Genomic DNA, 46,679 nt, shown 5'->3' with positions numbered 1-46,679 from the left:
GAGAGGGGGGGGCCCCCCGCGAGGGACGCCCCGGGGCCCCCGCCCCTCCGCCGTCCCCCGAGTCGGTCCACCCCCCACCCGGACCCCCGGCCGCATACCGCCCCCGCACGTGCCACCAGCACCTGCGCGGCCCCGAGCCGCATCCGCACCACATCCGTCACGCCGTCGCCCCACCACCGGACCGGGCCGCGGGCGCCTCTACCACCCGGAGGCGTCCGCTGTCTCGCCGAAGCGCTTTTCCGATGATCTGTTCTACTGCGCTCCTGCGATTTCCCGGCGCCGACCTGATCCGGGGTGACATGCTGCACAACGTCAGGGGGTTGATCCAGATTTCCACCGTGTTCCGAGGACTTCCGTTCCAACGATCACCAGAGGTCCGACCGGAGGTCGACGTGTCCGCGAACATCAATCCCACGGTGCGTCGTCGACGCCTCGGCTCGGAGCTGCGCAAGCTCCGGGACGCGGCGGGGATGACCGCGGAGGAGGTCGCCGGCCGGCTGATGGTCTCCCAGTCGAAGATCAGCCGCCTGGAGAACGGCCGCCGCAGCATCAGTCAGCGCGACGTCCGCGACCTGTGCGACGTCTACAGCGTCGCCGACGAGGCGATGCGGGCCAGCCTGATGGAGATGGCCCGGGAGTCCCGGCAGCGCGGCTGGTGGCACGACTTCAACGACATGCCCACCCCGTACAGCGTCTACATCGGACTGGAGGCCGAGGCCTCGTCGATCCGCGCGTACGAGTCCTCCTTCGTGCCCGGGCTGCTGCAGACCGAGCAGTACGCCCAGGCCGTCGTCGAGGGCACCCAGCCGGACACCGACGCCCTCTCCGTCCAGCGCCGGGTGCAGGTCCGGATGAAGCGCCAGGACCGGGTCAACGGCGAGAACCCGCTGGGCAGTCTGTGGACGGTGATAGACGAGGCGGTGCTGCGCCGGGAGGTCGGCAGCAAGGAGGTGATGGCCCACCAGCTGAAGCACATGCTGGAGCTGAGCCAGCGCCCCAACATCACCATCCAGGTCATACCGTTCTCGCACGGTGCCCACCCCGGAATGACCGGGACATTCTCCCTGCTGGAGTTCCCGGAGTCAGCCGATTCGACGGTTGTCTACTTCGAAGGGGTGACGAGCGATCTCTACCTGGAGAAGGAGGCCGACGTGCGCCGCTATACCAGTCTCTACGACCACCTGCGGGCGGCCGCGCTCGGGGTGGCGGAGACCCGCTCACTGATAGCCGACATTGAAGAGGGATACCACCGATGAGCACCACCTTCGAGAACAGGACGAGCTGGCGCAAGAGCAGTCACAGCGGCGGCAACGGCGCGTGTGTGGAGATCAGGGTGCCGGCCGCCGACCGGGTGGCCGTCCGTGACTCCAAGGACCCGGAGGGACCGCAGCTGAGTTTCTCCCCCGAAGCCTGGAACGCGTTCGCGGCCGCCGCGGGTGCCGGAGCGTTCGACAGCCTCTGATCGACCTCGTGCCGGTTCCCGGCCCAGGTGCCCGTAGCGGTGGCCGTCGCCCTCCCCCGGGGCGGCGGCCACCGCTACGGGCATCTCGGCGTCCGGAGGCATGCCCCCGACAAACGCTGCCCGGCCCGACGGCGGAGGATCAGCCGAGCACCGGGTAGCGGGCCGCCCAGGCCGCGCCCTCCGCGGTGTCCCGGCTGTGCAGCTCGGGCCCGTGCATCAGCTCCAGCACGAAGTCGTCGGCCAGCTCCAGCAGCGCCCCGCGCCCCTCGAGACCCGCCACCAGGCCGGGCGGCAGCGCGGTGTCGCCGTGCAGCACCCCGAGCAGGTTGCCGCAGACCGCGCCGGTGGAGTCGCTGTCCCCCGAGTGGTTCACCGCCAGCAGCAGCCCGGACCGGACGTCGTGCGCGACCAGCGCGCAGTACACCCCGATCGCCAGCGCCTCCTCGGCGACCCAGCCCTCCCCCAGCGCCTCGACCCGCTCGGCGGACGGCTCCCCCGCCCGCACCGCGTCCAGCGCCGCGCGCAGCGCCGCCGTGGTCTCCTCGTGCGCCGGCCGCTCGGACAGCAGCGCGAGCGCCAGGTGCACGCCCTCCTCCAGGGTGCCGCCCCGGGCCACGGTCTGGACGATCACCGCCAGCGCTCCGGCCGAGAGGTATCCGGTGGGGTGGCCGTGGGTCAGTACCGAGCACTCCACCGCCAGCTGGAACACCAGCCCCGGCTCCCAGGTGGTCAGCAGCCCGAACGGCGCCGCCCGCATCACCGTGCCGCAGCCCTTGGAGTGCGGGTTCTTCGGCGCCTCCAGGGTGCCCAGCCGCTCGGCGTCCGGCCCGGAGAGGCCGGAGAGGCAGGCCTGGCCCGGCGCCCGCTGCGCGTACAGCCACTCCTCCCGGCCGAGCCAGCCGAGGTCGTCCCGGCGCTCGTCCGGCCCCCAGTCCCGCTGGGTGACGGCCCAGCGCAGATAGGCGCGGTGGACGTCGGTGGGCGGGTGCCAGCTGCCGGTGTCCCGGCGGATGTGGGCGCGTATCAGCCCGTCGAGGGTGAACAGCACCATCTGGGTGTCGTCGGTGACCGCGCCCAGCCGCCCGTACGCGGGGACGTACCCCGTGACGCCGAGCGGGCCGTGCGCGGCGCGGATCTTCTCCAAGGACTCGAACTCCACGCCCGCGCCGAGTGCGTCCCCGATCGCTCCGCCGAGCAGGCAACCCCGCACCCGGCTGCGGAAGTCCTGCTGCTGGGCGCGGGACCACAGTGGCATCACGGCAAGCGCCTTTCGTCCGGGAGCGGGAGGGACGCGCGACGCACGGCCGGTCGCGCGCCCTCGCACTTTATTCGAATGCCCGAACAGCCCGGCAGGGTTCCCGCTCCACCGGATCCCCACCGGATGTTCCACCACCCGCCGGACCGCCCGGGTTCCGCCGGGTCCGGGGCCGGGGCCGGTCGCCGCCCGCCGGGGCCCGGCGGGCGGCGACCGGACGGGCTCAGTCGGCCAGCGGCAGCAGGGCCGGCAGGTGTCCGTCCGAGGCCAGCGCGGCGGCCAGCCGCTCGGCCGGCACCTCGCCGTAGGTCGTGGTGCGCTGCCGGTGCGGCCGTCCGACCGCCTCGGCGATCGCCTGGAGGTCCCGGACCGACTTGTAACTGCCGTACGCCGAACCGGCCATCCGCGAGATGGTCTCCTCCATCAGGGTGCCACCGAGGTCGTTGGCACCCGAGCGGAGCATCTCCGCCGCGCCCTCGGCACCCAGCTTCACCCAGCTGGTCTGGATGTTGGGGATGTGCGGGTGCAGCAGCAGCCGGGCCATCGCGATCACCGCCCGGTTGTCCCGCGCGGTCGGTCCCGGCCGGGCGATGCCGGCCAGGTAGACCGGGGCGTTGGTGTGGATGAACGGCAGCGTCACGAACTCGGTGAAGCCCCCGGTGCGCTGCTGGATCTCCGCGAGCAGCCGCAGGTGGCCCACCCAGTGCGCGGGGGTGTCCACGTGCCCGTACATCATCGTGGAGGAGGAGCGGATGCCCAGCTCGTGCGCGGTGCTGACGACCTCCACCCAGGTCGCGGCCGGAAGCTTGCCCTTGGTGAGCACCCAGCGGACCTCGTCGTCCAGGATCTCGGCGGCCGTGCCCGGGATGGTGTCCAGGCCGGACTCCTTGGCCCGCTGCAGCCAGTCGCGGATCGACAGACCGGTCCTGGTCGCGCCGTTGACCACCTCCATCGGCGAGAAGGCGTGCACATGGATCCCCGGGACCCGCTCCTTCACCGCGCGAGCGATGTCGAAGTAGGCGGTGCCGGGCAGGTCCGGGTGGATGCCGCCCTGCATGCAGACCTCGGTGGCGCCGACCTCCCAGGCCTGCGCGGCCCGGTCGGCGACCTGCTCCAGCGAGAGGCTGTAGGCGTCGGCGTCGGTGCGGCGCTGGGCGAAGGCGCAGAACCGGCAGCCGGTGTAGCAGACGTTGGTGAAGTTGATGTTCCGGGTGACGCAGTAGGTGACCTCGTCGCCGACCGCGTCCCGGCGGACCGCGTCGGCGATCCGGCACAGCGCGTCCAGGGCCGGGCCGTCCGCCTGGAACAGCGCCAGCGCCTGCCCGTCGGTGAGCCGGGTCGGGTCGTCGGCCGCCACCGCCAGGGCGGCCCTGACCTCGTCGTCCAGCCGCTCCGGGGCCCCGGTCCGGCCGGGGGCGGCCGAGGCGGCCTGCTCCCGCAGCACCTCCCAGTCGCCGTAGACGTCCTCGAAGTCGGCCCGCCGGTCGCCGGTCCGGCCCTCGGAGTCGATGGTGCTGTGCAGATCGGTGCGGCCGTAGGACTCCGGCAGGTCCTCCGGCTCCTGCCAGGGGTGTCCGGTGACCACCGCGTCCGGGCGGGCCAGTCCGGTCTCCGGGTCGGCCAGCGCCCGGACGTGCGGCAGCACCCGCGGGTCCAGCCAGGGCTCGCCGTGCCGGACGTACTCGGGGTAGACGGCGAGCCGCTCGCGCAGCTCGAAGCCGGCCGCCGCCGAACGCTCGGCCAGCCTGTCGATCTGCGGCCAGGGGCGCTCCGGGTTGACGTGGTCGGGCGTCAGCGGGGAGACGCCGCCCCAGTCGTCGATACCGGCCTCGATCAGCCGCTCGTACTCGCCGTCCACCAGGTTCGGCGGGGCCTGCAGACAGGCGGAGGGGCCCATGATGTGCCGGGCCACCGCGACGGTGGCGACCAGCTCGTCCAGCTCCGCGTCCGGCATGCCGCGCATCGCGGTGTCCGGCTTGGCGCGGAAGTTCTGCAGGATCAGTTCCTGGATGCCGTGGTAGGCCCGGGAGACCCGGCGCAGCGCGAACAGCGACTCGGCGCGCTCCTCGTACGTCTCGCCGATGCCGATCAGCAGGCCGCTGGTGAACGGCACCGAGCTGCGGCCGGCGTCCTCCAGCACCCGGAGCCGGACGGCCGGCTCCTTGTCGGGCGAGCCGTGGTGCGGGCCGCCGGGCTCGCTCCACAGCCGGGTGGCGGTGGTCTCCAGCATCATCCCCATCGAGGCGGAGACCGGCTTGAGCCGCTGGAAGTCGGTCCAGCTCAGCACCCCGGGGTTGAGGTGCGGGAGCAGCCCGGTCTCCTCCAGGATGCGGATCGACATGGCGCGGACGTAGGCGACGGTGTCGTCGTAGCCGTGCGCGTCCAGCCACTCGCGGGCCTCGGGCCAGCGGTCCTCGGGCTTGTCGCCGAGGGTGATGAGCGCTTCCTTGCAACCGAGCGCGGCGCCTCTGCGGGCGACCTCCAGCACCTCGTCCGGGGACATGTACATCCCGTGGCCGGCCCGGCGGAGCTTGCCGGGGACGGTCACGAAGGTGCAGTAGTGGCACTTGTCCCGGCAGAGCCGGGTGAGCGGGATGAACACGCTCCTGGAGTAGGTGATGACGCCGGGGCGGCCGGCCGCTTCGAGGCCGGCGTCGCGGACCCGGGCGGCGGAGGCGCAGAGGTCGCGCAGGTCCTCGCCCCTGGCCCGGAGCAGTACCGCCGCCTCGGTCGCGTCCAGCGCGACACCGTCCCGGGCGCGGCGCAGGGCGCGGCGCATCGCGTTGGCGGTCGGAGTGTTGGATGCGTCCATGCCGCGACCCTACGCCAGTTCACGTACGTTCCTCGTACGTTCGGAGGAGACGACCCTGAGGGGGAATCAGGGTCGGCTGCGACGCGAGGTCGAGCCGGATCCAACCCTGCAGGGCGATGACGCGGGCGACGCGGGACCGTCTAATGGATACCCAGGGACAGTCGGTCACTGACGGAGGGGTTGGACGGATGACGGACGACAGGGCGACCGCGGGCAGCGGCCCGGCGGACGAGTGGCAGGACGGGGCTCCCTACCGGTCCCGCCGACGCACGCTGGTGCGCGTCGCGGTGCCGCTGGCGGTCACGGCCGCGATCGCCGCCGGGGTGGGGCTGGTACCGGCGCTGGCGGACTCCTCGCCGCCGGAGCTGCCCGCGCTGACGGCGGAGCAGGTGGTGGCGAAGGTGCTCGGCTCCCAGGCGGAGACGCTGACCGGCACGGTGTCGGTCGCGGCCGACCTCGGTGTGCCGAGCCAGCTGCTGGGTGCCGCGGCCGGCGGCCTCGCCGGCGGTGCCCCGGGCGGCGGTTCCGGGGGCAGGTCCTCGGGCGCCGCCCCGGAGGCGAAGCTGACCGGCCTGCTCGGTGGCGAGCACCGGCTGCGGGTCGCGGTGGACGGGCCCGACCGGCAGCGGATCGGCCTGCTGGAGCAGCTGGCCGGCTACGAGATGATCCGCAACGGCGACCAGGTGTGGACCTGGGACAGCAGCAGCAACGAGGCCGTGCACCTGACCGGGGCCCGGCCGGACGCCAAGGCGGACGGCCACCCGGGCAAGGGCCCGCTGACCGGGGTGCCGACCACCCCGCAGGAGGCGGCCCAGCAGTTCCTGGGCGCGAGCGCGGGCACCACCTCCGTCACCGTGGACGGCACCGTGAACGTGGCCGGGCAGAAGGCCTACCGGCTGAGCGTGAAGCCCACCGGCTCCGGTTCGACGATCGGCGAGGTCCGGATCGCGGTGGCCGCCGACAACGGCGTGCCGCTGTCGGTCGTGGTCAAGGGGACGGACGGCAGCACCGTGCTGGACGTCCACTTCACCGATGTCTCGTTCGCCGCGCCGTCCGCGAAGACCTTCGAGTTCACCGTGCCCAAGGGCGCCAAGGTGACGGAGCGCAAGGCCGATGCGACGCCGCGCGCCGAGGTGACCCCGGAGGAGGCCAAGGCCGCCGCCGAGGGTCTGAACGTGATCGGCGAGGGCTGGACGGCGGTGCTCTCCGCCAAGCTGCCCGGCGACGACGTGTTCGTCCCGGCCGAGGGCAAGGGCCCGCGTGGCAAGGGCGGCCACGGCCCGGGCGGCGGCGGCAAGCTGCAGAACCCGCTCGCCCTGGTCAAGTCGCTCGGCAAGCCGGTCGCCGGCGGTTCGCTGATCAGCACCAAGGTGCTGAACGTGCTCGTCACCGACGACGGCCGGGTGTTCGCGGGCGCGGTGACCCTGCCGGTGCTGCAGAGTGCGGCCGGGGTGAAGTAGTGGCCCAGGCTTCCGTAACGGGGGACGTTACGGAGCCGGCCGGGGGGCCGGGCGCGGCGACGCGCCCGGCCCCCCGTGCCGCTTCGACCTCCCACCGGTCCGACGACGTGATCAGCACCCGGGGCCTGACCAAGCGGTTCCGCGGCGGCCAGCTCGCCGTGGACGGACTGGACCTGAGCGTCCCCCGGGGCTCCGTCTTCGGCTTCCTCGGGCCGAACGGCTCCGGCAAGACCACCACGATCCGGATGCTGATGGGGCTCATCGCCCCGACCTCCGGGGTCGCCTCGGTGCTCGGCGAGCCGATGCCGCAGTCGGTGTCCTCGGTGCTGCCCCGGGTCGGCGCGCTGATCGAGGGGCCCGCGCTGTACGGCTTCCTCTCCGGCCGGGACAACCTGGCCCGGTTCGACGCCGCCGACCCGACCGCCGACCCGCGGACCCGGCAGCGGCGGGTCGCCGAGGCCCTGGACCGGGTGGGGCTGACCGCCGCGGCCGGCAAGAAGGCCCGCGCCTACTCGCTGGGCATGAAGCAGCGGCTCGGCCTGGCCTCGGCGCTGCTCCAGCCGCGCGAGCTGCTCGTCCTGGACGAGCCCACCAACGGCCTGGATCCGCAGGGCATGCGGGAGATCCGGGCCCTGGTCCGGGAGGTCGCGGCCGAGGGCACCACGGTCTTCCTCTCCTCGCACCTGCTGGACGAGATCGAGCAGGTCTGCACCCATGCCGCCGTGATGTCGCGCGGCCGGCTGCTGGTGCAGGGCACCGTCGCCGAGCTGGCCGCCCGGGCCCGGGGCCGGCTGGTGGTGCGGACGCCGGACACCCACCGGGCGGGCGAGGTGCTGCTCGCGCACAAGGTCACCGAGCTCCGGATCGCCGAGAACCGGGTGGACGGCGAGCTGGGCGCGCTCGCCGAGGACGCGCTGCCCGGGCTCTGCGTGGCGCTGGTCGCGGCGGAGGTCCGGGTCCACGGCTTCGGCGTGGAGCGGGGCACATTGGAGGACGCCTTCGTGGCGCTGACCGGGGAGGGCTTCGATGTCGCGGGCTGAGGCGGTGCCGGCCGAGGCGGTACCGGCGGTCGCGGCGGCGGCGCACGGACGGCGCCCGCAGACGGCGGCCGGGTTCCTGGCGCTGTTCCGCAGCGAGCTGGTGCTGACCTTCCGCCGACTGCGGACCATCGTGCTGCTGGGGATCCTGGCCCTGCTGCCGGTCCTGATCGGTGTGGTGGTCCGGATCGAGACGGACGGGCCGCGCGGGGGCGAGGGCCCGGCGTTCATCGCCCAGGTCACCCAGAACGGCCTGTTCCTGGTGTTCACGGCCCTCGCGGTGGCACTGCCGGTGTTCCTGCCGATGACGGTCGGTGTGGTCGCCGGGGACTCGGTGGCCGGCGAGGCGGCCACCGGCACCCTGCGCTACCTGCTGGTGGCGCCGGCCGGGCGGACCAGGCTGCTGGCCGCCAAGTTCACCGCCGGGCTGGTGTTCTGCCTGGCGGCGACGGTCACCGTCGCCACGGCGGCGGTGATCACCGGGGCGGCGCTGTTCCCGGTCGGCGACGTCACGCTGATCTCGGGCGAGACCATCGGCCTGGGGTCGGCGCTGCTGCGGGCGGTCCTGGTGGCCGCCGTGGTGGCCGCGTCACTGGCCGGGCTGGTCGCGATCGGGCTGTTCATCTCGACCCTCACCGGCAGCGGCATCGCGGCGATGGCGGCGACGGTCGGCCTGGTGATCACCGTGCAGATCCTGGACAGCTTCCCGCAGCTGCACGCGATCCAGCCGTTCCTCTTCACCCACCACTGGCTCACCTTCGGCGATCTGCTGCGGGCGCCGATGGAGTGGGACGGGGTGCTGAAGAACCTCGGGCTGCAGGCCGCCTATGTGGCGGTGTTCGGCTCGGCGTCCTGGTCGCGGTTCACCGCGCGGGACATCACGGCCTGACCGGCACGGCGTCGGCCGTCCCGGCCACCGCGGCGGCCCCGGTCGCTGCGGTGGCCCCGGTGGCAGCAGTGGCGGCGGTGGCGGCGGCGGCAGTGGCAGCGGCAGTCCGGGCCCGGTCGGCCCGGACCCGCCGCAGCGCGTCCCAGGTGAGCACCACGAGCGCGGCCCACACCAGGGCGAAGCCGGCCCAGCGCGCGGGCGGCATCGACTCGTGGAAGACCGCGATGCCGATCAGGAACTGGAACACCGGCGCCAGGTACTGGAGCAGCCCGAGCACGCTCAGCGGCACCCGGACGGCCGCCGTGCCGAAGAGCAGCAGCGGGACGGCGGTGATCACCCCGCTGAGCATCAGCAGTCCGGTGTGGCCCAAGCCGTACTCGCCGGCCACGGTGTGGCCGAAGGTGCCGCGGCCGGCGACCTCCAGGTACACCAGGTAGCCGAGGGCGAAGGGGAACATGAAGGCGCTCTCGGCGGCCAGGCTCTCCAGCCCGCTCAGCCCGACCTTCTTCTTCAGCAACCCGTAGGTGGCGAAGGAGAACGCCAGGGTCAGCGCGATCCACGGCGGCCGCCCGTAGCCGATGGCCAGCACCGCCACCGCGAGCGCGCCGATGCCGACCGCCACCCACTGGGCCCGGCGCAGCCGCTCCTTGAGCACCAGCACCCCGAAGGCGATGGTGACCAGCGGGTTGATGAAGTAGCCGAGGCTGGTCTCCACCACGTGCCCGGTGTTGACGCCCCAGATGTAGACGCCCCAGTTGATCGAGATCACCGTGGCGGCGGCGCCCAGCATGGCGAGCCGGCGGGGCTGCCGGAGCAGCGGGCGGATCCAGCCCCAGTGCCGCTGGGCGACCAGCAGCAGGACCACCGCGACCAGGGACCAGACCATCCGGTTGGCCAGGATGTCGTCGGCGGCCCCGGGCTCCAGCAGCGGCCAGAACAGGGGGAAGAGCCCCCATATGCCATAGGCGGCGAAGCCGCACCAGAGGCCGCGTCCGGCCTCCTGCTGGGTCGTGTCTGGCATGGACCGTCTGCCCTCCGCGCGCGCGAGTGTCGAGCCGACGGTAGCGGGCGCGGCCGCACCTGTCATCTCCGTATTCGGTTTTTGGTCATGACATGCCTCCGGCCCCACCGGCGACGGACCGTCGCCGGTGGGGCCGGGAGTGGCGGTGAGCCGGGGTCAGGCGCCCAGGACGGCCCGGACGGTCTCGGCCAGCGGCACGGTCGGGCGGCCGATCAGCCGGCCCAGGTCACCGGGAGCGGTGGCCAGCTCGCCGCGCGCGATACCGGCGTCCACGTCCACGAACACGTCGGCGTAGCCCTCCGGCATGCCCGCGCCGATCAGCACCTCCCGGTGCTCGGCCGGGGTGACGTCGCGGTGCTCGACCGGACGGCCCGAGGCCTGGGCCAGCTCGGCGGCCAGCTCGGACAGGCCCCAGGCGGCGTCGCCGCTCAGCTCGTGGACCTTGTTCTCGTGGCCCTCGCCGACCAGGACGGCGACCGCGGCGTCGGCGTAGTCGCGGCGGGGGGCGGTGGCCACCCGGCCGGCGCCGGCGCTGCCGACCACCACGCCGCGCTCGACCGTGCCGGCGGCGTCACCGAGGTAGTTCTCGGTGTACCAGCCGTTGCGCAGCAGGGCGTACGGCAGGCCGGAGCCGAGCAGCACCTCCTCGGTCGCCCGGTGCTCGTCGGCCAGCCCGAAGGTGGCCGTGCCCAGGATGCTGGTGTACGCGAGCAGCGCGACCCCGGCGGCCTTCGCCGCGTCGATCACCGCACCGTGCTGGGCCGCCCGGCGGCCGAACTCGTTCCCGGAGATGAGCAGCACCCGGTCGCCGGCCGCGAAGACCCCGGCGAGCGTCTCGGGGCGGTTGTAGTCCGCCTCGTGGACGCGCACGCCCTGCTTCGCCCACTCCTCGGCCTTGGCGGCGGAACGCACCACCACCGCGATCTCGTTCGCCGGAACGGCTGCCAGCAGCCCCTCCACGACCAGGCGGCCGAGCTGTCCGGTGGCTCCGGTGACGACGTACATGTCCCTGCTCCTCTTGGGTGTGGCGGTGACTTCGAAGCCGCGCTTCGAAACCGCGCTTCGAAACCGCGTTGGCTTCGGAACTCACCCTAGGGACGGCACTAACTTCTGGATAGTACGCACTTTGAAGTAGGGTACTGACATGGAGGTAATGACAGAGGGCTCGTCGCTGCTCGACCGCGCGCCCGACATCTACGACCGCATGTGTCCGTCCCGGGGCGTGCTGGAGCACGTCACCAGCCGCTGGGGGGTGCTGGTGCTGGTCGCCCTGCGGGAGCGCGGGTACCGCTTCAGCGAGCTGCGCCGCCGGGTGTCGGGCGTCAGCGAGAAGATGCTCGCGCAGACCCTGCAGACCCTGGAGCGGGACGGCTTCGTACTCCGCGAGGCGTACCCGGTGATCCCGCCCCGGGTCGACTACAGCCTCACCCCACTGGGCCTGGAGGCCGCCGAGTACGTGTCGGCGCTCGCCCACTGGGTGGAGGCCCGGATGTGCGCCGTCAGTGACGCGCGCGAGGAGTACGACGGACGGGCTACCCGCCCCTGACCAGCTCCGCCAGTCCGTCCAGCACCCGGGGCAGGCCGAAGGTGTAGGCGTGGTCGGGGTCGTACGCGGCGCCGTGCGCCTCACCGGCGGCGGCGCCCACCCGGGCCGCGACCGGATAGCGCTCCGGGTCGAGGACCCGGGTGAGCAACTCGGCGTTGGCCTCCCACCACTGGGCGTCGGTCATCGCGCTGTCCTGCTGCGCGGCGCGCCGGTCGGCGGCCATCCGGGCGCAGGTCTGGACGAAGCCGAGCACATGGGTGAGCGCCGCGTCCAGGTCGAGGTCGGACAGGCCTGCACCGTCGAAGGCACGGAGCTCGTACTCGTACTTGGCCATCAGACCAGGGCCCAGCGGCGGGCGGGCGGTGGCGACGACAGCGGTCCACGGGTGGGCGCGGTGGAGCGCGCGGTTGTCCTCGGCCACGGCCGCGACCCGGGCCCGCCAGCCGTCCCCGTCCGGCGCTGTGCGGGTCATGCCGGCGTAGGCGGTGTCCAGCATCAGGTCGACGAGTTCGGCCTTGCCGGGCACATAGGTGTACAGCGCCATCGGTGAGACGCCGAGCGCCTGGGCGACCCGCCGCATGGTTACGGCGTCCATCCCTTCGGCGTCCGCGATCGCGATCGCGGCGGCGGCGATCTCCGCCGGGGACTTCGCCTGCCGGGGTCCGCGCCGACCGGGCTTCTCCTCCGCCGACACGCCCCAGAGCAGCGCGAGCGTGCGCGCCGGGTCCCCGGCACTGCTGCGGTCACTGGCCATGGGCCGATCCTTTCACGCCGGACCCCCGGGGCCCGCCGGTACGGTCGGAGCCATGACCATCGCCGACCCCGACCCGCTGCCGGGCACCGACACCCGCGAGGTCGTCCGCCCCCGGGTCACCTGCCGCCGCTGCCACCGCCCGCTGCACGACCCGGAGTCGCGCATCCTGCGCCTCGGCCCCGAGTGCCGGGACCCGGCCGAGCGGGTCGTCCGGCACGAGGTCGAGCAGGACGCCCTGCCCGGGCTGGACTAGACCCCGACGCTTCGAACGCTGCCACGACCGTGACCGGGATCACTCTGGCCTCATTCTCCGTACTATGTATAGTGTACTGCGTACGGGATAACAGCGAACGAGAGGGCCACCGGGCATGCAGATCACTTCCTCCGCCGTTTCACTCACCGTCGAGGACGTCGAGGCGTCCGCTTCGTTCCTGCGGGAGCACTTCGGGTTCGCCGAGCAGATGGCGGCGGACGGGTTCGCGTCGCTCGGGCACGGGAGTGCCGGGGTGAACGTGGTCTTCCTGCGGCGCGGGACCGAGGTCCTGCCCGAGGAGTACCGCGACCAGGTCGCCTCCGGGCTGATCCTCGCCTTCGTGGTCGGCGACGTGGCCGCCGAGGAGGCCCGACTGCGGGCCGCCGGGGTGGGGATCACCATGCCGCTGCGCGAGGAGCCGTGGGGCGAGCGGCTGTTCCAGGTCACCGACCCGAACGGGGTCGTGGTCCAGCTGGTGGAGTGGGCGGAGCAGCAGCACTGACAGCACTGACAGCACCGTGAACGGCGGCGCCCCCGGCCGGGAATGGCCGGGGGCGCCGCCGTTCGTTCGTTCGGTCGGGGTCAGTCGACCGACCAGGTGTCACCGCCCGCGAGCAGCGCGGCCAGGTCGCCCTCGCCCCGGTCGGCGACGGCGGTGTCCAGCTGGTCGGCCATCAGTTCGTCGTACACCGGCCGTCGGACCTGGCGCAGCACCCCGATCGGGGTGTGGTGCAGGGTGTCCGCGTCGGCGATCCGGGAGAGCGCGAACGCCGCCGAGGGGCCGGCCGCGTGGGCGTCGTGGACCAGGACCGACGACTCGTTGTCGGCCGTGACCTCACCGACGGTCAGTTCGCCGTCGGCACCGCGGAAGACGCCCCGGGCCAGGTCCGCCCCGAACCGGATCGGCCGACCGTGCTCCAGCCGGATCAGCGCCTCGTCCCGGGTACCGGGCTCCTTGAGCACCTCGAAGGCGCCGTCGTTGAAGATGTTGCAGTTCTGGTAGATCTCGACCAGCGCCGTGCCCTCGTGCTCGGCCGCCGCCCGCAGCACCGACTGGAGGTGCTGGCGGTCGGAGTCGATGGTCCGGGCGACGAAGGTGGCCTCCGCACCGATGGCCAGCGAGAGCGGATTGAACGGCGCGTCCAGCGAACCCATCGGGGTGGACTTGGTGATCTTGCCGATCTCGCTCGTCGGCGAGTACTGCCCCTTGGTCAGGCCGTAGATACGGTTGTTGAACAGCAGGATCTTCAGATTCACATTCCGGCGCAGCGCATGGATCAGATGGTTGCCGCCGATCGACAGCGCGTCGCCGTCGCCGGTCACCACCCAGACGCTGAGGTCCCGCCGGGAGGAGGCCAGCCCGGTGGCGATCGCCGGGGCCCGGCCGTGGATCGAGTGCACTCCATAGGTGTTCATGTAGTACGGGAAACGGGATGAGCAGCCGATACCGGAGACGAAGACGGTGTTCTCCCGTCTGATCCCCAGCTCCGGCATGAAGGCCTGTACCGCGGCCAGGATCGCGTAGTCACCGCAGCCGGGGCACCAGCGGACCTCCTGGTCGGTCTTGAACTCCTTGGCGCTCTGCGGCGCCTCGGCCTTCGGTACCAGCTTCAAGGAGGGGAAGTTCTCGCTCATCGGTTGTCCTCCTCGTCCAGGTTGCCGATCGCCGCCCACAGCACATCCGCCAGCTGCGCCGCCTTGAAGGGCAGTCCGCGCACCTGGTTGTAGGACTGCGCGTCCACCAGGTACTTGGCGCGCAGCAGCAGCGCCAGCTGGCCGAGGTTCATCTCGGGGACGATGACCTTGTCGTAACTCCGCAGCACGGTGCCGAGGTTGGCCGGGAAGGGGTTGAGGTTGCGCAGGTGCGTCTGGGCGACCTCGCCGCCGTCCGCCCGGACCCGGCGGACCGCCGCGGTGATCGGGCCGTAGGTCGAACCCCATCCGAGCACCAGGACCCTGGCCTCGCCGGAGGGGTCGTCGACCTCCAGGTCCGGTACCTCGATGCCGTCCACCTTGGCCTGCCGGGTGCGGACCATGAAGTCGTGGTTGGCCGGGTCGTAGGAGATGTTGCCGGTGCCGTCCTGCTTCTCGATGCCGCCGATCCGGTGCTCCAGACCGGGCGTGCCGGGCACCGCCCACGGACGGGCGAGCGTCTGCGGATCGCGCAGGTACGGCCAGAAGGCGCCGTCCTCGCGGTTCGGCCCGGTGGCGAAGTCCGGCTCGATGGCGGGCAGTTCGTCCACCTCCGGGATCCGCCAGGGCTCCGACCCGTTGGCCAGGTAGCCGTCCGAGAGCAGGAAGACCGGGATGCGGTAGGTGACCGCGATCCGGGCCGCCTCCAGCGCCGCGTCGAAGCACTCGGCCGGGGTGGCCGGGGCCACGATCGGCACCGGGGCCTCGCCGTTGCGCCCGAACATCGCCTGCAGCAGGTCGGCCTGCTCGGTCTTGGTCGGCAGACCGGTGGACGGGCCGCCGCGCTGGATGTCCACCACCAGCAGCGGGAGTTCGAGCGAGACGGCGAGCCCGATCGTCTCGCTCTTCAGGGCCACGCCCGGGCCGGAGGTGGTGGTCACGCCGAGCGCGCCGCCGAAGGCCGCGCCCAGGGCCGCGCCGATGCCGGCGATCTCGTCCTCGGCCTGGAAGGTGCGCACGCCGAAGTTCTTGTGCCGGCTCAGCTCGTGCAGGATGTCCGAGGCCGGGGTGATCGGGTAGGAGCCCAGGTAGAGCGGCAGCCCCGAACGGCGGGAGGCGGCGATCAGGCCGTAGGACAGCGCCAGATTGCCGGAGATGTTGCGATAGCGGCCCGGCGGCAGCTTGGCCGGCGGCACCTCGTAGGAGACCGCGAAGGTCTCGGTGGTCTCGCCGAAGTTCCAGCCCGCCCGGAAGGCGCTGATGTTGGCCTCGGCGATCAGCGGCTTCTTGGCGAACTTGGTGCGCAGGAACGCCTCGGTGCCGTGGGTCGGGCGGTGGTACATCCAGGAGAGCAGGCCCAGCGCGAACATGTTCTTCGCGCGCTCGGCGTCCTTGCGGGCGAGGCCGCTCTCCTTGAGGGCCTCCAGGGTCAGCGTGGTGAGCGGCACCTTGTGCAGGTGGTAGCCCTCCAGCGAACCGTCCCCCAGCGGGTCCGCGCCGTAGCCGACCTTGGCGAGCGCGCGCTTGGTGAACTCGTCGGTGTTGACGATGATCGACGCGCCGCGCGGCAGGTCGGGCAGGTTGGCCTTGAGGGCCGCGGGGTTCATCGCCACCAGGACGTTGGGCGCGTCCCCCGGGGTCAGGATGTCGTGGTCGGCGAAGTGGAGTTGGAAGGACGAGACACCCGGCAGCGTTCCGGCGGGAGCGCGGATCTCGGCCGGGAAGTTGGGCAGGGTGGAGAGGTCGTTGCCGAAGGACGCCGTCTCCGAGGTGAAGCGGTCACCGGTGAGCTGCATGCCGTCGCCGGAGTCGCCGGCGAATCTGATGATCACCCGGTCCAGCCTGCGGATCGGCTTGGCGCCACGGTGTTGCGGACCGACCGGCACGGCAGGGCCGGAGCGGCCCCCGCCGGGCCCGGACCCGCCCTCGTCGCCGTCCGAGCCGTCCACTGCTTCTGACTGATCGACCTGACTGGTCACTGCCGCGGACCTCCTCGTGGGCACCAGCCGCGGGCGTGAGCCGTGTGCCCCGTCCGCCTGGTGCACCTCTCGCATCCTATGCGGGTAAGGATTGCCTTGGACGGAACTCCCCGATGCGGCGGAAAATCACCGCCGCACCCATAAACAACGCCGTGGACGACCGGAACCGTACCCGGACGGGGAAGGTTGGTTCGAATACGAATGCAGACTGCGGGCAGCCCGTCGGCGAGCCGGTCAGGAATTCAGATAAGTGAGCACGGCGAGGACCCTGCGGTGGTCACCGCGGCTCTGCTCCAGGCCAAGCTTGAGGAAGATGTTGCTGACGTGCTTCTCCACCGCGCCCTCCGAGACCACCAGCTGCTTGGCCACCGCGGTGTTGGTCCGGCCCTCCGCCATCAGCCCCAGCACCTCACGCTCGCGCGGGGTCAGCCCGGCCAGCACATCGCCCTTGCGGCTGCGGCTGAGCAGCTGCTGGACGACCTCCGGGTCCAGCGCGGTGCCGCCCTCGGCGACCCGGACCACCGCGTCCACGAACTCGCGCACCTCGGCGACCCGGTCCTTCAGCAGGTAACCGACGCCCCGGGTGGATCCGGCCAGCAGTTCGGAGGCGTAGCGCTCCTCGACGAACTGCGAAAGCACCAGCACACCGAGCTGCGGATAGCGGCCACGGAGCGTGACACAGGCCCGCAGGCCCTCGTCGGTGTGGGTGGGGGGCATCCGCACGTCCGAGACCACCACGTCGGGCAGCGCGTCCTCGGCGGCCAGCTCGTGGATGGTCCTGATCAGCGCGTCACCGTCCGGGACTCCGGCCACGACCTCCAGGCCCCGGTCGGTGAGCAGCCGGGTCAGACCCTCCCGCAGCAGTACGGAGTCCTCGGCGATGACGACGCGAAGCATGGCGGCCTTCCGGATGGGCGGAGCTGCGGACACGGTGCTGACGGGTGTCAGTCTCCCCCATCCGGGTGGCCGCCGGGACGTCGGACCGTGATTCGCACCGCCCGCCCGCGGGCATCACATGGTGCGGATGGCCACCGAGTCGCAGAGCGCCTGGAGCGCCTCCTTGGCCGGCCCGTCCGGGAGCGGGTCCAGCATCGCGCGGGCCTCCTCGGCGTGGCGCAGGGTCTCCCGGCGGGCGTGCTCCAGCGCCGGGTGGCGGCGCAGCAGCCGCAGGGCCTCGGAGTGCAGCTCGTCGTCGGCGAGGTCCTGGCGGAGCAGCTCGCGCAGCCGGGTGTCGGAGGGGTCGGACGGGTCGGCCGGCATCTGCCGCAGCAGCAGGGTCGGCAGGGTCTCGATGCCCTCGCGCAGGTCGGTGCCGGGGGTCTTGCCGGACTCGTGCCCGTCGCTGGCGATGTCGAGCACGTCGTCGGCCAGCTGGAACGCGATGCCGATCCGCTCGCCGAAGGAGCTGAGGATGTCGATCACCCACGGCTCGGCGCCGGCGGCCAGTGCTCCTATCCGGCAGGAGACGGCGATCAGCGAACCGGTCTTGCCGGCCAGCACGCCCAGGTAGTGGTCGAGCGGGTCGTCGTCCGGGCCGGGGCCGGCGGTCTCCAGGATCTGGCCGGTGACCAGCCGCTCGAACGCGTCGGCCTGCAGCCGGACGGCCTCCGGGCCGAGGTCGGCCAGCACCTGGGAGGCACGGGAGAAGAGGAAGTCGCCGGTCAGGATGGCGACCGAGTTGTCCCAGCGCGAGTTGGCGCTGGGGGCGCCGCGTCTCACCGGGGCCTCGTCCATGACGTCGTCGTGGTAGAGCGTGGCGAGGTGGGTGAGCTCGACCACGACGGCGGCCGGGATCACTCCGGTCGCACCGGCGTCGCCGAACTGGGCGGACAGCAGTACCAGCAGCGGACGGAAGCGCTTCCCGCCCGCGGCCATCAGATGGCTGGCGGTGACGGTGATGAAGGGGACGTCGCTCTTGACGGCCTCGGCGAGCGCGATCTCCACCGCGTCCATCCCGGCCTGGACGTCACGGGTCAGATCGCGGTCCTGCACGCTGAGCCCAAAGGGTCCCACGACGGTCACGAAGACCACTCCTCTGTCCCTGGTCGATCTAGCGGCCCGGTCCCTGAGTGCCGCCGCTGGCCATACAGGCAGGGTATCCGGTCACGAGTGGATCACTGCACGGGCGTGCGGCTCTGTCATGCGCGGGGCGTCCCCGCTGGCCAGCGGGGATACCCGAACGAAGCGTCCGGGCCGCGCGCGGGGCGCGACCCGGACGGTCGTCGGAGCGGTCGGACCGGGCCGCCGCCGGGGCGTTCGGCCGGGCCGTCGGCGGACGGTCAGCCGACGAAGAACACTGCCTTCGAGGCGAGATCGAGGAAGTACTGCGGCAGCAGTCCGAGCCCGATCGTGACCAGCACGCCGATACCGATCGCGGTCGCCGTGAAGGCGCTCGGGACGGCGACGGTCGGGCCGCCCGGCTGCGGGTCGGAGAAGAACATCAGCACGATGACCCTGACGTAGAAGAACGCCGCCACCGCCGAGCTGAGCACACCCACGATCACCAGCGGAGTGGCGCCGCCCGCCGCCGCGGCCTGGAAGACCGCGAACTTGCCGGTGAACCCCGAGGTCAGCGGGATGCCCGCGAAGGCCAGCAGGAAGAGCGCGAACACCGCCGCGACCAGCGGGGAGCGCCGGCCGAGGCCGGCCCAGCTGGACAGGTGGGTGGCCTCGCCCTTGGAGTCGCGCACCAGGGTGACCACGGCGAAGGCGCCGAGGGTCACGAAGGAGTACGCCAGCAGGTAGAACAGCACCGAGCCGACGCCCTGCCGGTTGCTGGCGATCACACCGGTCAGGATGAACCCGGCGTGCGCGATCGAGGAGTAGGCGAGCAGCCGCTTGACGTCCTGCTGGGTGACGGCCAGGACCGCGCCGACCACCATGGTGAGGATCGCGACGCCCCAGAGCACCGGCCGCCAGTCCAGCCGCAGCGCCGGGAAGGCCACGTAGAACAGCCGCAGCACCGCGCCGAACGCGGCCACCTTGGTCGCCGCCGCCATGAAGCCGGTGACCGGGGTCGGCGCGCCCTGGTAGACGTCCGGGGTCCAGGAGTGGAACGGCACCGCGCCGACCTTGAAGAGCAGACCGACCGTCAGCATCGCCAGGCCCACCAGCAGCAGGGCGTCGTTCTGGGTCGAGGAGACCAGCGCCGGGGTGAGCAGCGCGTTCCCGGAGATGACCTCGGCGATCTCGCCGAGCCGCACCGTGCCCGCGTAGCCGTACAGCAGCGCGGTGCCGAACAGGAAGAAGGCCGAGGCGAAGGCCCCGAGCAGGAAGTACTTGACCGCCGCCTCCTGGGAGAGCAGCCGGCGGCGCCGGGCCAGCGCGCAGAGCAGGTAGAGCGGGAGGGAGAAGACCTCCAGCGCCACGAACATGGTCAGCAGGTCGTTGGCGGCGGGGAACAGCAGCATGCCGCCGACCGCGAACATGGTGAGCGGGAAGACCTCACTGGTGGTGAAGCCGGCCCGGATCGCGCTGCGCTCGTGCTCGCCACCGGGGGTGGCGGCCGCCTGGGCGGCGAAGGCGTCGGCCGGTTCTCCGCCGGCCTTCGGCTCCAGCCGGCGCTCGGCGTAGGTCAGCACCGCGACCGCCGCGACCAGCAGGATCACACCCTGGAGGAACAGCGTCGGGCCGTCCAGGGCGACCGCGCCCATCGCGACCGCCTCGACCTTGGTGGTGCCGTAGCCCTGCGCGGCGAGCACCAGCACGGCGACGAAGGCGCCGGCCAGGCCGACCAGGGCGGTCACCACCTGGGCCCAGTGCCGCAGCCGCCGGGGCAGGAAGGCCTCCAGCAGGATGCCGACCACAGCGGCGCCGAACACCACCAGCATCGGGGACAGCTGGCCGTACTCGATGTGCGGCGCGGGGATGCTCTGGGTGCTGCCGCCGGCGGCGGCGAGCCATCCGGTGCTGCTCACTTGTGCTCACCTCCTGAGCGGGCGGTCCCGTCCTGGGCGGTCCCGTGGTCGGCGGACACCGGGTGCGCCGGTGCCGGGTCGGTCTGGTGCACCTGGGAGAGGGTGGCGTTCACCGACGGGTTGACGAGGTCGGTGAGCGGCTTCGGGTAGACACCGAGCAGCACGGTCAGTGCCACCAGCGGGGCGACCACGGCGAGTTCGCGGACCTTGAGGTCCGGCATGCCGCGCACCTCCTCCTTGACCGGGCCGGTCATGGTGCGCTGGTAGAGCAGCAGGGCGTACAGCGCGGCGAGCACGATGCCGAAGGTGGCGACGATGCCGACCGCGGGGTACCGGCTGAAGGTGCCGACCAGGACCAGGAACTCGCTGACGAACGGCGCCAGACCGGGCAGCGAGAGCGTCGCCAGCCCGCCGATCAGGAAGGTCCCGGCGAGCACCGGGGCGACCTTCTGCACGCCGCCGTAGTCGGCGATCAGCCGGGAGCCGCGACGGGAGATCAGGAAGCCGGCCACCAGCATCCACGCGGCGGTGGAGATGCCGTGGTTGACCATGTAAAGGGTGGCACCGCTCTGGCCCTGGCTGGTCATCGCGAAGATGCCCATGATGATGAAGCCGAAGTGCGAGATCGAGGCGTAGGCGACCAGCCGCTTGATGTCCTTCTGGCCGATGGCCAGCAGCGCGCCGTAGACGATCCCGACCAGGGAGAGGACCAGGATCGCCGGGGCGAAGGTCTTCGAGGCGTCCGGGAACAGCCCGAGGCAGAAGCGGAGCATCGCGAAGGTGCCGACCTTGTCCACCACGGCGGTGATCAGCACGGCGGTGCCCGCGGTGGCCTCGCCCATCGCGTTCGGCAGCCAGGTGTGCAGCGGCCAGAGCGGGGCCTTGACCGCGAAGGCGAAGAAGAAGCCGAGGAACAGCGCCTTCTCCGCGGTGCCGCCGAGCTGCAGCCGGCCGTCGGCGACGGCCGCGGTGAGCGTCTGCAGGTCGAAGGTGCCGAGGCCCTGCTCCTGCGCGATCACGTACAGGCCGATCACGGCGGCCAGCATGACCAGACCGCCGAGCAGGTTGTAGAGCAGGAACTTGACCGCCGCGTAGGAGCGCTGGCGGGCCGACTCCGGGCCGCCTGCCCTGTCGCCGAAGCCGCCGATGAGGAAGTACATCGGGATCAGCATGGCTTCGAAGAAGACGTAGAAGAGGAAGACGTCGGTGGCGTAGAAGGAGACGATCACCATCGCCTCCACCGCCAGCACCAGGGCGAAGAACGCCTGGGTGCGCCGCCGGTTCTCGAACGACCCCTCCGGGGGCGCGGCGGCCGGGTCCGCGTCGTGCCAGGAGGCGAGCAGCACGACCGGGACCAGGACGGCGGTGAGCAGGGCGAGGACGGCGCCGATGCCGTCCACCCCGAGCGAGAAGGTGATGCCGAAGGAACGGATCCAGCTGTAGGACTCGGTGAGCTGGTAGCGGGCGCCGTCCGGGTCGAACCGCGCGGCCACCGCGCCGGCCAGGGCCAGGGTGGCGGCGGAGAAGACCATCGCCACGATCTTGGTGGTCCGCCGCCGCGCCTCGGTGGACCCGGCGGGCAGGGCGGCGGTGACCACCGCACCGACCGCCGGGACGGCGCAGGTGGCGGTGAGGAGGACGCTCATGCCTCGGCCTCCCCACGATGTGTGTAATCCGGGTGCATCAGACGGACCTCATCAGGAGAGTCGTGGCGACCAGCACCAGCGTGCCGCCGAACATGGAGAGCGCGTACGTGCGGACGTAGCCGTTCTGGATCCGCCGCAGCCGGCTGGAGACGCCGCCGATGGTGGCCGCCAGGCCGTTGACGAAACCGTCCAGGCCGCGGCTGTCGAAGTAGACCAGCGCCGCGGCCAGCGCCGAACCGGGGCGGACCAGGACGGCGTGGTTGAAGTCGTCCTGGAGGAGGTCCCGGCGGGCGGCCCGGGTGAGCGGGGAGCCGTACGGCGGCACCACCGGGACGGCGGAGCGGCCGTACATGAGGTACGAGAGCGCGACGCCGACCAGCATGCAGGCGGTGGTGAGCAGGGTGACCACCAGCGGGGTGAGCGGGGAGTTGCCCTCCTCGTACCCGGTGACCGGCTCCAGCCAGGTGAGGAACGACTCGTGGAAGGCGAACAGCCCGCCGGCGAAGACCGATCCGAAGGCCAGCACGATCATCGGGACGGTCATGGTCTTCGGCGACTCGTGCGGGTGCGGGTCGTGGCCCTCGGCGTCCGGCTGCCAGCGCTTCTCGCCGAAGAAGGTCAGGATCATCACCCGGGTCATGTAGAACGCGGTGACGGCGGCGCCGATCAGGGTGCACAGGCCGAGGATCCAGCCCTCGGTGCCGCCCTTGGCGAAGGCCGCCTCGATGATCTTGTCCTTGGAGAAGAAGCCGGACAGGCCGGGGAAGCCGATGATGGCCAGGTAGCCGAGGCCGAAGGTGACGAAGGTGACCGGCATGTACTTCCGCAGGCCGCCGTAGTGACGCATGTTCACCTCGTCGTTCATGCCGTGCATGACCGACCCGGCACCGAGGAAGAGCCCGGCCTTGAAGAAGCCGTGGGTCACCAGGTGCATGATGGCGAAGGCGTAGCCGATCGGGCCGAGCCCGGCCGCGAGGATCATGTAGCCGATCTGCGACATGGTCGAGCCGGCCAGCGCCTTCTTGATGTCGTCCTTGGCGCAACCGACGATCGCACCGAAGAGCAGGGTGACCGCGCCGACCACCACCACGGCGGTCTGGGCGTCCGGTGCCAGGTTGAAGATCGCTCCGGAGCGGGTGATCAGGTAGACGCCGGCGGTGACCATGGTGGCCGCGTGGATCAGCGCGGAGACCGGGGTCGGGCCCTCCATCGCGTCCCCGAGCCAGGACTGCAGCGGCACCTGCGCGGACTTGCCGCAGGCGGCGAGCAGCAGCATCAGGCCGATCGCGGTCAGCTTGCCCTCGCTCGCGCTGCCGGCGGCGCCGAACACCGGCTCGAAGGCGAAGGAGCCGAACTCGACGAACATCAGCATGATCGCGATGGACAGGCCCATGTCGCCGACGCGGTTGACGATGAACGCCTTCTTGGCGGCGGTGGCGGCGCTCGGCTTGTGCTGCCAGAAGCCGATCAGCAGGTAGGAGGCGAGACCCACGCCCTCCCAGCCGAAGTACAGCAGCAGGTAGTTGTCGGCCACCACCAGCAGCAGCATGGCCGCCAGGAAGAGGTTCAGATAGGCGAAGAAGCGGCGCCGGCGCTCGTCGTGCGCCATGTAGCCCACCGAGTAGAGGTGGATCAGGGTGCCGACGCCGGTGATCAGCAGGACGAAGGTCATCGAGAGCTGGTCGAGCCGGAAGGAGATGTCGGCCTGGAAGCCGTTCACCGGGATCCAGCTGAACAGGTGCTTGGTCAGGGCACGGTCCTCCGCGTCCCGGCCCAGCATGTCCGAGAACAGCGCGAGGCCGAAGCCGAAGGAGAGCGCGGCGAGCGCGGTGGCCAGCCAGTGGCCGAGGCGGTCGAAGGCCCGGCCGCCGAGCAGCAGCAGGACGGCGCCGGCCAGCGGGGCCGCGACCAGCAGGGGAATGAGAGAGTTCACCGAGGTCCTCCGCCTACAGCTTCATCAGGTTGCTGTCGTCGACCGAAGCGGAATGCCTGGTCCGGAAGATCGAGACGATGATCGCGAGGCCGACCACGACCTCGGCCGCCGCCACCACCATGGTGAAGAACGCGATGATCTGGCCGTCGAGGTTCCCGTGCATCCGGGAGAAGGTGACCAGCGCCAGGTTGGAGGCGTTCAGCATCAGCTCGACACACATGAACAGGACGATCGCGTTCCGCCGGATCAGCACGCCTGAGGCGCCGATGGTGAACAACAGGGCGGAGAGATAGAGGTAGTTGACCGGATTCACTCCGCCCCCTCCTCGTCGTGGTCGGACGTCGGGCGGTTCGCCGGCGCCGGGTGGTTGGCGGCCACCGGCTCCAGGGCCTTGCGCGGACCGGTCACCGGCGGGCGCTCGGACGGCGGGCGGCCCAGCCAGTCGGCGGTGGTGGACTCCAGCTCGGCCATCCGGGCCAGCATCTCCTGGCTGACGTCCCGGATCTGGCCGCGCTCGCGCAGGGTCGCCATCACCGAGTCCTCGGCGATCGAGCCGTCCGGCAGCAGCGCCGGGATGTCCACCGCGTTGTGCCGGGCGTAGATGCCGGGCGCGGGCAGCGGCGGGACCTGGATGTTGTCGGCGACCCGCTGGGCGGCCAGCTCGCGCTGGGTCTTCGGGGCCTTCACGTGCTCGCGGTGGGTCAGCACCATGGCCCCGATCGCGGCCGTGATCAGCAGCGCCCCGGTGACCTCGAAGGCCCACACGTACTTGGTGAAGATCAGTCGGGCCAGGCCCTGGACATTGCCCTCGGCATTGGCCTCGCCGAGACCGGCGAAGGTGTCCAGCTTGGCGTTGGCGATCCCGGCGACCATCAGCACGCCGAAGCCGAGGCCGCAGAGCGCGGCGGCGAACCGCTGGCCCTTCAGCTGCTCCTTCAGCGAGTCCGCGCTGGTCACGCCGACCAGCATCACCACGAACAGGAAGAGCATCATGATCGCGCCGGTGTAGACCACGATCTGCACCACACCCAGGAACACCGCGCCCTGGGCCATGTAACAGACCGCCAGGGCGAGCATGGTGGCGGCCAGGCAGAGCGCACTGTGCACCGCCTTGCGCATCAGCAGCGTCCCGAGCGCGCCCCCGACGGCGATCACCGCGAGCACCCAGAACTGGACGGCCTCACCGGTGGAGGTCGCGCCCGTCACGGCCGCGAGGTTCAGCGAGGTGGCGGCGCTCACGACTGGGCCTCCTTCTCCCGGTCGGTGGGCTCCTGACGGACCGTGCCCGGCGCCGCCGCGGTGATCTCGCCCCGGTAGTAGGCGCCCTCGTCGGCGCCGGGGAAGATCGAGTGCGGGCTGTCGACCATGCCCTCGGAGAGGCCGACCAGCAGCTGCTCCTTGGTGAAGATGAGGTCCTGGCGGGAGGAGTCCGCGAGCTCGTACTCGTTGGTCATGGTGAGCGCGCGGGTCGGGCAGGCCTCGATGCAGAGCCCGCACAGGATGCAGCGGGCGTAGTTGATCTGGTACACCGCCCCGTACCGCTCACCGGGCGAGTAGCGCTCGTCCTCGCGGTTGTCCGCGCCCTCGACGTAGATCGCGTCGGCCGGGCAGGCCCAGGCGCACAGCTCGCAGCCGATGCACTTCTCCAGGCCGTCCGGGTGCCGGTTCAGCTGGTGGCGGCCGTGGAAGCGCGGGGCGGTGGGCTTCTTCTGCTCCGGGTACTGCTCGGTGAGCCGCTTCTTGAACATGGCCTTGAAGGTCACGCCGAAGCCGGCGGCCGGTCCGAGGATGGACGGCTTGTCGGCCCGCTCGGGCCGGTCGTTCCGGGCGTTCTGGTCGGACGACATCTCGGTTCAGCTCCCTTCGGAATGGTCGGCCCCGTTGAGGGCGTCCTGCAGTTGCTTCGGGGCGCGGCTGCGCCGGCGCGGGACCGGCGGGAGCTGCTGGCCGGGCAGCGGGGGCACCGGGTAGCCGCCGGCCATCGGGTCGAACTCCCCGTGCGGCGCCTCGGGTCCGGGCTCCGGCTTGCGCTTCAGGACGTCCCGCAGCAGGCCGAGCAGCAGCAGCGCGCCGACCGGGGCGCCGACGTACAGCACCACCTCCCCGAAGCCGTAGCCCTCGTTGCGCAGGGCCCGGACGCTGGCCACCATCACCAGCCAGGCAAGCGAGACCGGGATCAGCACCTTCCAGCCGAGCTTCATGAACTGGTCGTAGCGGAACCGGGGCAGGGTGCCGCGCAGCCAGATGAAGAAGAACAGCAGCAGCTGGATCTTGAGGGTGATCCAGAGCAGCGGCCACCAGCCGTGGTTGGCGCCCTCCCAGAACGTGGAGACCGGCCACGGGGCCCGCCACCCGCCCAGGAACAGGGTGGAGGCGACCGCCGAGACGGTGACCATGTTGACGTACTCGGCCAGCATGAACATCGCGAACTTCAGCGAGGAGTACTCGGTGTTGAAGCCGCCGACCAGCTCGCCCTCGGCCTCCGGGAGGTCGAACGGCGCGCGGTTGGTCTCACCGACCATCGCGACGATGTAGACGATGAACGACACCGGCAGCAGTACCGCGAACCAGGTCGGCTGCTGCGAGGAGACGATCTCCGAGGTGGACATCGAGCCGGAGTAGATGAAGACCGCCGCGAAGGACAGGCCCATCGCGATCTCGTAGCTGATCATCTGGGCCGAGGAGCGGATCCCGCCGAGCAGCGGGTAGGTCGAGCCGGAGGACCAGCCCGCCAGCACGATGCCGTAGATGCCGACCGAGGCGGTGGCCAGGATGTAGAGCAGCGCCACCGGGAAGTCGGTCAGCTGCATCGGCGTCCGGGTGCCGAAGATCGAGATCTCGTCGCCGGCCGGGCCGAAGGGGATCACCGCGAAGGCCATGAACGCCGGGATCGCGCAGACGATCGGGGCCAGGATGTAGACCACCTTGTCGGCGCCCGTGACCACCAGGTCTTCCTTGAGCGCCAGCTTCACGCCGTCGGCGAGCGACTGCAGCAGGCCCCAGGGGCCGTGCCGGTTGGGCCCGATGCGCAGCTGCATCCAGGCCACCACCTTGCGCTCCCAGACGATCGCCACGAGGACCGTGCCGACCAGGAAGCCGAAGCAGAACACCGCCTTCAGCAGGACCAGCCACCACGGGTCCCGGCCGAAGAAGCCGAGCGTCTCGTTCGCGGCGAGCTCGGCCAGAGCGGCCGGGCCGTGTCCGGCGAGCGGGTGCGGGTTCGGGGTCACTTCTCCTCCTCCTCCTCGGGCCCGGCCGTACCGGCCGGCGCGGTGGCCTCGGCGGCGGCGATGGTGACCAGGTGGCCGATGGTGGTGCCGAGCGTCCGGTAGGCGCCGCCCGGAGTGGAGTTGAGCGGGATCCAGACCGTGCGGTCCGGCATCTCCTTGGAGATCTCCAGCGGCAGGGTGAGCGAGCCGGCCGGGCCGGTCAGCCGCAGCGCGGGCGCGGTCGCGGCGCCGATCTCCGCCGCGGTGGTCGGCGAGACCCGGGCGACCGCGGGGTGCCGGGTGCCGGCCAGGTGCGGGTCGCCCTGCTGGAGCGAGCCCCGGTCGAGCAGCAGCCGCCAGCCGGCCAGGACCGCCTGGCCGGTGGCCGGGCGGGGCAGCAGGCCGGGGTGGGCGGCCGGCGCGGCCGGACGGTCGCCCGTCCAGGGCAGGAACCGGTCCAGCTCCTGCCGGGCGGCGCGGACGTCGGGCAGGCCGAGCCGGTGGCCCAGGGCGTCCGCGAGCATGTTCAGCACCCGCAGGTCCGGGTGCAGGTGGCGGCCCATCTGCTGGTCCGGCTTGAGCGCGGCCTCGAACATCCGCACCCGGCCCTCCCAGTCCAGGAAGGTGCCGGCCTTCTCGGCGACCGCGGCCACCGGCAGCACCACGTCGGCGTGGGCCGTGACGGCGGACGGGCGCAGCTCCAGCGACACCACGAACGGGACTGCGGCCAGCGCCTGCTCGGCCCGCGCCGGGTCGGCGAGGTCCTCCGGGTCGAGGCCGCCGACCAGCAGCGCGCCGAGTTCGCCGCCGAAGGCCGCGTCGAAGATCTCCTCGGTGTCCCGACCGGGTCGGCCCGGGATCTCGGGAACGCCCCAGACGGCGGCGGTCTCGGCCCGGGCGGCCGGGGCGGCGACCGGACGGCCGCCGGGCAGCAGGCCGGGCAGCGCGCCGGCCTCGACCGCGCCGCGTTCGCCGGCCCGGCGGGGGATCCAGGCCAGCCGGGCGCCGGTGGCGTGCGACAGCCGCAGTGCGGCGGTGAGCGCGCCGGGGGCGGCGGCCGCCCGCTCGCCGACCAGGATCACCGCACCGGGGGTGCGGAGCAGTTCGGCGGCGCGGCCGGCGTCGTCGTTGAGCGGCTCGTCGGCGGCGAGCGCGGCCAGCCACTCGGCCTCGGTGCCGGGGGCGGCCGGCAGCAGCGAACCGTGCAGCTTGGCCAGGCCCCGGGAGGCGTGCGGGGCGATCGAGAAGACCGTGAGGCCGTGGCTCCGGTTGGCCTTGCGCAGCCGCAGGAAGACGATCGGCGACTCCTCCTCGGGCTCCAGGGCCAGCAGCAGGACCGCCGGGGCGGCCTCCAGCTCCTCGTAGCCGAAGGGGCTGCCGCCGATGTCGACGCCCTGGCCGGCCACGGCGGCGGCCAGGAAGTCCGCCTCCTCGCCGCTGTGCGGGCGGGCCCTGAAGTCCACGTCGTTGGTGCCGAGCACCACCCGGGCGAACTTGGCGTACGCGTAGGCGTCCTCGACCGTGACCCGGCCGCCGGTGAGCACTCCGGCGCGGGTCCCGCGCAGCCCCTCGGCGGCCCGGGCCAGCGCCTCCGGCCAGGAGGCGGCGACGAGTTCGCCGTCCCGCCGGACCAGCGGGGTGGTGATCCGGTCCCGCTGCTGGGCGTAGCGGAAGGCGAACCGGCCCTTGTCGCAGTTCCACTCCTCGTTGACCGCCGGATCCTCACCGGCCAGCCGGCGCAGCACCTTGCCGCGGCGGTGGTCGGTGCGCTGGGCGCAGCCGGAGGAGCAGTGCTCGCAGACGCTCGGCGAGGAGGTCAGGTCGAACGGGCGGGAGCGGAAACGGTAGGCCGCCGAGGTGAGGGCGCCGACCGGGCAGATCTGGATGGTGTTGCCGGAGAAGTACGACTCGAAGTCGTCGCCCTCGCCGGTGCCGACCTGCTGGAGGGCTCCGCGCTCGACCAGGTCGATGAACGGGTCCCCGGCGATCTGCTGGGAGAACCGCGTGCAGCGGGCGCAGAGCACGCAGCGCTCGCGGTCCAGCAGCACCTGGCTGCTGATCGGCACCGGCTTCTCGTAGGTGCGCTTCATCCCCTCGAAGCGGGAGTCCGTGTCACCGGTGGACATCGCCTGGTTCTGCAGCGGGCACTCGCCGCCCTTGTCGCAGACCGGGCAGTCCAGCGGGTGGTTGATCAGCAGCAGCTCCATCACGCCGCGCTGGGCCTTCTCCGCGACCGGCGAGCTGAGTTGGGTGCGCACCACCATGCCCTCGGCGACCGGGATGGTGCAGGAGGCGACCGGCTTGCGCTGGCCCTCGATCTCGACGATGCACTGCCGGCAGGCGCCGGCCGGGTCGAGCAGCGGGTGGTCGCAGAAGCGCGGGATCTGGGTGCCGATCTGCTCGGCGGCCCTGATCACCAGGGTCCCCTTGGGGACCTGCACTTCGACGCCGTCGATGGTGAGCGTGACCAGCTCGACCGCGGCCTTGTCGCCCATGGAGGTGGATGGCTCTGTGATCGTCACGCGTGCACCTCCCTTTCGGTGGCGGACTGGTGGCCGGGGCGGGGGCCGTCGGCCCAGACGGTGGAGGCGGCCGGGTCGAACGGGCAGCGGCGCTCGGCGAGGTGCTGCTCGTACTCGGCCCGGAAGTACTGGAGCGAGGAGACGATCGGGCTGGCCGCGCCGTCGCCCAGGGCGCAGAAGGACTTGCCGTTGATGTTGTCGGCGATGTCGAGGAGCTTCTCCAGGTCGCCCTCGACGCCCTGTCCGGCCTCGATCCGCTTGAGCAGCTGGACCAGCCAGTAGGTGCCCTCGCGGCAGGGGGTGCACTTGCCGCAGGACTCGTGGGCGTAGAACTCGGTCCAGCGGGTGACCGCGCGGACCACGCAGGTCGTCTCGTCGAAGATCTGCAGGGCCTTGGTGCCGAGCATCGAGCCGGCCGCGCCGACGCCCTCGTAGTCCAGCGGGACATCGAGGTGCTCGGCGGTGAACATCGGGGTGGAGGAGCCGCCCGGGGTCCAGAACTTGAGCTGGTGGCCGGCCCGGACGCCACCGCTGATGTCGAGCAGCTGGCGCAGGGTGATGCCGAGCGGGGCCTCGTACTGGCCGGGGTTGGTGACGTGGCCGGAGAGCGAGTAGAGCGTGAAGCCGGGGGACTTCTCGGTGCCCAGGCTCTTGAACCACTCCTTGCCGCGGGCCAGGATCGGCGGCACCGAGGCGATCGACTCGACGTTGTTCACCACGGTCGGGCAGGCGTAGAGGCCGGCGATGGCCGGGAACGGCGGGCGCAGCCTGGGCTGGCCCCGGCGTCCCTCCAGCGAGTCCAGCAGCGCCGTCTCCTCGCCGCAGATGTAGGCGCCGGCGCCGGCGTGCACGGTGATGTCCAGGTCGAGTCCGGAGCCGAGGATGTTCCGGCCGAGCAGCCCGGCCTCGTAGGCCTCGGCGACGGCGGCCTGGAGCCGGCGCAGCACCGGGACGACCTCGCCGCGCAGATAGATGAAGGCGTGGTCGCAGCGGATCGCGTAGGACGCGATGATCATGCCCTCGATCAGCGAGTGCGGGTTGGCGAACAGCAGCGGGATGTCCTTGCAGGTGCCCGGCTCGGACTCGTCCGCGTTGACCACCAGGTAGTGCGGCTTGCCGTCGTTCTGCGGGATGAACTGCCACTTCAGGCCGGTGGGGAAGCCTGCGCCGCCGCGGCCGCGCAGACCGGAGTCCTTGACCAGGGCGATCACGTCGTCCGGGGGCATCGCGAGGGCGGCCTTGAGGCCCTCGTAGCCGGCGTGGCGGCGGTAGGTGGCGAGCGTCCAGGGGCGGTTGTCGTCCCAGAACGCCGACAGCACGGGGGTGAGCAGCTTCTCGGCCGGCTCGGCGGAGGTCATCACGCTTCGGTCCCTTCCTGGCCGGTGCCCTCGGCGGACCCGCCCTCGTGGCGTGCGCCCTCGTGGCGGGGGGAGACGACGCGGGTGCCGCCGGTGCCGGGCAGGGCCTCGCCGCGGGCCAGCCGCAGACCGGCCAGCGAGGCGGCGCCGCCCGCGCCCGACTCGTCGACGGCGCCGGGGCGCTCGTCGGGGAAGCCGGCCAGGATCCGGGCGGACTCCTTGAAGGAGCAGAGCCGGGCGCCACGGGTGGGGACGGCCTCACGGCCCGCGCGCAGGTCGTCGACCAGCAGCTTGGCGCTCTCCGGCGTCTGGTTGTCGAAGAACTCCCAGTTGACCATCACCACCGGCGCGTAGTCGCAGGCGGCGTTGCACTCGATGTGCTCGATCGAGATCCGGCCGTCCTCGGTGGTCTCGTTGTTCGCGATCCCGAGGTGCTCCTGGAGCTCGGCGAAGATCTGGTCGCCGCCGAGCACCGCGCACAGGGTGTTGGTGCAGACCCCGACGTGGTACTCGCCCGCGGGCCGGCGCCGGTACATGGTGTAGAACGTGGCGACGGCGGTGACCTCGGCGGTGGTGAGGTCCAGTTGCTCGGCGCAGAACCGGATGCCGGTCGCGCTGACGAAGCCCTCCTCGGCCTGCACCAGGTGCAGCAGCGGCAGCAGCGCGGACCGGGCCACCGGGTAGCGGCCGATCAGCTCCGCGGCGTCGGCGGCCAGCCGGGCGTGCACCTCCTCGGGGTACGGCCTGGCCGGCAGCGCCGGCATCCCCAGTTGGACGTCTGTCACCGGTCCACGCCTCCCATCACCGGGTCGATCCCGGCCACCGAGACGATGACGTCGGCCACCTGGCCGCCCTCGCACATCGCCGCCATCGTCTGCAGATTCGTGAACGACGGGTCCCGGAAGTGGACCCGGTACGGGCGGGTCCCGCCGTCACTGACCACGTGCACGCCCAGCTCGCCCTTGGGCGACTCGACCGCCGCGTAGGCCTGGCCGACCGGGACCCGGAAGCCCTCGGTGACCAGCTTGAAGTGGTGGATCAGGGCCTCCATGGAGGTGCCCATGATCTTCCGGATGTGGTCGAGGGAGTTGCCCATGCCGTCCGGGCCGACCGCGAGTTGGGCCGGCCAGGCGATCTTCTTGTCCGCCACCATGACCGGACCGGGGCGCAGCCGGTCCAGGCACTGCTCGACGATCCGCAGGGACTGCTTCATCTCCTCCAGCCGGATCAGGAAGCGGCCGTAGGAGTCGGCGCCGTCCGCGACCGCGACCTCGAAGTCGTAGTTCTCGTAGCCGCAGTACGGGTCGGTCTTGCGCAGGTCGTGCGGCAGGCCGGTGGCGCGCAGGATGGGACCGGTGGCGCCGAGGGCGAGGCAGCCGGGCAGGTCGAGGAAGCCGACGTCGACCAGGCGGGCCTTGAACACCGGGTTGCCGGTGGCGAGTTTGTCGTACTCGTGCATCCGGGAGCGGATGGTCTTCACGGCCTCGCGGATCTGGTCGACCGCGCCGGGCGGGAGGTCCTGGGCGAGGCCGCCCGGGCGGACGTAGGCGTGGTTCATCCGCAGACCGGTGACCAGCTCGAAGACGTCCAGGATCAGCTCGCGGTCGCGGAAGCCGTAGATCATCAGGGTGGTGGAGCCGATCTCCATGCCACCGGTGGCCAGGCAGACCAGGTGGGAGGAGATCCGGTTGAGCTCCATCATCAGCACCCGGATGACGTCGGCCCGCTCCGGGATGTCGTCGGTGATGCCGAGCAGCTTCTCGACCGCCAGGCAGTAGGCGGTCTCGTTGAACAGCGGGGTCAGGTAGTCCATGCGGGTCACGAAGGTGGTGCCCTGGACCCAGCTGCGGAACTCCATGTTCTTCTCGATGCCGGTGTGGAGGTAGCCGATGCCGCAGCGGGCCTCCGTCACCGTCTCGCCGTCGATCTCCAGGATCAGCCGCAACACCCCGTGGGTGGAGGGGTGCTGGGGGCCCATGTTGACGATGATGCGCTCGTCGTCGGCCCGGGCGACGGCGTCGACCACCTCGCCCCAGTCGCCGCCGGTGACCGTGAAGACCCGGCCCTCGGTGGTTTCCCGGGCGCCCGCCTCGGCCGTGCCGCCCTGGTTCGTCTCCTCGTAGTGCTGGGTGTTCATCAGCTGTACGACCTCCGCTGGTCGGGCGCCGGGATCTGGGCGCCCTTGTACTCGACGGGGATGCCGCCGAGCGGGTAGTCCTTGCGCTGCGGGTGTCCCAGCCAGTCGTCCGGCATCATGATCCGGGTGAGGGCCGGGTGCCCCTCGAAGACCAGGCCGAAGAAGTCGTAGGCCTCGCGCTCGTGCCAGTCGTTGGTGGGATAGACGCTCACCACGGACGGGATGCGCGGATCCGCGTCCGGCGCGGTGACCTCCAGCCGGATCAGCCGACCGTGGGTGATCGAGCGCAGGTGGTAGACCGCGTGCAGTTCGCGGCCCTTGTCGCCCGGGTAGTGCACACCGCTCACGCCGAGGCAGAGCTCGAACCGCAGCGCCGGGTCGTCGCGCAGGGTGCGCGCGGTGCGGAGGAGGTGCTCGCGGGCGATCCGGAAGGTGAGCTCGGCGCGGTCGACGACGGTCTTCTCGATCACCTCGGCCGGGTCGAGGCCCTGCTCCTCCAGGGCGCCCTCCAACTCGTCGGCGACCTCGTCGAACCAGCCGCCGTACGGGCGCTCGCTGGCGCCCGGCAGGACGACCGGGGCGACCAGGCCGCCGAAGCCGGAGGTGTCGCCGCTGCCCTGGGCACCGAACATGCCCTGCCGGCGGTCGACCACCTCGACCGGGATCTCGCGGCGCGGCTGCTCGCGGCGGGTCTCGGGTACCTGGTCGTTCATCGCAGCAGCCCCCGCATCTCGCTCACCGGGGTGGCCTGCAGCGCGAGCGCCTCGCCCAACTCCTCGGCACGGCGCTTGTTCACGCCGAGCGGCTCGTGCTGGATCTTGTCGTGCAGCTTCAGGATCGCGTCCATCAGCATCTCCGGACGCGGCGGACAGCCGGGCAGGTAGATGTCCACCGGGACGATGTGGTCGACGCCCTGCACGATCGCGTAGTTGTTGAACATCCCGCCCGAGGAGGCGCAGACGCCCATCGAGATGACCCACTTGGGGTTGGCCATCTGGTCGTAGACCTGGCGCAGCACCGGGGCCATCTTCTGGCTCACCCGGCCCGCCACGATCATCAGATCGGCCTGCCGGGGCGAGCCCCGGAACACCTCCATGCCGAAGCGCGCCAGGTCGTAGCGACCCGCGCCGGTGGTCATCATCTCGATCGCGCAGCAGGCCAGCCCGAAGGTGGCCGGGAAGAGCGATGCCTTACGTACCCAGCCGGCCGCTGTCTCCACGGTCGTGAGCAGAAAGCCGCTCGGCAGCTTCTCCTCGATTCCCATCAGATCCCTCTCAATGCCCTCAAGTCCTGTGGTTCGCCCACCCGTTCGGGCCTGTCCGCTCGTTCGGGCCGGTCCGCTCGCCCGGGCTTGTCCGCCCGTTCACAAGGTCCGACGGACGCCCGGTGCCCGGCCCCTCCCCCGACTCAGTCCCACTCCAGGCCGCCGCGACGCCAGACGTAGGCGTACGCGACGAAGACAGTGGCGATGAACAGGAGCATCTCGACCAGTCCGAAGATCCCCAGGGCGTCGAAACTCACCGCCCACGGATAGAGAAAGACGATCTCGATGTCGAAGACGATGAAGAGCATCGCCGTCAGGTAGTACTTGATCGGGAACCGACCGCCGCCCACGGGCTGCGGGGTCGGCTCGATGCCGCACTCGTACGCCTCCAACTTGGCCCGGTTGTAACGCTTGGGCCCGGTCAGTGAGGCCATCACGACGGAGCCGACCGCGAACGCCGCCGCGATGGCACCGAGTACGAGGATCGGCGCGTAGGCATTCATAGCCCCCGCTCCCTCCGTCCAGTCGTCCTTGACTGCAGATCGGAACCGTCGGGTCACACTGTGGTGAACCCGGCGTTCCAGTTCCCGGGATCCACCCCATGTGAGGCAGTTCACAAAGCCTGGAACGAGCGCATCCTATGCCCGTCGGCTTGTGATCTGCGACACGCAGTTCAAGACGATCTTTGTGATCTCCGCCACCTTGTGAATCGTGATGAAGGTGAGCATGACGAGAGTTGTCAACGCAAAGAAGTCAAATGGTCACAAGCAGTCGCATTTATCTGCGAAGCGGCTGGTCAGGGCCGTAGTCCTATATCAACTTCGTCTAGCGGAAGGCAAATTTCCGGGCGTCATGTTGACGTGTTATAGCGGCTCACCCTCAGGGGTGGCGGCCCCGCGAACGCCCGCTTGACCCTTCGTTCACAAGCGCGCCGAGCGCAGGCCGGAGCGTCTCCCGGCGGTGGACCGGGGCGCCTCTCGGTGGTGGACCGGGGCGCCTCTCGGTGGCGGACCGGGGCGCCTCTCGGTGGCGGACCGGGGCGCCTCTCGGTGGCGGACCGGGGCGCCTCTCGGTGGCGGATTGGGGTGCCTGCCCCGGCCGTGGGTCGGGTCACCTGCCGGGTGTGGACCGGGGGTACGGCCCGACCGTGGGCCGGGCTGCGTCCCAGCGGTACCCCGACGGGACGGACTGGCTCAGGCTCCGCTCTCCCAGGCCCAGGCGGCGATGCCGACCCGATTGCGCGCGCCGAGCTTTCGCTGGACCGAGGCCAGGTGGTTCTTCACCGTGCCGGCGCTGATGAACAGTTGCTCCGCGATCTCGCCATTGGTGGCGCCGTCCGCGACGAGCCTCGCGATCTCCTTCTCCCGTGCGGTGAGCTCCTCGACCGGGCCGACCCGCTCGCTCTCCGCGATCCGTCCGCCCAGGGGGCGCCGCTCCCCTTGGCCTGCGGCACCGCCGGTGCTGCCGCTTCCGATGCCTCCTCCGATGCCGCTCCCGCTGCTGCCCGTGGAGAGTTGGCGGAGCAGGCGGACGGTGATCTGCGGGCTGATCAAGGCGTCCCCCGCCACCGCGGACCGGACCGCCTCCGCGAGCAGCGCGGGCCCCGAGCGCTTGAGCAGGAAGCCTGCCGCCCCGGCGCGGAGCGCCTCGTGCACGTATTCGTCCAGATCGAAGGTGGTCACCACGACCACCCGGAACTCCCCGCCCAGCCGCCGGGTCAGCTCCAGACCGTCCAACCTGGGCATCCGGATATCGGCGAGGATCACGTCCGGACGCAGCCGCTCGGCCAGGGCGACCGCGACCTCACCGTCCGCGGCCTCGTCGACCACCTCGATGTCGGGCTGTGCGTCGAGGATGATCCGGTACGCGCTGCGGATCGCCTCGTCGTCGTCGGCAAGGAGCACCCGGATGCTCATCGACCGACCCTCCTTCCGTTCCCCGGCAGGGCGTCTGTCCCGCGTCTGCCGTTCCTGTCCCACCTGTCGGTTCCGCCATTGCGGCCGTGCTGCTCCCGCCCCCGAGGCGGTGCGGGCCTCCCCCGGCACCGGGGCCGCTAGCCGACCTTCAAGGGCATGGTGACCGCCACCTGCCAACCGTTGCCCTCGCGGCCGGCGCTCAACGTGCCACCCAAGGCCTCCACCCGGGCGGCCAGACCTGCCAGCCCGCTGCCGCCCCCGCCTCGCCTCGACCCGGACGACGGCGAAGCCCCACCGCCGTCGTCCCGGACCCGTACCGTCAATCGCCGCGCCTCGCTCCGCACCCGGACGTCGACCACGCGGGCTGCGGGAGCATGCCGCCGCACATTCGTCAGGGCCTCGACCACGATCCGGTACGCGGTGGCCGCCACCTCCCGGGGAACCGCCGGCTCCTCGGCCGGAGCGTCCAGTCGCACCACCACATCACCCGAGTCCGTGAACCGCTCGGTGAGCTCCGCCAGTTCGACCAGGCCGGGCTGCGGGGCACGCTCCGGGCCGTCCTCGTCCCCGTCCTCGCTGCGCAGCAGGTGGACCGTCCGGTCGAGCGAGGCCAGTGCCTGCAACCCGGCCTGCTCTATCCGCTCGAACAGAGCCGCGGCCCGCACCGGGTCGATGGCCGCCAGCACCGTGCCCGCCTGCGCCTGGGCGACCATGCCGCTGACGTCATGGGCGACGAAGTCGTGCAGGTCGTGGGCGAGTTCGAGTCGCTGGGCGCGCCTCGCCGCAGCCACCGAGCGCCGCCGGCCCTCGTCCAGCCCGCGCAGGTAGAGCCCGATCAGGACGGGCGGCAGCGTGAGGACCGAACCGAAGCCGAAGAGCGTCAGCGCGCCCACCGCGCCGGACGCGTCCTGGAACCGGGACGGCCAGAGCGCGACCGCGCCGCCGATCGTCCAGACCGCGACGGCTCCGCGCCGCCCGCCCTCGGCCCGCAGCGTCAGGACCACCAGCGCCAGCAGGGAGGCGAGTTCGAGCATGCCGACCAGGCCCGTCCAGCGCTCCGACTCGGCCCAGCGGCCGGCGGCCCAGGCTCCGGACGTGGCCCCGATCGACACCACGGCGACCGCGAAGCACACCGCTGCGATCCCGAACCGGGAACGCAGGAACCACCCGCAGAGAACCGCCGCCGGGGCGGCCAATGCCAGCATCTGACTCATCATCGCCTCCTTTCTGCGAGCAGCCTACGGATCCTCGGAGATCTCCGCCTGTGCCGATCGGCACATTTCCGCACCCGATTCGAGCAGCCAAAACAGCCCGATCGGCACTGATGGCAGTCCCGGTCCGACGGCCAGTCTTGATCCCGTCGGACCGGCCACGAGGGCCGGCCGGGAAGGAGTCGGTCACCATGTCCACCACCGCACCCGTCGCAGGCATCGGAGTCGGCCCCGGCACGAGCACCCCGGGCACGACCGCCGCCACGCCCCGGGCCGCCCGCAAGCGCGCCGTCCGTCCGGACGGCACCCCCCGCTGGGCCGAGCTGGCCGCCAGGGCCACCGTCTGGACCACCGTGCCGTCCGGGCTCTGGCGGCTCGCCCTCGGCGTCGGAATCCCGGTCGGCTTCAGCGGGGAGCTGGCCGAGGTGTTCGAGAACAACACCCCCGGCTGGGGCACCGCATACCTCGTCACGCTGAGCGGACTGGCCGAGTTCCTGGCCTTCCTCACCGTGGGGCTGGTCCGGCCCTGGGGCGAGGTGGTCCCGTCCTGGATCCCGCTGATCGGCGGCCGCGCCGTCCGACCGCTCGCCGCGATCGTCCCCGCCGCGATCGGCTCGGCCGTGCTGACCTACATCGGGGCGAGCTCACTGTTCGGTGGCTGGGCCGACCAGTTGAGCGATCCCGAGGCTCCTCAGGGGCTCGCCGCTGTGGTCATGACCCTCTGCTACCTGCCCATGCTCGCCTGGGGGCCGCTGGTCGCCGCAGTCACCTTCGCCTACGCCCGCCGCACCCTGGGGCGGCGCCGATGACCAGGCCGACGACGGCCGGGAGCGGGACCGCCCGCGCAGGAGGCCGGGCCCACGGTCACGCCGGGGCGGACACCCGCTCCACCGGCTCGACCTCCCGGCGCGGCACCGAGGCGGCCCGGCGGCCCCACTCGGTGCCGACCAGGACGAGGGCGCCGCCCAGCAGGGCGAGCGGTCCGAGGTGGTTGCCGGCCAGGGTGATGCCGAACACCGCCGCCCACAGCGGTTCGGTACCCAGCAGCAGGCTGACCCGGGAGGGCGAGGTGGTGCGGACGGCCCACATCTGCACGAAGAACGCGAACAGCGTGCAGAGCAGCGTCAGGTGGAGCAGCCAGCCCCACTGGGCCGGCCCGTAGGCGGCCGCGACCGTCCAGGGCAGCGGGCCGACGAACGGTGCGACAGCGGCGAACACCAGCGTCGCGGTCGCCAGTTGGACCCAGGTCACGGCCAGCGTGTCGGTCTCCCGGATCGCCCGGACGCGGGCGGTGGCCAGCACATTGACCGTCCGCACAACGGCGGCGCCCAGCACCAGCAGGTCCCCGGCCGAAGGGGCCCGCAGCCCACCCTCACCGGTCAGCAGGGCGATGCCCACCACCGCCAGACCGGCTGCCGCGAGGAAGGGTCGCGGCAGCGGCGTCCGGGCGAGCGCACTCTCCGCGAGCGGGGTGAACACGATCGTGAGACTGATGATCAGGCCCGCGTTGGTCGCCGAGGTGTGCACCGCGCCGAAGGTCTCCAGGAGGAAGATCGCACCGAGCACCAGCCCGAGGGCGGCTCCACCCAGCCACTCGGCGCGCCGCAGTCGCCGCAGCGCCCGCCAGGCGAACAGCCCGAGCACGGGCAGGACCAGACCGAACCGCAGGACCAGCATCGCCACCACCGTGTCCGGATCGGCCACCCGCTGCACGGCCAGGAAGCTCGACCCCCACACCACCGCCACCAGCAGTACCGGCAGATCACGCAGAAGGACGGAGGACGATGCGCGCATGGGCGGGACCCTCTCAGGACGAACGGAAGCGGCACACGAGAGTCGCGCACGTCGTCGGACGGATCCCGGGGTTGAGCAGGCGCCCGTCATCCTCGCGCACCGTGCCGTTCCCGATCAACGGCTTTCGCCCCGCCCCTGCCACGTCGCTCCTGCCGCTCCCTGCCTGTCCAACCCCGCCCACCGAACCCTTCCCACCGACCCCTACCGGATCTCCACCCCGGCGTGGATGATGTCGCCATGACAATGAAGTTGTCCCCCACGGACCGGAAGGCCAGCCAAGTGACCCGGAAGCACTGGGCGTTGATCGCCGCAGCCACCGTTCTGCCGATCGTGGTGAGCACCGGCACCGCCGTCGCGGACACCCCGTCGACCGGGGCCGGGACCGGCGCGGCCGGCACCACCTGCACCTACAGCCCGGCGGTTCCCGCCGACAACTTCAAGGGCATCCCGGTCTTCGACGCCCGGAAGGCCGCCAAGCCCTACAGCGCGACCCTGAAGACCTCCCAGGGGTCGATCACCTTCCAGGCCCTCACCGACAAGGCGCCCTGCACGACCTTCTCGTTCCGCTTCCTTGCCGAGCGTGACTACTTCGACCGCAGCCACTGCCACCGGCTGACCACCCAGCGGATCTTCGTCCTGCAGTGCGGCGACCCGACCGGTACCGGCAGCGGCGGCCCCGGCTACTCCTTCCCGGACGAGAACCTGGAGGGCGCGACCTACCCCGCCGGCACGGTCGCGATGGCCAACGCTGGCCCCAACACCAATGGCAGCCAGTTCTTCTTCGTCTGGAAGGACACCAAGCTCTCCCCCGCCTACACGCCCTTCGGCCGGATCACCGCAGGCCTGGACGTCCTGCAGAAGATCGCCGCCGGCGGCGAGGACGACCAGAACAACCCCGGCGACGGCTTCCCCACCCTGCCCGTGAACATCCGCAATGTGAAGATCTCCACCCGCTGAGCCACCTTCGGGGCCTGCCGGGCTCCCGTACGGTGGTCAGCACGACCGCGAGCCGTACGGGAGCCGTGCCGATGGACAGCAGGATCTGGGAAAGCGTCGACCACATGGTCGCCTGGCTCGACGAGGAGAGCCCGCTCCCCCCGCAGGAGGAGCGGCTGGCCCGGATCCTCAAGCTCTCCGAGGAGGTGGGCGAGGTCAGCGCGGCCGTGATCGGTGCGACCGGTCAGAATCCGCGCAAGGGCGTGACCCACACCTGGGAGGACGTCCAGCACGAGCTCTGCGACGTGGTCTTCACCGCGCTGGTCGCCCTCCGCACGCTCACCCCCGACGCCGCCCAGGTCTTCGCCGACCGCCTCGCGTATGTCGAGAACCGCTCCGCGGCCAGCCGCCGCGAGCCGTAGGCCCCCCCGGACAGCCTGGTCGGCCCGGGCCGCCCGGCCCACCGGGCAGCCCGGCACCGCTCCGGTCAGGCGTTGGGCGCGGCCTTGGCCAGGCCGTTGATGACGCGGTCCATCGCGTCGCCGCCCTGCGGGTCGGTGAGGTTGGCGAGGAGCTTGAGGACGAACTTCATCAGGATCGGGTGGGTCAGCCCCCGCTGGGTCGCGAGCTGCATGACCTTCGGGTTGCCGATGAGCTTCACGAAGGCGCGGCCCAGCGTGTAGTAGCCGCCGTAGACGTCCTTGAGGATGCGCGGGTAGGCCTGGAGCGCGCGCTCCCGGCCGGACTCGGTCACCCGGGCGTGGGCCTGGACGATCACCCCGGCGGCGATCTGACCGGATTCCATCGCGTAGGCGATGCCCTCGCCGTTGAACGGGTTGACCATGCCGCCCGCGTCGCCGACCAGCAGCAGGCCGCGGGTGTAGTGCGGCTGCCGGTTGAAGGCCATCGGCAGCGCGGCGCCCCGGATCGGGTCGGTCATGTTCTCGGGGGTGTAGCCCCACTCCTCCGGCATGCTCGCGCACCAGGCCTTGAGGACCTCGCGCCAGTCGAGCTCACCGAAGGCGGGCGAGGAGTTGAGGATGCCGAGACCGACGTTGGAGGTGCCGTCGCCCATGCCGAAGACCCAGCCGTAGCCGGGCAGCAGCTTGCGCTCCCCGGCCCGGGTGTCCCACAGCTCCAGCCAGGACTCCAGGTAGTCGTCGTCGTGGCGCGGCGAGGTGAAGTAGGTGCGGTAGGCGACGCCCATCGGGCGGTCCTCGCGGCGGTGCAGGCCCATGGCGAGCGAGAGCCGGGTGGAGTTGCCGTCGGCCGCGACGACCAGCGGGGCGCGGAAGGTCACCGGCCGCTTCTCGTCGCCGAGCTTGGCGGTGACTCCGACGATCCGGCCGGTCCGCTCGTCCAGCACCGGGCCGCTGACGTTGCAGCGCTCGTAGAGCCGAGCCCCGGCCTTCACCGCCTGACGGACGAGCAGCTCGTCGAAGTCGGCCCGCTTGCGGACCAGACCGTAATCCGGGAAGGCCGAGAGCTCGGGCCAGTCCAGCTCCAGCCGGATCCCGCCACCGATGATCCGCAGTCCCTTGTTGTGCAGCCAGCCGTTCTCGGTCGACACATCGATGCCCATGTCCACCAGCTGCTTGGTGGCCCGCGGGGTCAGGCCGTCGCCGCAGACCTTCTCCCGGGGGAAGCTGGTCTTCTCCAGCAGCAGCACGTCCAGACCGGCCTGCGCGAGGTAGTACGCGGTGGTGGACCCGGCCGGGCCCGCGCCGACCACGATGACGTCCGCGGTGCTCTCCACAACGCCTGCGCTCAGGTCAACGACGGTCTCGGACACGGTGGGCACACTCCTGCTGGGGGTCGACCGGCCGGCGGGGGCCGGCGCGGCTGGGCTTGGACGAGTCTATGAGCTGCGGACGGCGCTTCGGCCGGTCCCGGCGGAGGCGCCGACGGGCCCGACCGACCGGCAACCGGACCAACCGAACCGGCCGGACCTACCGGCAGCCGGCGACCGGCGACCGATCAGACCTTGTGGGCCCGGTGCAGGGCGACGATCCCACCGGTCAGGTTGCGCCAGGCCACCTTGGACCAGCCGACCTCCTGGAGCCGGGCGGCCAGCGCGGGCTGGTCGGGCCACTCCCGGATGGACTCGGCGAGGTAGACGTAGGCGTCCGGGTTGCTGCTCACCGCGGTGGCGACCGGGGGCAGCGCGCGCATCAGGTACTCGGTGTAGACGGTCCGGAACGGCGTCCAGGTCGGCGTGGAGAACTCGCAGATGACCAGCTTGCCGCCGGGCTTGGTGACCCGGTACATCTCGCTCAGCGCGGCCTCGGTGTCGTGGACGTTGCGCAGCGCGAAGGAGATCGTCACCGAGTCGAAGGTGTTGTCGGCGAACGGCAGCCGGGTGGCGTCCCCGGCGGTCAGCGCCAGCTCGGGGTGGCGGCGCTTGCCCTCGGCGAGCATGCCGACCGAGAAGTCGCACGGGACGACCTTGGCCCCGGCCTCCGCGAAGGGGAGCGAGGAGGTGCCGGTGCCGGCCCCGAGGTCGAGCACGACGTCCCCCGGTCCGGCGTCCACCGCCTCGGCCACCGCGCGGCGCCAGGCGCGGGCCTGGCCGAGCGAGAGCACGTCGTTGGTGCGGTCGTACTTGGCCGCGACGTCGTCGAACATGGCGGCGACTTCGTGCGGCTGCTTGTCCAGGGAGGCTCGGGTCACGCCACCATTGTTCACCCTGGCTCCGGCGATCCGGGCAAGGGGGCGCCTTCCGGACAGTCCGGGAACGACACCGGCCCGCCGTTGCCCCGTTCTCGAAGCACTCGGAGAGCGCACACGAGCACCCTCACGCCCCCCGGGCGCCGGCCACGCCGGGCACTGGCCACCCCAGGACTCGACTCCCCCGGGACTCGACTCCCCCGGGACTCGACTGCTCCAGGACTCGACTCCCCCAGGACCGGATCGCCCACGCCCCCTCAGTGCAGGGCGCGTCGTCCGCCCGAGCGGCGCCGACGGCGCGAGCGCTTGCCCTGGGTTATCGCGGGCATCCCGTCGGCCAGCGCACCGGTCGCCAGGGCGACCGTGGTGGCGAACCGGTTCTGCCCGCTCCGCACGGCCACCGCCCGCCGGTGCCGCCGGATCCGCAGCATGCAGACCGCGAACAGCAGCACCGCCACCGGAACACTGAACCGGGCCAGGCCGACGCCGACCGGCTGCGGATAGGTGTCACCGCAGATCCGCACCGCGCCCGGGTCGTCGGCCGCGTGCTCCAGGCAGACCCCGTCGCCGACCTTGGCGCCGTCGGCCAGCGGCAGCGCGGTGGCGGTGTGGTGCTGGCCCCCGGCCTGGTAGCTGACGGTGCTGTAGGAGCCGCCGCCGCCCGGCAGCTGGGTCACCAGGCCCTCGACCCGCACCGGGTGGGCTCCGATCCGGTCGGCCTGCTCGGCCTGACGCCACCCCAGCAGGCACATCCCGACGGCCAGCACGGCGCTGAGCACGGCGGTGATGTACCAGCCACGGCCCAACCGCGGGGACTGCTGCGGGGGGACGGTCGCGGATCGCATGGTTCCTGTCCTGGCGTGCGTTCGGGGCCTGGGACGGGGCCCCGCCGCCCGCGGGAACGGGCGAAGTGTGGTGAGGGTACGGACTGAGCTGAGCCGGATGCTATCCGCTGGCGGGCCTTCAGGTCACGGCGAAGGGGGAATCAGGCCGCCAGGACGGAGCCGAAGTTCGACGGCACACGAAGCAAGTCCCGCGTGTCGTACGGGAGTACGGCTCGGCAGGAGAAAATCGCACGCCTACCGACGAGTAGGTGACACGCGCCGCGAGAAGCGCCCGGCAGCGAACCGGGGCGGGAACGAGGACGTGTACGGAGTGGGCAGCGCTCAGCGCCGCCGGAACACCAGCCGACCCCCGAGCACCGCCGCGCGGCACCCACCGGCCCGCGGACCGTCCGCGCCGGGGGCGAACACCGCGAAGTCCGCCCGGCCGCCCACCGTCAGCCGACCGTGCACGGCCTCGACGAACGGCAGCCCCACCAGCGGATCCAGCGACCACACCGCCCCCGGAAGGCCCGCCGGCCCAGGAGAGCCCGCCACCTCCGCACCCGCCGCCCCGGGAGAACCCGCCCCCGGCAGTGCGACCAGCCCCGAACGGGCAACCGCCGTCCGTACCGAGGCACGTTCGAACGGCCCGGCCACCGCCGTCACCCCGAACCCGAGCATGCGCTGCAGCCCGCGCCGCGCGCTCGCCCCGCACCGCGCCTCGTCCGCCTCCCCCACAAGGCCGTCCGGCACCGGCGCGTCCCCGAGTTCCTCGCGCGGGTCGGGGTGGTACGCCCGTTCCAGCAGCCGGTGCCCGTCCGGGTGCCGCAACCCGGGGGTGAGCAGCGCGTCACCCCAGTCCCGGACCCGGGCCGTCGGCTGCGCCGCCGCCAGCTCCGCGTACGGGCCGACCGCCTCGATCAGCCCGTCACGCACCAGCACCGCCCCGTCGACGTGGGACGGGGCGGTGGGATCGGCCGGGTCGGGCAGCACTAGAGCGGCCCGGTGCAGGGTCAGCACGGCGGTGCGGGAGCCTCAGCAGCAGTCAGGGGTCAACGGTCGGCGGTCAGCAGCCAGCAGTCAGCAGTCAGGAGCCAGCGTTCAGCGGTTGTCGAGGATCTTCAGCTCGGGGTGCGCCGTGCCGCCCTCGATCGCGGTGGAGGCGATGTGCGAGGCGACCCGCGGGTCGACCGGGTCGTTGGCCGGGTCGTCCAGCACGCGCAGGTGCTCGTAGGTGGTCGAGCGCTGCGCGGGGACGCGATCGGCGGCCCGGATCAGGTGGATCAGCTCGGTGAGGTTGGAGCGGTGCTTGGCGCCGGCCGCCGAGACCACGTTCTCCTCCAGCATGACCGAGCCGAGGTCGTCCGCGCCGTAGTGCAGCGACAGCTGGCCGGCCTCCTTGCCGGTGGTCAGCCAGGAGCCCTGGATGTGGGCGATGTTGTCGAGGAACAGGCGGGCGATGGCGATCATCCGCAGGTACTCGAAGACGGTCGCCTGGGTCGAACCCTGGAGCTTGTTGTTCTGCGGCTGGTAGGTGTACGGGATGAAGGCGCGGAAGCCGCCGGTGCGGTCCTGCACGTCACGGATCATCCGCAGGTGCTCGATCCGCTCGGCGTTGGTCTCGCCGGTGCCCATCAGCATGGTGGAGGTGGACTCGACGCCCAGCTTGTGGGCGGCCTCCATGATCTCCAGCCAGCGCTCGCCCGACTCCTTGAGCGGCGCGATCGCCTTGCGCGGGCGCTCGGGCAGCAGTTCGGCCCCGGCACCGGCGAAGGAGTCCAGGCCCGCCTTGTGGATCCGGGTGATGGCCTCCTCGATCGAGACGCCCGAGATCCGCGCCATGTGGTCGACCTCGGAGGCGCCCAGCGAGTGGATCACCAGCTGCGGGAAGTCCGCCTTGATCGCCGAGAAGGCGCGCTCGTAGTACTCGACGCCGTAGTCCGGGTGGTGGCCGCCCTGGAACATGATCTGGGTGCCGCCCAGCTCGACGGTCTCCGCGCAGCGGCGCAGGATCTCGTCGAGGTCGCGGGACCAGCCCTTGTCGCTCTTCGGCGGCACGTAGAAGGCGCAGAACTTGCACGCCGTCACGCAGACGTTGGTGTAGTTGATGTTGCGCTCGATGATGTACGTCGCGATGTGCTCGGTACCGGCGTAGCGGCGGCGGCGCACGGCGTCGGCCGCCGAGCCGAGCGCGTGCAGGGGGGCCGAGCGGTAGAGCTCCAGCGCCTCCTCCGGGCTGATGCGGCCACCGCCGGCGGCCCGGTCGAGGACGGCCTGCAGATCGGTGCTGGGCGCATCGAGGGTGGTCGCTGCGAGCTCGGACACCTTGCGGCCTTCTCTCTCTCGGGTACATCCGGTACTTCCGGTACCACCGGTACTTCGCGTACTCCGGGCCGTTCGGCTGTGCCGACCGCTCCGAGGTACTACGACGTGCGGCGACTCCGTGCCGCAGCACCGCGTCGCATCCGGATCAGCCTACGCCAGGGCCCTCGGAGCCCTGCGTCAGCCCGCCCGCCGCAGCGTCCCGGACGGGTTCCCGGCGTTGGGGTCTGCGGAGCCGAAGCGGACGGTGCCGTCCTTCTGCAGAGTGAGCGTCTCGGAGTAGGCACCGCCGGTGCACGCCCCGGGCAGCGAGGAGCGGACGAGGCGGGAGCTGAAGACCAGTTTCTCCGGCTCGGCCGAGGTGAGCGTCCAGGCGCCCTCGCAGGTGATCGAGAGCAGGCCGGTCAGCTCGTTGCGGCTGGTGGTGGCCTCCTGCCCGATCGCGGACCGGCCGATGACCAGGGTGGTGGTGCCGGCGGGAACCCCCTTCTGGGTGACCATGTCCCCGCGCCAGGTACCGAGGAAGACCTCGGGCACGACATTCGGCCCCGACGGCGCGGCCGTCGCCGACGAACCGGCCGAACCGGTCGGCGAGGTCGCCGAGGCCGATGAGGTCGGCGAGGTCGGCGCGGTCGACGAGGGCGGCGCCTGGGTGGCCCCGGTCGCGCTCCCGCCGGACGCCGTCGCCGTCGGTGGCGTCGGCCCCGGCTCCTCCGGCCCCCACGCCAGGTACGCGCCGTACCCGCCTCCCGCGAGCACCAGCAGCACCGCGGCGGCCACCAGCGCCGCCACACCCCGCCGCCGCTGCGGCGTACCGTCCGCGGCCCCCGGCCGAGGCGGCACCGACGACACCCCCGACACCGACGACACCCCCGACACGGACGACACCCCCGACACCGACCGCGACCCCGTCCCCGAAGCCC

43 protein-coding genes and 1 pseudogene are annotated in these 46,679 nt (G+C 71.9%); 12 read left to right on the top strand and 32 right to left on the bottom strand.

Annotated elements, in window-relative coordinates:
* Positions 1–392 precede the first annotated feature (392 nt).
* The gene (locus ADK60_RS32610) at positions 393–1,256 is read left to right on the top strand and encodes a helix-turn-helix domain-containing protein (protein WP_045937583.1); all 864 of its coding nucleotides are present in this window, start codon (positions 393–395) and stop codon (positions 1,254–1,256) included.
* On the top strand, positions 1,253–1,462 hold the full coding sequence (locus ADK60_RS32605; RefSeq protein ID WP_053650576.1) for a DUF397 domain-containing protein: 210 nt from the start codon (positions 1,253–1,255) through the stop codon (positions 1,460–1,462). The genes ADK60_RS32610 and ADK60_RS32605 overlap by 4 nt, the downstream gene beginning before the upstream one ends.
* Before the next feature lie 139 nt (positions 1,463–1,601).
* On the opposite strand, the gene ADK60_RS32600 is transcribed toward ADK60_RS32605, so the two are convergent.
* Both ADK60_RS32600 and ADK60_RS32595 read right to left on the bottom strand, forming a co-directional pair.
* Positions 1,602–2,717 carry an ADP-ribosylglycohydrolase family protein gene (locus ADK60_RS32600; protein ID WP_030393503.1) on the bottom strand — a complete coding sequence of 372 codons (1,116 nt, stop codon included), beginning with the start codon at positions 2,715–2,717 and terminating at the stop codon, positions 1,602–1,604.
* A 223-nt stretch (positions 2,718–2,940) separates the two neighbouring features.
* Positions 2,941–5,529: a bifunctional FO biosynthesis protein CofGH gene (locus ADK60_RS32595; protein ID WP_053650575.1), complete on the bottom strand. Its 2,589-nt coding sequence runs from the start codon at positions 5,527–5,529 to the stop codon at positions 2,941–2,943.
* Positions 5,530–5,717: 188 nt separating this feature from the next.
* Here ADK60_RS32595 and ADK60_RS32590 point away from each other — a divergent pair, with 188 nt between their 5' ends.
* Genes ADK60_RS32590 through ADK60_RS32580 form a run of 3 tightly spaced genes read left to right on the top strand, consistent with a single transcriptional unit; the run spans position 5,718 to position 8,915 of the window.
* Positions 5,718–6,989: a LolA family protein gene (locus ADK60_RS32590; protein WP_045937586.1), complete on the top strand. Its 1,272-nt coding sequence runs from the start codon at positions 5,718–5,720 to the stop codon at positions 6,987–6,989.
* Positions 6,989–8,029, top strand: a complete 1,041-nt coding sequence (locus tag ADK60_RS32585; RefSeq protein WP_079008877.1) for an ABC transporter ATP-binding protein — start codon at positions 6,989–6,991, stop codon at positions 8,027–8,029. Before ADK60_RS32590 ends, ADK60_RS32585 begins: the two co-directional genes overlap by 1 nt.
* Positions 8,016–8,915 (top strand): ABC transporter permease, encoded by a 900-nt coding sequence (locus ADK60_RS32580; protein ID WP_045937588.1) that lies wholly within the window; start codon positions 8,016–8,018, stop codon positions 8,913–8,915. The genes ADK60_RS32585 and ADK60_RS32580 overlap by 14 nt, the downstream gene beginning before the upstream one ends.
* Here ADK60_RS32580 and rarD read toward each other — a convergent pair.
* The gene (rarD, locus tag ADK60_RS32575; RefSeq protein ID WP_053650573.1) at positions 8,905–9,936 is read right to left on the bottom strand and encodes an EamA family transporter RarD; all 1,032 of its coding nucleotides are present in this window, start codon (positions 9,934–9,936) and stop codon (positions 8,905–8,907) included. The genes ADK60_RS32580 and rarD overlap by 11 nt on opposite strands.
* Before the next feature lie 156 nt (positions 9,937–10,092).
* On the bottom strand, positions 10,093–10,941 hold the full coding sequence (locus ADK60_RS32570; protein ID WP_053650572.1) for an SDR family oxidoreductase: 849 nt from the start codon (positions 10,939–10,941) through the stop codon (positions 10,093–10,095).
* Between the two features lie 139 nt (positions 10,942–11,080).
* On the opposite strand from ADK60_RS32570, the gene ADK60_RS32565 reads away from it, so the two are divergent.
* Positions 11,081–11,482: a winged helix-turn-helix transcriptional regulator gene (locus ADK60_RS32565; protein ID WP_502687470.1), complete on the top strand. Its 402-nt coding sequence runs from the start codon at positions 11,081–11,083 to the stop codon at positions 11,480–11,482.
* Here ADK60_RS32565 and ADK60_RS32560 read toward each other — a convergent pair.
* Entirely contained in the window at positions 11,469–12,236 is a 768-nt protein-coding gene (locus ADK60_RS32560; RefSeq protein WP_053650570.1) for a TetR/AcrR family transcriptional regulator, read from the bottom strand. The two genes, ADK60_RS32565 and ADK60_RS32560, sit on opposite strands and share 14 nt — an antisense overlap.
* 52 nt (positions 12,237–12,288) lie before the next feature.
* Here ADK60_RS32560 and ADK60_RS32555 point away from each other — a divergent pair, with 52 nt between their 5' ends.
* Entirely contained in the window at positions 12,289–12,489 is a 201-nt protein-coding gene (locus ADK60_RS32555) for a DUF6011 domain-containing protein (RefSeq protein WP_053650569.1), read from the top strand.
* A 115-nt stretch (positions 12,490–12,604) separates the two neighbouring features.
* Entirely contained in the window at positions 12,605–12,991 is a 387-nt protein-coding gene (locus ADK60_RS32550) for a VOC family protein (protein ID WP_053650568.1), read from the top strand.
* Between the two features lie 80 nt (positions 12,992–13,071).
* Here the strand turns inward: ADK60_RS32550 and ADK60_RS32545 are convergent, their stop codons facing one another.
* From ADK60_RS32545 to ADK60_RS32450, 20 genes are all read right to left on the bottom strand, one after another.
* A complete protein-coding gene (locus ADK60_RS32545) occupies positions 13,072–14,124 on the bottom strand; it encodes a 2-oxoacid:ferredoxin oxidoreductase subunit beta (RefSeq protein WP_053650567.1) in 1,053 nt (350 codons plus the stop codon).
* A complete protein-coding gene (locus ADK60_RS32540; protein WP_079008876.1) occupies positions 14,121–16,100 on the bottom strand; it encodes a 2-oxoacid:acceptor oxidoreductase subunit alpha in 1,980 nt (659 codons plus the stop codon). Before ADK60_RS32540 ends, ADK60_RS32545 begins: the two co-directional genes overlap by 4 nt.
* A gap of 234 nt (positions 16,101–16,334) precedes the next feature.
* Positions 16,335–16,997 carry a response regulator transcription factor gene (locus ADK60_RS32535; protein WP_045937596.1) on the bottom strand — a complete coding sequence of 221 codons (663 nt, stop codon included), beginning with the start codon at positions 16,995–16,997 and terminating at the stop codon, positions 16,335–16,337.
* A gap of 114 nt (positions 16,998–17,111) precedes the next feature.
* The gene (locus ADK60_RS32530) at positions 17,112–18,122 is read right to left on the bottom strand and encodes a polyprenyl synthetase family protein (RefSeq protein WP_045937648.1); all 1,011 of its coding nucleotides are present in this window, start codon (positions 18,120–18,122) and stop codon (positions 17,112–17,114) included.
* 257 nt (positions 18,123–18,379) lie between these two features.
* Complete coding sequence (gene nuoN / locus ADK60_RS32525) at positions 18,380–20,017, bottom strand: NADH-quinone oxidoreductase subunit NuoN (protein ID WP_045937597.1); 1,638 nt, start codon at positions 20,015–20,017, stop codon at positions 18,380–18,382.
* A complete protein-coding gene (locus ADK60_RS32520; protein WP_045937598.1) occupies positions 20,014–21,663 on the bottom strand; it encodes an NADH-quinone oxidoreductase subunit M in 1,650 nt (549 codons plus the stop codon). The genes nuoN and ADK60_RS32520 overlap by 4 nt, the downstream gene beginning before the upstream one ends.
* Positions 21,664–21,700: 37 nt before the next feature.
* Positions 21,701–23,596 carry an NADH-quinone oxidoreductase subunit L gene (gene nuoL / locus ADK60_RS32515; protein ID WP_045937599.1) on the bottom strand — a complete coding sequence of 632 codons (1,896 nt, stop codon included), beginning with the start codon at positions 23,594–23,596 and terminating at the stop codon, positions 21,701–21,703.
* Positions 23,597–23,609: 13 nt separating this feature from the next.
* A complete protein-coding gene (gene nuoK, locus ADK60_RS32510; RefSeq protein ID WP_030300898.1) occupies positions 23,610–23,909 on the bottom strand; it encodes an NADH-quinone oxidoreductase subunit NuoK in 300 nt (99 codons plus the stop codon).
* Positions 23,906–24,835: an NADH-quinone oxidoreductase subunit J gene (locus tag ADK60_RS32505; protein WP_502687469.1), complete on the bottom strand. Its 930-nt coding sequence runs from the start codon at positions 24,833–24,835 to the stop codon at positions 23,906–23,908. Before ADK60_RS32505 ends, nuoK begins: the two co-directional genes overlap by 4 nt.
* Entirely contained in the window at positions 24,832–25,443 is a 612-nt protein-coding gene (nuoI, locus tag ADK60_RS32500; RefSeq protein ID WP_063772381.1) for an NADH-quinone oxidoreductase subunit NuoI, read from the bottom strand. The genes ADK60_RS32505 and nuoI overlap by 4 nt, the downstream gene beginning before the upstream one ends.
* A 6-nt stretch (positions 25,444–25,449) precedes the next feature.
* On the bottom strand, positions 25,450–26,826 hold the full coding sequence (nuoH, locus tag ADK60_RS32495) for an NADH-quinone oxidoreductase subunit NuoH (protein WP_199839806.1): 1,377 nt from the start codon (positions 26,824–26,826) through the stop codon (positions 25,450–25,452).
* A complete protein-coding gene (locus ADK60_RS32490) occupies positions 26,823–29,300 on the bottom strand; it encodes an NADH-quinone oxidoreductase subunit G (RefSeq protein WP_107094775.1) in 2,478 nt (825 codons plus the stop codon). The genes nuoH and ADK60_RS32490 overlap by 4 nt, the downstream gene beginning before the upstream one ends.
* Positions 29,301–29,323: 23 nt before the next feature.
* Positions 29,324–30,685 carry an NADH-quinone oxidoreductase subunit NuoF gene (gene nuoF, locus ADK60_RS32485; protein ID WP_053650565.1) on the bottom strand — a complete coding sequence of 454 codons (1,362 nt, stop codon included), beginning with the start codon at positions 30,683–30,685 and terminating at the stop codon, positions 29,324–29,326.
* Positions 30,685–31,449: an NADH-quinone oxidoreductase subunit NuoE gene (gene nuoE, locus ADK60_RS32480; protein WP_045937602.1), complete on the bottom strand. Its 765-nt coding sequence runs from the start codon at positions 31,447–31,449 to the stop codon at positions 30,685–30,687. The genes nuoF and nuoE overlap by 1 nt, the downstream gene beginning before the upstream one ends.
* 17 nt (positions 31,450–31,466) lie before the next feature.
* Entirely contained in the window at positions 31,467–32,822 is a 1,356-nt protein-coding gene (locus ADK60_RS32475; RefSeq protein WP_045937603.1) for an NADH-quinone oxidoreductase subunit D, read from the bottom strand.
* Positions 32,822–33,535: an NADH-quinone oxidoreductase subunit C gene (locus ADK60_RS32470; RefSeq protein WP_045937604.1), complete on the bottom strand. Its 714-nt coding sequence runs from the start codon at positions 33,533–33,535 to the stop codon at positions 32,822–32,824. Before ADK60_RS32470 ends, ADK60_RS32475 begins: the two co-directional genes overlap by 1 nt.
* Positions 33,532–34,086, bottom strand: a complete 555-nt coding sequence (locus ADK60_RS32465) for a NuoB/complex I 20 kDa subunit family protein (protein ID WP_030300882.1) — start codon at positions 34,084–34,086, stop codon at positions 33,532–33,534. The genes ADK60_RS32470 and ADK60_RS32465 overlap by 4 nt, the downstream gene beginning before the upstream one ends.
* A 143-nt stretch (positions 34,087–34,229) precedes the next feature.
* Positions 34,230–34,589, bottom strand: coding sequence for an NADH-quinone oxidoreductase subunit A (locus ADK60_RS32460; protein WP_014137597.1), 360 nt, complete (start codon positions 34,587–34,589; stop codon positions 34,230–34,232).
* A gap of 690 nt (positions 34,590–35,279) precedes the next feature.
* On the bottom strand, positions 35,280–36,002 hold the full coding sequence (locus tag ADK60_RS32455) for a response regulator (RefSeq protein ID WP_053650564.1): 723 nt from the start codon (positions 36,000–36,002) through the stop codon (positions 35,280–35,282).
* Positions 36,003–36,139: 137 nt separating this feature from the next.
* Positions 36,140–37,216, bottom strand: a complete 1,077-nt coding sequence (locus ADK60_RS32450; RefSeq protein WP_159400685.1) for a sensor histidine kinase — start codon at positions 37,214–37,216, stop codon at positions 36,140–36,142.
* A 188-nt stretch (positions 37,217–37,404) separates the two neighbouring features.
* On the opposite strand from ADK60_RS32450, the gene ADK60_RS32445 reads away from it, so the two are divergent.
* Positions 37,405–38,022, top strand: coding sequence for a hypothetical protein (locus ADK60_RS32445; RefSeq protein WP_234371398.1), 618 nt, complete (start codon positions 37,405–37,407; stop codon positions 38,020–38,022).
* Positions 38,023–38,077: 55 nt separating this feature from the next.
* Here ADK60_RS32445 and ADK60_RS32440 read toward each other — a convergent pair whose 3' ends face one another.
* A complete protein-coding gene (locus ADK60_RS32440; protein WP_053650562.1) occupies positions 38,078–39,007 on the bottom strand; it encodes a DMT family transporter in 930 nt (309 codons plus the stop codon).
* A 237-nt stretch (positions 39,008–39,244) separates the two neighbouring features.
* Here ADK60_RS32440 and ADK60_RS32435 point away from each other — a divergent pair, with 237 nt between their 5' ends.
* Both ADK60_RS32435 and ADK60_RS32430 read left to right on the top strand, forming a co-directional pair.
* Positions 39,245–39,964 (top strand): peptidylprolyl isomerase, encoded by a 720-nt coding sequence (locus ADK60_RS32435; RefSeq protein WP_234371397.1) that lies wholly within the window; start codon positions 39,245–39,247, stop codon positions 39,962–39,964.
* A 71-nt stretch (positions 39,965–40,035) separates the two neighbouring features.
* Complete coding sequence (locus tag ADK60_RS32430) at positions 40,036–40,365, top strand: MazG-like family protein (protein WP_045937607.1); 330 nt, start codon at positions 40,036–40,038, stop codon at positions 40,363–40,365.
* Positions 40,366–40,430: 65 nt separating this feature from the next.
* On the opposite strand, the gene ADK60_RS32425 is transcribed toward ADK60_RS32430, so the two are convergent.
* The 6 genes from ADK60_RS32425 to ADK60_RS44055 all read right to left on the bottom strand — a co-directional run bounded on the left by ADK60_RS32425 (position 40,431) and on the right by ADK60_RS44055 (position 46,257).
* On the bottom strand, positions 40,431–41,714 hold the full coding sequence (locus ADK60_RS32425) for a geranylgeranyl reductase family protein (protein ID WP_053650577.1): 1,284 nt from the start codon (positions 41,712–41,714) through the stop codon (positions 40,431–40,433).
* 206 nt (positions 41,715–41,920) lie between these two features.
* Positions 41,921–42,613: a demethylmenaquinone methyltransferase gene (locus ADK60_RS32420; protein WP_053650561.1), complete on the bottom strand. Its 693-nt coding sequence runs from the start codon at positions 42,611–42,613 to the stop codon at positions 41,921–41,923.
* Between the two features lie 254 nt (positions 42,614–42,867).
* Entirely contained in the window at positions 42,868–43,455 is a 588-nt protein-coding gene (locus tag ADK60_RS44060; RefSeq protein ID WP_045937608.1) for a hypothetical protein, read from the bottom strand.
* A gap of 321 nt (positions 43,456–43,776) precedes the next feature.
* Positions 43,777–44,454 carry an amidohydrolase family protein gene (locus ADK60_RS32410; protein WP_053650560.1) on the bottom strand — a complete coding sequence of 226 codons (678 nt, stop codon included), beginning with the start codon at positions 44,452–44,454 and terminating at the stop codon, positions 43,777–43,779.
* Between the two features lie 81 nt (positions 44,455–44,535).
* Positions 44,536–45,759, bottom strand: coding sequence for a cyclic dehypoxanthinyl futalosine synthase (gene mqnC / locus ADK60_RS32405; protein WP_045937610.1), 1,224 nt, complete (start codon positions 45,757–45,759; stop codon positions 44,536–44,538).
* Between the two features lie 177 nt (positions 45,760–45,936).
* The gene (locus tag ADK60_RS44055; protein ID WP_053650559.1) at positions 45,937–46,257 is read right to left on the bottom strand and encodes a hypothetical protein; all 321 of its coding nucleotides are present in this window, start codon (positions 46,255–46,257) and stop codon (positions 45,937–45,939) included.
* Between ADK60_RS44055 and ADK60_RS32395 the strand changes: the two are divergent.
* Positions 46,250–46,679: pseudogene (locus ADK60_RS32395) on the top strand (hypothetical protein); the annotation flags it as partial. The gene ADK60_RS44055 and the pseudogene ADK60_RS32395 overlap by 8 nt on opposite strands.

Origin of the sequence: Streptomyces sp. XY431, assembly GCF_001279805.1 — a bacterium.
Lineage (GTDB): Bacteria > Actinomycetota > Actinomycetes > Streptomycetales > Streptomycetaceae > Kitasatospora > Kitasatospora purpeofusca.
Note: the sequence above shows the minus strand (reverse complement) of the source record. Positions and strands in the feature narration are given on the sequence as shown.

Bases quoted from the DNA above. Each gene is read 5' to 3' on its own strand.
- ADK60_RS32435 (WP_234371397.1), top strand. From the start codon at position 39,245: ATGACAATGAAGTTGTCCCCCACGGACCGGAAGGCCAGCCAAGTGACC.
- ADK60_RS32570 (WP_053650572.1), bottom strand. From the start codon at position 10,941: ATGTACGTCGTCACCGGAGCCACCGGACAGCTCGGCCGCCTGGTCGTG.
- ADK60_RS32595 (WP_053650575.1), bottom strand. From the start codon at position 5,529: ATGGACGCATCCAACACTCCGACCGCCAACGCGATGCGCCGCGCCCTG.
- ADK60_RS44060 (WP_045937608.1), bottom strand. From the start codon at position 43,455: ATGCGATCCGCGACCGTCCCCCCGCAGCAGTCCCCGCGGTTGGGCCGT.
- ADK60_RS32450 (WP_159400685.1), bottom strand. From the start codon at position 37,216: ATGAGTCAGATGCTGGCATTGGCCGCCCCGGCGGCGGTTCTCTGCGGG.
- rarD (WP_053650573.1), bottom strand. From the start codon at position 9,936: ATGCCAGACACGACCCAGCAGGAGGCCGGACGCGGCCTCTGGTGCGGC.
- ADK60_RS32460 (WP_014137597.1), bottom strand. From the start codon at position 34,589: ATGAATGCCTACGCGCCGATCCTCGTACTCGGTGCCATCGCGGCGGCG.
- ADK60_RS32550 (WP_053650568.1), top strand. From the start codon at position 12,605: ATGCAGATCACTTCCTCCGCCGTTTCACTCACCGTCGAGGACGTCGAG.
- ADK60_RS32560 (WP_053650570.1), bottom strand. From the start codon at position 12,236: ATGGCCAGTGACCGCAGCAGTGCCGGGGACCCGGCGCGCACGCTCGCG.
- ADK60_RS44055 (WP_053650559.1), bottom strand. From the start codon at position 46,257: ATGGTCACCCAGAAGGGGGTTCCCGCCGGCACCACCACCCTGGTCATC.
- nuoF (WP_053650565.1), bottom strand. From the start codon at position 30,685: ATGACCTCCGCCGAGCCGGCCGAGAAGCTGCTCACCCCCGTGCTGTCG.
- ADK60_RS32545 (WP_053650567.1), bottom strand. From the start codon at position 14,124: ATGAGCGAGAACTTCCCCTCCTTGAAGCTGGTACCGAAGGCCGAGGCG.
- ADK60_RS32445 (WP_234371398.1), top strand. From the start codon at position 37,405: ATGTCCACCACCGCACCCGTCGCAGGCATCGGAGTCGGCCCCGGCACG.
- ADK60_RS32465 (WP_030300882.1), bottom strand. From the start codon at position 34,086: ATGGGAATCGAGGAGAAGCTGCCGAGCGGCTTTCTGCTCACGACCGTG.
- ADK60_RS32430 (WP_045937607.1), top strand. From the start codon at position 40,036: ATGGACAGCAGGATCTGGGAAAGCGTCGACCACATGGTCGCCTGGCTC.
- ADK60_RS32455 (WP_053650564.1), bottom strand. From the start codon at position 36,002: ATGAGCATCCGGGTGCTCCTTGCCGACGACGACGAGGCGATCCGCAGC.
- ADK60_RS32470 (WP_045937604.1), bottom strand. From the start codon at position 33,535: ATGAACGACCAGGTACCCGAGACCCGCCGCGAGCAGCCGCGCCGCGAG.
- nuoE (WP_045937602.1), bottom strand. From the start codon at position 31,449: ATGCCGGCGCTGCCGGCCAGGCCGTACCCCGAGGAGGTGCACGCCCGG.
- ADK60_RS32555 (WP_053650569.1), top strand. From the start codon at position 12,289: ATGACCATCGCCGACCCCGACCCGCTGCCGGGCACCGACACCCGCGAG.
- ADK60_RS32605 (WP_053650576.1), top strand. From the start codon at position 1,253: ATGAGCACCACCTTCGAGAACAGGACGAGCTGGCGCAAGAGCAGTCAC.
- ADK60_RS32580 (WP_045937588.1), top strand. From the start codon at position 8,016: ATGTCGCGGGCTGAGGCGGTGCCGGCCGAGGCGGTACCGGCGGTCGCG.
- ADK60_RS32600 (WP_030393503.1), bottom strand. From the start codon at position 2,717: ATGCCACTGTGGTCCCGCGCCCAGCAGCAGGACTTCCGCAGCCGGGTG.
- ADK60_RS32475 (WP_045937603.1), bottom strand. From the start codon at position 32,822: ATGAACACCCAGCACTACGAGGAGACGAACCAGGGCGGCACGGCCGAG.
- ADK60_RS32590 (WP_045937586.1), top strand. From the start codon at position 5,718: ATGACGGACGACAGGGCGACCGCGGGCAGCGGCCCGGCGGACGAGTGG.
- ADK60_RS32565 (WP_502687470.1), top strand. From the start codon at position 11,081: ATGGAGGTAATGACAGAGGGCTCGTCGCTGCTCGACCGCGCGCCCGAC.
- nuoI (WP_063772381.1), bottom strand. From the start codon at position 25,443: ATGTCGTCCGACCAGAACGCCCGGAACGACCGGCCCGAGCGGGCCGAC.
- ADK60_RS32440 (WP_053650562.1), bottom strand. From the start codon at position 39,007: ATGCGCGCATCGTCCTCCGTCCTTCTGCGTGATCTGCCGGTACTGCTG.
- ADK60_RS32535 (WP_045937596.1), bottom strand. From the start codon at position 16,997: ATGCTTCGCGTCGTCATCGCCGAGGACTCCGTACTGCTGCGGGAGGGT.
- ADK60_RS32520 (WP_045937598.1), bottom strand. From the start codon at position 21,663: ATGAGCGTCCTCCTCACCGCCACCTGCGCCGTCCCGGCGGTCGGTGCG.
- ADK60_RS32490 (WP_107094775.1), bottom strand. From the start codon at position 29,300: ATGGGCGACAAGGCCGCGGTCGAGCTGGTCACGCTCACCATCGACGGC.